We start from the raw sequence: 56,445 nt of genomic DNA on the forward strand, positions 1-56,445 counted from the left end.
CCGGCGCGCAGGATCGGGACGACCAGCGGGCGCGGGTGCGACAGCTTGACGCCGGTGGTCGGGCCGACCGGGGTCTCGATGTCGGACTGCTCGGTGCGCACGTCGCGGGTGGCCTCGTACGCGAGGAGCGTCACCAGCTCGTCGGCGAGCCGACGGAAGGTGGGGGAGTCGGTGCGCTTGTCGCGCAGCGTGGTGAGTTTGTGCGCCACCAAGGGGTGATCGACGACCTGCAAACGCACAACATCCTCCAAGACTCAGCCGGGCTTCGACCTGCGATCAGCGAACTGCGAGACCCTGCTACCTGCGAAACCGGTCGCCTGTTCGCGACCCACTGGCAAAAGGCTACGCGGTGCGAGCACCGCCGCGCGTCCGGCGCGGACCCCTCACGGTCCCGCCGTCCGCCCGGCGCGGGCCCGGAGATGCGGGCCGCGCCGCGGCCCAGCACCCTTGACTGGTGAGCAACGGACTGGTGATCGCGGCCGTCGACGGATCCGAGCACAGCCTCCGCGCCCTGGAGTGGGCCCGCACGGCGGCGCTGCGGCACGGCACCGGGCTGCTCGTCGCCCACGTGCTGCCCGAGGCCACCCAGCTTTACGCGGGCCGCCGCTCGGCCCTGCACGACCCGAACGAGCCCGAGGAGTACGCGGACCCGGTGGGCGACCGCGTGCGCGCCATCCTGGAAGCCTCCCCCGACCGGCCCGCGGAGATCCGCTACGAGGCCCTGGAGGGCTCGGTGCCGGCCGCCCTCCGGGTGATCAGCGGCGAGGGCTCGCCCCGGATGCTGGTGATGGGCTCCCGGGGGCGCGGCGGGTTCGCCGCGCTGCTGCTCGGCTCCAACAGCAGGGCCGTGTCCACCACCGCCTCCTGCCCCGTGGTGGTGGTCCCGCACGCCGACCGCGACGCGGCCGCCGACCCCGCCGGGGAGGCCGCGGGCGCCTCGGCCGGCAAGGTGGTGCTCGGGCTGCACGTCACCGAGACCCCCGAGGACGTACTCGCCTTCGCCTTCGCGGAAGCGGCCGCACGGGGGACCACCGTCCAGGTGGTCTCGGCGTACGCGGTCCCGCCCGGCCCGGCGAACGTGCTCGGCGGCCCCTTCGCGGTGATCCCGCCCGAGGCGCTCGCCGACGGCGGGGACGCCGCGCCCGCCGAACGGGAGACCCTGCGGTCCCAGACCCGGCGGCTGGAGGCGGTGCGGGCCCGGTACCCGGACGTACCCGTCGAGCAGGCCGCCGAGCCGGGCAACGCGGCGGGGCGGCTGGTGGAGGCGTCGCGGTCGGCCGCGCTGGTCGTGGTGGGCCGCCACCACCCGCGCGTCCGGTCGCTGCTGATCGGTTCGGTGGCGCACGCGGTGCTCCAGCACGCGCACGGTCCAGTGGCCGTCGTACCGGCCCTCACGGACGAGGACGCCGGGGTCTGACCCCTGACCTGGGGCGATCTGCGCACCGGTGGCATCAAACGCGCCGCCCGGGGGAAGGTGGGAGCCGGGGGGTCTGCTCCGTGACGGCGGAGGAGGACGACCGGACCAGCCTGGGGTGGTGCCGATGCCCGAGACGCAGCAGCCGAACGACACCGACGGGAGAGAGGCGTACGAGGCGCCGGAGACGGCGGCGCAGCGCAGGGCGCGACGCGCGCAGTTCCTGCGCGATCTGAACGAGGCCAGGGAGCTGCGCGACCGGGTCCAGCCCCGGCGCGCCCGAGCGGCCCGGATGAGGCAGCAGATGCGGATGCGCACCTTCCGCTGGTGACCGGGGGGCGCCGCTGGTGACCGGGGGCGCGGCCGGGCGCGTCGCCGGGCGCACCGGCGTGCGCGCGGACGGCCCCGCGACCGCGCGCGCCTGCGGCGCCGCGACACGGCCGCCGCGCGGAAGACCTCTCGCAAAGCCGCTGTTTCTGCCACGATGCCGATTGGGCGGGGTGCGGACGGCAAGCGTCACGGCCGTACACACCCCAACCTCCGGCCGGGGGGACCTCCAACCGGCACGCCTATGACCAGTGGGAGAGTCACGGTGTATTTCGCCGCACTGCTCGCGCGCACCGAAGACGGGTGGGAAGCGAGCGACCTGGAACTCGACGACGTCGAGTCCCTCAGTGATCTGATCGATCTCGCCCGGTCCGCCGCTGTCGACGACGACACGGTGGTCGCCCTCATCGAGCAGGAGGACGCCTGGTTCGGCGTCATCCGCGTGGACGGAGAGGAGGACCCCCGGTACTTCCTCTCGAACGCCTCCGTGGCCGACCGCAGCTCCTACGGATCGATGCTGACGAAGGAGCTGCTGGGCACCGACGAGGAGGACGACGACCTCGACGAACTGGACCTGGACGGCACCGAGGACGGCGAGGACGAGCCGGTCGCCGCCTACACGGACGAGGACGACGACGCGGACGACGAACCGCGCGCCGGCTCCGAACCCCTGCCGGCCGGACCCCTCGGCGACCCCCGGCTGCTGGACGACCTCGGGGTCGGCCACAAGGAACTGCTGACCCTCGACGGAGACGCCCTCACCGAGATCGCCGACGCCCTCGGTGCCACCGACGTGCTGGAGGCCGTCCGCTAGTGATCACCGAGCACCACATCACGTACGACCCCGATCCCGTACGGGATCCCTGGCGGGACTCCATGCGCCTGGCGCTGGAGGAGGCCGCCCTGGCGGTACCGGCCGGCGACGTGCCGGTCGGTGCCGTCGTGCTCGGACCCGGCGGGGAGCTCCTCTCCACCGGACACAACGAACGGGAGGCCGCCGGAGATCCCACGGCGCACGCCGAGGTACTGGCGCTGCGCCGGGCGGCCGCCCGGCTCGGTGAGTGGCGGCTGACCGGGTGCACGCTGGTGGTGACCCTGGAGCCGTGCGTGATGTGCGCCGGCGCGCTCGTGCAGTCCCGCGTGGCGCGGGTCGTCTACGGCGCGGGGGACGAGAAGGCGGGCGCGGCCGGGTCGCTCTGGGACCTCGTGCGCGACCGCAGGCTCAACCACCGTCCCGAGGTGATCCGAGGCGTGCTGGAGCGGGAGTGCGCGCGGCAGCTCACCGATTTCTTCCGGGAGCTGTGAGCGCCCCGCGGGGGGCTTCCGGGGCCGGTGAGCCAGGCCACGTGCCGCGGATTTGCAAAGCACTCCCCACCTTGGGCTAGGATCTCTCTCGGTGGTGTGTCCGAGTGGCCGAAGGAGCTCGCCTCGAAAGCGAGTATGGGGCAACCCATCGGGGGTTCAAATCCCTCCACCACCGCCATTGAGAGCCCCGGTTCGTACGAACCGGGGCTCTCGTGCGTGCCCGCCGTGACCGGCCGCCCGGTCATGCCGTTGTCACGGCATGACCAAGACCCAGCGCATGCTCGCCGCCTTCGCCCTCGCGGGGGCCGCCGCGGGCCTCGCCGCACCCGCCGCCTCCGCCGCACCCGTGGACGCGGCCCCGCTCAGCCTCCCGGACCTGCCAGCCGCCGCCCCGGGCATGCCCGCCGGCGCCCAGCCCACCGTCCCCGAGATCGGCGCGCGGCTCAGCCAGGGCGCCAACCAGCTCAACCAGCTGATGACCCTGCCCGACCAGCTCTCCCCGCTGATCGCGCCCGTCGAGCCGCTCCTGGGCCTCGCAGGCGCCATCCAGTAGCCTCCGGCGACCGGCCCGCCCCGGCCCGCCCTCGCCCCCGAACACGAAGAAGGTCCCGACCGGAGTCGGGACCTTCGACGGTGGGGACGGGGGAAGTGGCGATCGGGGGGACAAGCCACTTCCCCCGACGGGGACGGACCTGCCAGCCCGAGCCGCAGTCAGGGGGGAAGCTCGCGGCTCGGACCCCGCAGTGAGGTCCTGTCCCTCACCCACCGGTTTCCTGCCAGAACCGGTGGGCTCGTGTTCAATCCTGCTCCCCCTCCGACCGGGCGTGCGGCGGCAAAGGGCCCCAACCGCCGGGTCATTGGTCCTTAAAGGACAGGTGAGTGACCAAACCTGACCGGTTAGACTCACCCGACTTTGCAGCGCCGGTTGGGGAGGCCGACACCGTCCATGGACACCAAGAAGCTCATCACGGGCGTCCTCACCGTGTTCGTCCTCTTCGTGATCATCACCCAGCCCAAGCGGGCGGCGGAGATGGTGGGAATAGGCTTCCAGGGCATATCGGATGCCGCCTCCGGCATCGGCGAGTTCATCACCGAACTGGTGAACTGAAACCGTACGCCGAAGCGATTTCCGGACTTCCGGGTCCCCCACTCCGACGGGGTGGGGGACCTTTCGCGTTCACGGTCGGGGTAGCGGGTAAAAAGAATACCCCTAAATGCCCAACTTGCCCTCAACACGGCTATATACGGTGCTTGCACACAGTGCACATCTCTTGTGATGCTATGACCGCTTTTGACCGATGAGTTGATCGAAGGGGTGGCGTGACCGTGCCGGCCAGTACTGCGCCTCAGGTGCCTCCCCAGCAAGAGCTCCGCCCGCCGCACGAGCCGCGCGCCGAGGTGCACCCCCAGGAGCCGCGCCAGGCGCGTCAGGAGTCCCGACCGGAGTCCCGCCAGGAGTCCCCTCCGGAGCCCCGCCAGGACCGGCCGGAGCCGCAGCGGGAGGCTCCGGAGGCCCGCCCCGGAACGGGCGCGGACGGCCGGGACGTCCCCGAGGACACCCCCGAGGCTCCCGAGGAGCCGGCAGCCCTCCCCGCGAGGCCGCAGGGCCGGGGCGCCGACACCCGGGCGCTGACCCAGGTGCTCTTCGGCCAGCTGAAGGGCCTGGAGCCGGGCACCAGCGAGCACCACCGGGTGCGCGGGGCCCTCATCGAGGCCAACCTCCCGCTCGTCCGGTACGCGGCCGCCCGCTTCCGCAGCCGCAACGAGCCGATGGAGGACGTGGTCCAGGTCGGCACCATCGGCCTGATCAACGCGATCGACCGGTTCGACCCGGAGCGCGGGGTCCAGTTCCCCACCTTCGCCATGCCGACGGTCGTGGGCGAGATCAAACGGTACTTTCGCGACAACGTCCGCACCGTGCACGTCCCGCGCCGCCTCCACGAGCTGTGGGTGCAGGTCAACGCCGCCACCGAGGACCTCACGACCCTCCACGGCAGGACCCCGACCACTCCCGAGATCGCCGAACGGCTGCGGATCAGCGAGGACGAGGTGCTGTCCTGCATCGAGGCCGGCCGCAGCTACCACGCGACCTCCCTGGAGGCCGCGCAGGAGGGCGACGGCATGCCCGGACTGCTCGACCGGCTCGGCTACGAGGACCCCGAGCTGGCCGGCGTCGAGCACCGCGACCTCGTGCGCCACCTGCTGGTCCAGCTGCCCGAGCGGGAGCAGCGGATCCTCCTCCTGCGCTACTACAACAATCTGACGCAGTCGCAGATCAGTGCGGAGCTGGGCGTCTCCCAGATGCACGTGTCCCGGCTGCTCGCCCGGAGCTTCGCCCGTCTGCGATCCGCAAACAGGATCGAGGCTTAACCGGATCGGGTGGAGCCGTTCCCGCGTTTCCCTACAGAATCGGCTCATTCCGCTCGGTCGGCCGTCTGTCGCTGGAGATACTTGTCGACATGACGCTACAGCGTGTTGCCGACATGTGACATTCTGCTGGAACCGCGTTTGCCGCAGCCCCGCCTCCGGTATTCAGGTGGAGGCTGCGTTCCTCCGACGGGCGCAGAGACGCGACCGTCCGCGACCTCAAGGGGGTGGCATGTCCGCAGAACAGGGCAGCTCCAAGGTGCTCACGCTCGACAAGCGTGAGCTGCCGGCAGTGGCCGACCGCTCGGAAGCCATCGACACCCGCACCCTCTCCCGCTCCCTCTTCCAGCGACTCGCCGCCCTGGACGCGGACAGCCCCGAACGGGCGTACGTACGAGACACCCTGATCGAGCTGAACCTGCCGCTGGTGCGCTACGCGGCGGCCCGGTTCCGCAGCCGGAACGAGCCGATGGAGGACATCGTCCAGGTCGGCACCATCGGCCTGATCAAGGCGATCGACCGGTTCGACTGCGAACGCGGCGTGGAGTTCCCGACGTTCGCGATGCCGACCGTCGTGGGCGAGATCAAACGATTCTTTCGAGACACTTCCTGGTCCGTCCGCGTCCCGCGCAGGCTCCAGGAGCTGCGCCTCGCGCTGACCAAGGCCAGCGACGAACTCGCCCAGAAGCTGGACCGGTCGCCGACCGTCCCGGAGCTGGCGGCCGTGCTCGGCGTGTCCGAGGAGGAGGTCGTCGACGGCCTCGCCGTCGGCAACGCCTACACCGCCTCCTCGCTCGACTCGCCCTCCCCGGAGGACGAGGGCGGCGAGGGCTCGCTCGCGGACCGCCTCGGGTACGAGGACACCGCGCTGGAGGGCGTCGAGTACCGCGAGTCGCTCAAGCCGCTGCTCGCCAAACTGCCGCCCCGCGAACGGCAGATCATCATGCTCCGCTTCTTCGCGAACATGACCCAGTCGCAGATCGGCGAGGAGGTCGGCATCTCCCAGATGCACGTCTCCCGCCTCCTCACCCGCACGCTCGCCCAGCTGCGGACGGGCCTCATCGGAGACTGAGCCAGGGAGTAGCGGCGCGCGGGTTCACATTTGACATTGCGTCAGGAACACTGGCGCGATGCGAACGGGACCCCGCGCCGCCCTCGCCCTCGCCCTCTGCTGCACGGCCTTCGCCGCCCTCACCGGCTGCGGGCAGGAGCAGGACGGCTACGTCGTCGTGGGCGCCGCCGCCGCGGGCCCCGAGCGGGGCGCGGGAGAGAACGTACCGCCCCGGGAGCAGGTGGAGTTCCAGCCGCTGGCATCCGGCGGACAGGCCCCTTCCAGCGACGGCCCCGGTTCTACGCCGCCCGGCGCGCCCGGGTCCCAGCCGGACGGAGGCTCCGCCCAGGGCGGAGGGACGGCCGACGCACCGGTCGGCTCCGCACCGGCCCCCGGCACCCCGCCGGACCCGGGCACCCCGGCCACCCCCGGCAGCACCGGGGGCGCGGGCACGGGCGCCACCACCCCGGGCGCGCCCGGCACCCCGGCCCCTCCCGCCCCGCAGAACCCGCCCGGCACCCCGGGCACGCCGGGCGCCCCCGGCTCCCCCGGCACCCCGGCCCCTCCGGCCCCGAAACCGGGCACGACGCCGCCCGCCCCGCCGGCCACTCCGGCCCGGCTCGCGCTCGGCACCCCGGTCCGCTCGGCCGCGTCCGACCGCTGGTGCGAACGCGTCACGGTGACCTTCACCAATACCGGCACCACCGCGGCCCGCTCCGGCACGGTCACCTTCGCGACGCACGTCATGGGCGCCCTCGGCATCGACTGGGCCACGATCACCACGACCCAGCCGCTGCCCGCCCCCATCGCGGGCGGCGGCTCGAAGACGCAGGCCTACACGGTCTGCGTGGAGGCGTGGCGGGTCCCGCTGGGCATGCACGTGGAGACCCGGAACGTCAGCGCCGCCTGGAACTGAGGCCGCCCCCCGGCCGCCCCCGGCCGCCCCCACCCCGTCCCGGTTTTCCGATTCCTTTACCGCCCCACCCCCCGAATTCATTTGCCTGTAGCAACCATGCGCTTCTATGGTTGCCCTAAGCAACAAGATGGGGGCGGCTCCCGGTGACCACGCAGACGGCCCAGCACACCCGCTACGAGGAGCTGGCCCGCCAGCTCACCGGGATCGGCGCGGTCAAACGCGACCTGGCCCGGATGCTGCCCCCGCACTGCCCGCCCGGCTCCGCCGCCGTCCTCACCGTCCTCGACCGGCACGGCGAGATGCGGCTCAGCCGGCTCACCGAGTTCATGGCCGTCGACATCTCGGTCAGCAGCCGGCACGTCGCCCACGTGGCGCAGCACGGCTGGATCGAGCGGGAGACCGACCCCGGCGACGGCCGCTGCCGGATCCTGCGCCTCACCGGGGCCGGCCGCGCCGTGCTCGCCGAGCTCGGCGCCCGCTACACCGACGCGCTGGAGAAGGCCCTGGCCGACTGGTCGGCCGAGGACATCGACGTACTGAACACCCTGCTGGCCCGACTCCGATCGAGCTTCTAGGCAAAGGAAACACATGGCTACGACCACACCCAACGGTGTGCGGGGAGGCGGCCAGTCGGAGACCACGTCCGACGGCGCACCCATGACCCACCCCCAGATCATGAAGGCGCTGTCCGGGCTCATGCTCGGCATGTTCGTGGCGATCCTGTCCTCCACGATCGTCTCCAACGCCCTGCCCCAGATCATCAGCGACCTCGGCGGCACCCAGTCCTCCTACACCTGGGTCGTCACCGCCGCACTGCTGTCGATGACGGCCGCGACCCCGCTGTGGGGCAAGCTGTCCGACCTCTTCAGCAAGAAGCTGCTCGTCCAGATATCCCTGGTGATCTACGTCCTCGGCTCCGTGGTCGCGGGCATGTCCCAGAACACCGGCATGCTCATCGCCTGCCGGGTGGTCCAGGGCATCGGCGTCGGCGGCCTCTCCGCCCTCGCCCAGATCGTGATGGCCGCGATGATCTCCCCGCGCGAGCGCGGACGCTACAGCGGCTACCTGGGCGCGGTCTTCGCCGTCGCCACCGTCGGCGGCCCGCTGCTCGGCGGCGTCATCACCGACACCTCGTGGCTCGGCTGGCGCTGGTGCTTCTACGTCGGCGTGCCCTTCGCGGTCATCGCCCTGATCGTCCTCCAGCGCACCCTGCACCTGCCGGTCGTCCGCCGCGACGTGAAGGTCGACTGGCTGGGCGCCTTCCTGATCAGCGGCGCCGTCTCGCTCCTGCTGATCTGGGTCACCCAGGCCGGGGACTCGTACGACTGGATCTCCTGGACCACCCTGGCGATGACCGGCGGCGCCGTCGTGCTCGGCCTGCTCTTCCTGCTCGTCGAGTCCCGCGCGAGCGACCCGATCATCCCGCTGCGGCTGTTCCGCAACAAGACCATCAGCCTGGCCTCCGCCGCCTCGCTCTTCGTCGGCATCGCGATGTTCTCCGGCACGGTCTTCTTCAGCCAGTACTTCCAGCTGGCCCGAGGCGAGTCCCCCACCATGTCCGGGGTCCTGACCATCCCGATGATCGGCGGCCTCTTCGTCTCCTCGACGGTCTCCGGCCAGGTCATCACCAAGACCGGCAAGTGGAAGGCCTGGCTGGTCTCCGGCGGCGTGCTGCTGACCGCCGGCCTCGGACTGCTCGGCACCCTGCGCTACGACACCCCGTACTGGCACATCGCGGTCTACATGGCGCTCACCGGCCTCGGCCTCGGCATGATGATGCAGAACCTGGTCCTCGCCACGCAGAACCAGGTGGCCCCCGAGGACCTCGGCGCCGCCAGCTCCGTCGTCACCTTCTTCCGCTCCCTCGGCGGCGCCATGGGCGTCTCGGCGCTGGGTGCGGTCATGGCCAACCGGGTCACCCACTACGTCCAGGACGGGCTCGCCGCACTCGGCCCGAAGGCCGCGGCCCTCGGGCACGGCGGCACCGGCGGTGGCGGAATCCCCGACCTCGACAAGCTGCCCGCACCGTTCCGGACCGTCATCGAGTCCGCGTACGGGCACGGCGTCGGCGACGTCTTCCTGTACGCCGCCCCGAGCGCGCTGCTCGCACTGCTGCTGGTGCTGTTCATCAAGGAGGTCGCGCTGAAGTCGAAGCCGGCCCTGCACGACCCGGCCGCCGAGGGCGGTGCGCAGGCCGCCGCGCAGGCCCCGGCGCCGGCCGCCGGTGCCCCGCGGGCCAAGGCCTGACCGGCAGCCCGCCGGAGCCCGCCGTGAGCGGCCCGGGCCCGGACCCCGCTACGGGGTCCGGGCCCGGGCCGCCGCCGTATGCGCGGCCTTCGCCTCGATACCGGCGATCAGGACGTCGAGGGCCAGGGCGAACTCCGCCTCGGGCGCCCGCCGGACCCTGCCCCCGCAGCCGTTGAGGGCGCAGCCGCCGAGGAACTGGGAGACGGCCAGGTGCGCGCCCGTCCGGGCGGCGTCCACCAGGCCGGTGGCCTCCAGCAGCCGGTGCAGGGCGGCGTCGAAGGCCCGCGCGTGCGGGCCGATGTTGGGGTAGGCGACGCTGAGCGGAGCCACCCACGGGTGCTCCGCCAGCAGCTGCCGGTAGCCGCAGGCGAGGGCCCGCAGCCGGGCCGGCCAGCCCTCCCGAGGGGGCGGGCCGGCCGGCAGCCGCTGCTGGCCCAGGGCGCTGTCCAGGGCCAGTTCGAGCAGATCGTGCTTGGTGTCCACGTACCAGTACAGGGACATCGCGGTGACCCCGAGCTCGGCGGCCAGCCGGCGCATCGAGAACCGTCCGAGCCCCTCCGCGTCCAGCAGCCGCACGGCGGCGGCGGTGATCCGGTCCCGGTCCAGCCCCGAAGGCGCCTCACTGCGGCGTCTGGTGGGGGCGGTGGCTCTGGCGGCCAGCCACACGCTGGTCCTGGCCTCGCCCGGATCGGCCTCGGTCACCATGGAGGCGCCCTCCTCACCACAAGGGGATCGGCCCGGAATGCCCGGTCCGCCCTCTTGATGCTAGGGGGTCGTCAGGTCGTAGAAGGTGGCTCCGCCGATGGTGGTGGCCTTGAAGTTCGCCTTCACCCAGCCGTCGATGGCCGTACCCGCCGCTCCGCCGGGACCCCCCGCGCCGCCGGGCCGGTTGGCACCCGTGGCCCCTTCGCCGGAGGCGCCGTCGAGGCTGCTGCCCTGGGCGATGAACCAGTGGATCTTCCCGGCCTCCACGTACGCCTTGAACTGCTCCAGCGTGGGCGAGGGGTCACTGCCGTTGAAGCCGCCGATCGGCATCACGGGCGCGCCGGACGCCAGCTGGTAACTCGCGGCGTTCTGCGAGCCGATGGTGGCCGCCGCCCAGGTGTAGCGGTCGGCGTCGGTGCGCAGCGCGGCCTTGGCCTCCGCGCCGACCTGCGTGCCGCCCAGCAGTCCGCCGGGGCCGCCGCCTGCGAAGACCAGGCGGTCGCGCCCGCCCTGGCCCGCGCCTTGACCCGCGCCTTGACCGCCCTGGTTCCCGCCCTGGCCGCCCTGGCCGCCCTGGCCCGCGCCCTGGCCGCCGCCGGGGACGCCCTGGCCCCCGGGGACACCTCCCGGGGCGCCCTGGCCGTCGGCGCCGCCCGGACGGCCGCCCACCGGGCCCGCGCCCTGCGGCACTCCGCCCGGGAACCCGCCCGGCGCTCCCTGGCCGCCGGTGCCTCCCCGGCCGCCCTGGAACTGCTCGGCGCCGGGGCCGAAGCGCATCCCGCCCGGCCCGCCCCGGCCGCCGGCCACCGCCGGGCCGGCCGTCGGGATGGAGCCGGTGTGGCCCGTGCCGACGGTGGTCAGGCAGTAGGCGAGGGGACCGGCCAGCGCCGCGGCCAGTCCCAGCCCGGCCGTCGCCAGGAGCACCCGGCGCCCGAAGCGGGCCGCGAACGGCAGCAGGGCGGCGGCCAGCAGTCCCCCGGCCAGCACCGCCCAGCGCAGCCACGGCAGGTAGCCGGAGGACCGGCCGAGGAGTACGTACGCCCAGACGGCGGTCAGGGCCAGCGTCCCGGACAGGGTGAGCGCGGCGGCCCTGCCGCCCCGCTCCTCCCACAGCACGGCCGTGCCCATGCCGACCAGAGCAGCCACGAAGGGCGCGAGCGCGACCGTGTAGTACTCGTGGAAGATGCCCTGCATGTAGCTGAAGACGAGCACGGTGATCAGCAGCGAGCCGCCCCAGGCGAGGAAGGCCGCGCGGGCCATGCCCTCCAGGGAGTCGGTGGCCCTGCGGGCCCGCCAGGTGACCACCAGCCCGGCCACGAGCAGGACCAGCGCCGCGGGCAGCAGCCAGGAGATCTGGCCGCCCACGTTCGCGGAGAACAGCCGGTCGATGCCGGTCTCCCCCCAGCCGCCGCCCCTGAGGCCCGGGCCGCCCCCGGGCATCCCGTACGCCCCGGCCCCGCCGGCCGCGGCCCGCCCGCCGCCGACGCTGCCCGTCTCGTTTCCGTTCAGCCGGCCGAGGCCGTTGTAGCCGAAGGTGAGCTCCAGGAAGGAGTTGTTCTGCGAGCCGCCGATGTACGGGCGGGAGGAGGCGGGCCACAGCTCAACCACGGCCACCCACCAGCCGCCCGACACCGCGGCCGCCAGCCCGGCGAGCAGCAGCTGCCCGAGCCTGCGGCGCAGTCGGGTCGGCGCGCAGACCGCGTACAGCAGGGCCAGCGGCGGCAGGATGACGAACGCCTGCAGGGTCTTGGTCAGGAAGCCCAGGCCGATCGCCGCGCCGGCCGCCACCAGCCACCCAGTCCGCGCCCCGTCCAGGGCCCGGAGCACGCAGTACACGGTGATGGTCAGCAGCAGGGTCAGCAGCGCGTCGGGGTTGTTGAAGCGGAACATCAGCGCGGCCACGGGCGTGAGCGCGAAGGCGGCACCGCTCAGCAGGGCGGCACCGGCCCCGAACTGGCGCCGCACGGCCGCGTACAGCACGGCGGTGGTGCCGACGCCCATCAGGGCCTGGGGCACGAGGATCTGCCAGGAGCCGAGCCCGAACAGCCGGACGGACAGTGCCATCGGCCACAGGGAGGCCGGGGGCTTGTCGACGGTGATGGAGTTCCCGGCGTCGGAGGAGCCGAAGAAGAAGGCCTTCCAGCTCTCGGAGCCGGCCTGTACGGCGGCGGAGTAGAAGGAGTTGGCGTAGCCGGAGGCCCCCAGGTTCCACAGCAGCAGCACGGCGGTGGCGAGCAGCAGGGCCGCGTACGCGGGCCGTTCCCAGCGCGGCCGTACGTGACCGGCGCGGTGCGCGGCGGCAGCGGCGGGCGCGGCGGGCGGCCGTTCGGGGAAGGGGGAGTCGAAGGGGGCCGGTGCGGTGGTCATCGGTGGTCGTCCTTCACGGGAGTGGTGCGCCGCTCGGGGAAGACCCAGGCGCGGAAGAGCAGGAACCGCAGCACGGTGGCGGCGAGGTTGGCCGTGATCAGGACGGCCAGTTCGGTGCTGTGGGCGGGGTCGGCGGCGGCCGCGTCGAGGGCGGCGAGCGAACCGCTGGTCAGGGCCAGGCCGATGGCGAAGACCACCAGGCCCTGGGCCTGGTGGCGGACGGCCCGGTCGCGGCCCCGGACGCCGAAGGTGAGACGCCGGTTGGCGGCGGTGTTGGCCACGGCGGAGAGCAGCAGGGCGGCCGCGTTGGCGGCCTGCGGGCCGGCGCCGAGCCGGAAGAGGGAGTACAGGGCGAGGTAGCAGAGGGTGGACAGCACCCCGACCACGCAGAAGCCGAGGAGCTGGCGGGCGAGCCCGCGCGGTATTCCGGGCAGGGCGGTGCGGTCGCGGGGGTCGTCGCCGAAGGGGCGGGCGAGCCGGTCGAGCGGGAGCGCACCGACGGCCAGTGCCCGGCCCACCCGCCAGACGCCCTTCAGGTCCTCGGTGGCGGTCTTCACGATGTGGACCGTGGACTCGGGGTCGTCCACCCAGTCCACCGGCACCTCGTGGATCCGCAGCCCGGCCCGTTCGGCCAGCACCAGCATCTCGGTGTCGAAGAACCAGCCGGTGTCCTCCACCAGCGGCAGGAGCCGCTCCGCCACCTCTCGCCGGATGGCCTTGAACCCGCACTGGGCGTCGCTGAACCGGGCTGCGAGGGAGGAGCGCAGCAGCAGGTTGTAGGCCCGTGAGACGAACTCCCGCTTGGCTCCCCGCACGACCCGTGAGGAGCGGGCCAGCCGGGTGCCGATGGCCAGGTCGGAGTGGCCGGAGATGAGCGGGGCGACCAGCGGCAGCAGTGCGTTCAGGTCGGTGGAGAGGTCCACGTCCATGTACGCGAGGACGGGCGCCTCCGAGCTCGACCAGACGGTGCGCAGGGCCCGCCCGCGGCCCTTCTCCTCCAGCCGGAAGCTGCGTACTCCCTCGACCGAGGCGGCGAGCCCGGCCGCGACCTCGGGGGTGCGGTCGGTACTGGCGTTGTCGGCGATGGTGATGCGGAAGGCGTACGGGAAGGTGCGGGTGAGGTGCGCGTGGAGCCGGCGTACGCAGGGGCCGAGGTCCTTCTCCTCGTTGAAGACCGGGATCACCACGTCGAGTACGGGCTCGCCGGGCGCGGACGCGAGCGGCGCCCGGGCCGGGAGGGCGTCGGGAGAGGTGTCGGTTGGCATGTTCCGACCCTCGCCGGGCGCCCTGTCACCTCGGTGTGGTGAGCCTGTGGGCCGTCTGTGAGTGCGTGCCGGGGGCGGGGGACGCGGTCGGGAGGAGTACTTCGAAGCAGGTCCGGCCGGGTTCGCTGCGTACGTCCACCCGCCCGTCGTGCGCGCCGACCACGGCTTGGACGATGGCGAGGCCGAGCCCGGTCGATCCCGCAGCGCGGGACCGGGAGGCGTCGCCGCGGGCGAAGCGCTCGAAGACGTGGGGCAGCAGCTCGGGCGGGATGCCGGGGCCGTCGTCCTCGATCCGCAGCCGGACGGCGGATGTTTCACGTGAAACAACGGCTGTGACGGTGGTGCCGGGCGGGGTGTGGGTGCGGGCGTTGGCGAGGAGGTTCACCAGGACCTGCTGGATCCGCGCCGCGTCGCCGCGGACGGGTGCGGGCTCGTCGGGGAGGGCGAGGCGCCAGTGGTGGCCGGGGCCCGCCGCGCGGGCGTCGCTGACGGCGTCGACGACGAGCGGGGCCAGGTCGGTGTCCTCGAAGGACAGCGGGCGGCCTGCGTCCAGCCGGGCCAGCAGCAGCAGGTCCTCGACCAGCCCGGTCATCCGGGTGGCCTCGGACTCGATCCTGCCCAGGGCGTGCCGGGTGTCGGGGCCGGGCTCCTCCCTTCCCCGGCGGGTGAGTTCGGCATAGCCCCGGATGGAGGCGAGCGGTGTGCGCAGCTCGTGGGAGGCGTCGGCGACGAACTGCCGGACCTGCGTCTCGCTCTGCTGGCGGGCCGTCAGCGCGGAGGAGACGTGCCCCAGCATCCGGTTGAGTGCGGCACCGACCTGTCCCACCTCGGTGCGGGGGTCGGCCTCGGCGTCCGGGACCCGCTCGTGCAGTGCGGGTTCGCCGCTGTGCAGCGGGAGTTCGGACACCCGGGTGGCGGTTGCGGCGACGCGGCGCAGCGGGCGCAGGGCGACCCCGACCAGGGCCTGCCCGGCGAGGGAGGCGGCGATCAGTCCGGCCAGGGTGACGCAGACCTCGACGGCGATCAGGGTCCGCACGGTGGAGTCGACGCCCTGGAGCGGGAAGCCGAGCACGAGGGTGCCGTCGGGGGCGGCCACCACCCGGTAGGCGCCGAGACCGGGCAGGTCCGCGTCCACGGGCTCGGTGCGGCCGTGTCCGGACTTGCCGTCCACGGGCTCGGTGCGGCCGTGTCCGGACTTGCGGGCGACCGCCGCGAGGGCGGCGGTCTGGGCTTCGGTGAGGGACTCGCGGTGGTCGAGGCTCTGCCCGGACACGGGGACGATCCGGGCGGCTCCGATCACCTTGCCCGCCGGGTCGAGCCGGATCCCGCTGGCGCCCATCGGGGAGCCGGGGGCGAAGACGAAGCCGAGGCCCGCGTCCCGGGCCGACTTGGCCGCGCCGGGACCCCGGACGGCCATCTCGACGGAGGTCCTCAGCTGCGTGTCGAGCTCGCCGACCAGGCGGGTCCGCATCGCAAGGGTGGTGACGGTGCCGATGGCGGCGCCCACGACGGCGATCAGCGCCACCGCCGAGACGACCAGCCGCGTCCGCAGCGACCAGGGACGCCGGAGGACCACTAGTCGGCCGGCTTGATCAGGTAGCCGGCTCCGCGCCGGGTGTGGATCATCGGGGACAGGCCGGTGCCGCCCTCCAGCTTCCGGCGCAGGTAGGAGATGTAGAGCTCGACCACGTTGGCCTGGCCGCCGAAGTCGTAGGACCACACCCGGTCCAGGATCTGCGCCTTGCTGAGCACCCGGCGCGGGTTGCGCATCAGGTAGCGCAGCAGCTCGAACTCGGTGGCGGTCAGGTGGACCTCCTGACCGCCCCGGACCACCTCGTGGCTGTCCTCGTCGAGGCACAGGTCGCCGACGGTCAGGACGGAGCCGCCGCGGGCGGCCTGCGCGGCGCCGGAGCGGCGCACCAGTCCGCGCAGCCGGGCCACGACCTCCTCCAGGCTGAACGGCTTGGTGACGTAGTCGTCGCCGCCCGCCGTCAGGCCCGCGATGCGGTCCTCCACGGAGTCCTTGGCCGTCAGGAACAGCACCGGGAGCTGCGGGATCTCGCGGCGCAGCCGTCCCAGGACGGCCAGCCCGTCCATGTCCGGGAGCATGATGTCGAGGACCACCACGTCCGGCCGGAACTCCCGCGCGGCCCGCACGGCGCCGGCCCCGTCGCCCGCGCTGCGGACCTCGCAGCCCTCGTAGCGCAGGGCCATGGAGAGCAGCTCGGAGAGCGAGGCCTCGTCGTCGACGACGAGGACCCGGCAGGGTCCGCCGTCGGGCCGCAGCAGGGCCGTCGGGCTACCGGTGGACGTGGACGCGTGGGAGGTGGTCGTCGCGGTCATGGGCCCCACGCTGGCGGCCGCCTCTGAGAGCGTTCTTGCCCCTACCTGTGAATCTCCTGAGAAAGGGCGCGGGCGCTCAGGGCGGGGCACTCAGGGGGCGAGGCCGAACAGGCGGGCGGCGTTGTCGTGGCAGACCGCGCGCAGCCAGTCGTCGCCGAGGCCGAGCCGTTCCAGGGCCTCCAGCTGGTGCTCGTAGGGGTAGGGGATGTTCGGGAAATCGGTGCCCAGCAGGATCCGGTCCCCGAGGTCGGCGAGCCGCCCCAGCTCTCCTGGCGGGAAGGGGCCGAGCCGCTCCGCGAAGTCGGTGAAGGCGATGGTCGTGTCGAGGCGCACCTCCGTGTACCGGTCGGCCAGGTCGAGGAATCCGGTGTACTCGGGCATACCCATGTGTGCGACGACCAGGGGCAGCCGGGGGTGGCGGGCCAGCAGCCGGGCGACCGGCTCGGGTCCGGTGTACTTGCCCGGGGCGGGCCCCGAGCCGCAGTGGACGACGACCGGGATCCGCGCCTCGGCCAGCAGGCCCCAGACCGGGTCGAGCCGTTCGTCGTTCGGGTCGTAGTCGCCGACCTGGAGGTGTGCCTTGAAGACCCGGGCCCCGTCGGACACGGCCTGCGCGGTGTACGCCGCCACGTCCTGTTCGGGGAAGAAGGTCGCGGTGTGCAGGCAGTCGGGGGTGCGGGCGGCGAAGTCGGCGGCCCACGCGTTGAGCCACGCGGCCATCGCGGGCTTGTGCGGGTAGAGCATGGAGGTGAAGGCGCGGACCCCGAACTCCCGCAGCAGCTCCACCCGCCGCTCTTCCTCGTGGCGGTAGGTGATGGGCCATTCGACGCCGGTCAGCGGGCCGACCGCGTCGAAGTAGTCCCAGACCTTCGCCAGCACCCGCTCGGGCATGAAGTGCGTGTGGACGTCCACCAGCCCCGGCAGGCCGAGCCGCTCGCGGAAGGCGCGGACCGCCTCAGCCGTTGCGGGCAAAGCCGTGGCTCCGCTCGACGGTCGCGACGTGCAGGGTGTAGCTCTCGTACCAGTGGGCGCGGCCCTGCTTCATGGCCGCCTGGTGCTCCATGTCCTCGCGCCAGACGCGCAGGGTCTCGTGGTCGCGGAAGTAGGCGACGGTGATCCCGAGGCCGCCGGGGGTGCGCGCGGACTCGTAGCCGAGGAACCCGGGGTTCTCCTTGACGATCTCGTTCATCCGGGCGTTGGTCTCCGGATAGCCGCTCTCGTCGGGGGTGCGGACATTGGTGAATACGGCCATGACGTAAGGCGGTTCGAACGCCGGAACGGGCTGAATGCTCATGGCCCCACCCTCGGCGGAAGGCCCTTGGCATGTCCATCAGAATCGGCCCCGGGAGCCCAAAGGGATCCAAGTTTTGACCTTGCCCGGGGTCAGAACAGTCCCCCCTGCTCGGCCCCGGGCTGCGCGGGCGCGACGGCGGCCAGCAGGACGTCGGTGAGCGCTCGCCCGGGGGCGGCGGACAGCTCCCAGCCGGCCAGCAGCCGGGTGTCCACCACGAGCCCGTCCGCGAAGTGCAGATCGGGCCCCGCGGCCCCCGCCAGCCGCCCCACGACGGTCCCGCCGGGCACCAGCTCCGCGACCACCCGGGTCGGCTCCGGCAGCCCGGCCAGCCCGAACGCCCCGGCGTGGTCGGCGATCTCGCACCCCACCCGCTCCAGCGAGTCCGGCCACCCGGGCAGCGCGGCCGCCCGCGCGTGCAGCTCGGCGACCTCCCGGGCCCGCTCGGCCTCCTCCGGCAGCCGGGCCCGTACGGCACGCTTGCGGGCGTACGCGATCCGGTCGGGCACCCCCAGAGCGGCCCGCAGCAGCTCCTCGGTCCGGCGCGCGGCCATCAGCGGCCCGCGCCCCAGCCAGGCCCAGGTGACCGCCCCCTGCTCCAGCAGCCGGACCGGACCGCGCTCCTCGGCGGTGATGCCGACCTTGACCATCCCGGGCCCGAACCACGCCAGGTAGACGCGGTAGGTGCGCGGGTCGGCCGCGTTGGTGTCCGCGGCCACCGAGAACGACCGGTCCAGCCGGGCGCATTCGGGGCACTGGGCGTTCCCCGCACGGCCCGGCACCGGCCGGGCCGCCGGACACGGGGTCCGCCTCCCGGCCCGCCTCACGCCCAGGCAGTGCCGTTCACCGCGGGCGGTGAAGGCCAGCCGCTGCCCCGGGGCGAGCGGGCTGTCGCGTTCCCCCCGCCCGCACCACCCGATGGCGGGACCCCGCACGCTCCAGCGGATCCCGGTGCACCACCAGCCCGCGGCGGGATCGGTCACAGCGGGAGCGGCCGCTCGAAGAACGTCTCCAGGACCACGGTGGCCTGCGTCCCGCTGACGCCGTCGACGGCGTAGAGCCGCCGCAGGACGTCCTGGAGCTGCTCGGTGGTGGCCGTGCGCACCTTGACCAGCACCGAGGCGCTGCCCGCGATGATGTGCGCCTCCTGGATCTCGGGGATGGCCGCGAAGTCCTCCGCCGACTCGCCCATCCACGCGTTGGAGTCGACCATCACGTAGGCCAGCACTCCGCTGCCGACGGCGGCCGGGTCCACGTCGACGGTGGTCCGCCGGATGACCCCGCGCTCGCGCAGTTTCCGTACGCGCTCATGGGTGGCCCCGGCCGAGAGCCCCACGGCCGCGCCGAGTGCGGCGTAGGACTGGCCGGCGTCCTGCTGGAGCCGCCGGACGAGCGCCCGGTCGATGTCGTCCACGCCGTCTTCCTCCCTCGGGCCCGCCGGCCCCTCGGACCCCTTGGGCCGGTGGAGCCCGTCGGGTCTTGCGAAGACGGTACCTGATCCTGCAATCTCACCATCGCACCGAACACAGTTCGGAGCTTCACCAATCTGGGGGAATCATGTCCGGCATTGCCGACCTCACCTTGTACGAGATTCTGGACGAACGCTTCCGGACCGGCCGCTGCGCCAACGGAGACCTCCGCCTGGAGCGGCTCTACGACGACTGCCGCTGGGCCGAGGGCCCGCTGTACCTGCCCGCCTGGCGCCAGCTCCTGTGGAGCGACATCCCCAACGACCGGATGCTGCGCTGGGACGAGGCGACCGGCGCGGTCTCCGTCTTCCGCTCCCCGGCCGGCCACTCCAACGGCAACACCCTCGACCGCGAGGGCCGCCTGATCACCTGTGAGCAGGGCAACCGGCGCGTCACCCGCACCGAGCCCGACGGCAGCACCACCGTCATCGCCGACCGCTACGACGGCAAGCGGCTCAACAGCCCCAACGACGCGGTGGTCCGCTCGGACGGGTCCGTCTGGTTCTCCGACCCGGACTTCGGGATCACCAACGACTACGAGGGCCGGCGGGCGCCGAGCGAGATCGGCGCGTGCAACCTCTACCGGGCCGACCCGGCCACCGGCGAGGTCCGCCTCGTGGCCGACGGCTTCCTCGGCCCGAACGGCCTGGTCTTCTCCCCCGACGAGAGCGAGCTCTACGCGGCCGACACCCGCGCCGGCCACATCCGCGCCTTCAAGGTCGGCGACGACGGCACCCTCCGCGGGGACCGCGTCTTCACGGACTGCCCCTCGGTGGACAACATCCGCTTCGACGACGAGGGCCGGCTGTGGGCGGCCGCGATGAAGTCGGGCGTGCACTGCTACGCGGCGGACGGAGACCTCATCGGCCGCCTGCGCGTCCCGGAGCCCGTCTCGAACATCGCCTTCGGCGGTCCGAAGAACAACCGCCTCTTCATCACCGCCACCACCTCGCTCTACTCGCTGGTGCTCTCGGTGACCGGCCTCCCCCGCGTCCTGCCCGGCCGCCCCTGAGGCCCCGCCCCCGCTCCCGCCCCGGATCCTCCGGGGGACAGATCTTCAGCCGGACGGCCCAGTCCGCAGCCGCCTAGCGCGCGACGAACTGCGTGAGGATCGCCTGCATCTCGTAGATGTCGACCCCCTTGGTGAAGGTCTTCTCGATCGGCGCCGGGCTGCCGGATATCCATATCTTGAGCTCGGCGTCGAGATCGAAGTGCCCGGCCGTCTCCACCGAGAAGTGCGTGATGCTCCGGTACGGGATGGAGTGGTACTCCACCTTCTTGCCCGTCAGCCCCTGCTTGTCGACGAACACCAGCCGCCGGTCCGTGAACAGGATCGTGTCGCGCACCAGCAGGTACGCGGCGTAGACCTGCTCGCCGTTCCCGAGCAGCCGCGCGTAGTCCCGCTGCGCCGACGACGGGTCGACGGTGTGCGCGTTTCCGAAGAGTCCCATGAGAGCCCCCATCAAGGTTCGAACGATCTTCGAAAACCGTATCGGGGCGGCCGTGTGGTCCACGTCCCCCTCAGGAGCCATTCCACCCCTGAGCTCTCCCGGGGGACCCCTCCGCCTTGAGTACCGTCCGGACACACGAAAGAGGCCCTCAGGACTTCTCCTGAGGGCCTCTCGGCTGTGCACTCGGCAGGATTCGAACCTGCAACCTTCTGATCCGTAGTCAGATGCTCTATCCGTTAAGCTACGAGTGCTTGGGCTTCCCGGGTTTTTTTCGCCCCGTTGGCCTTGCGAGAACAACAATACATGGACCTCGCCGGGACGCGAAATCCATTAGCCCCAAGGCCTCTGACCTGCGGAAACGCCCTGGAAGAAGATCGTCCGGAGAGGTCCGCGCCGCAGCGTCCGGCCCGCCGGACTACCCAGACGGGCCCATCCGAAACCCCTCCAAGCCCTGAACGCGCCGGGCCGCACCCCCGCCCGGCGCCCGAGCACCCGGCGCCGCCCCGAACACACCGGCGAGCACCCCCGAAACGCACCGAAGCCCCGGTCCATCAGGACCGGGGCTTCGGTGAGGTGCGGAGGCGGAGGGATTTGAACCCTCGATGGGGTGTAAGCCCCAAACCGCATTAGCAGTGCGGCGCCATAGACCGGACTAGGCGACGCCTCCAGCACACCCTCGCGTACGAAGGTGCGTGCAGATGATGACACAGGCGCGGGGCCGGTCACCAATCCGCTCCCAACGGTACAAGGAGCCGGGGCCACAGGGCAAAGGCTTATGCACGCAACGTCCGAGCGGGAACGTCGTTGGTGAGGCGTACGACGTACGGACGACCTGGAGTGCCCCATGCTGCGTCTCGCCGCCTTCGCCGTCACCTCCGCCCTGGCCGCCGCGGCTGCCGGCCCCCTGCCGCCCCTGCCCCTGGGGCGCCTGCTGTCCGCACCCGACCGGCTCACCATCGAGATCTCCAAGAGCGGCAACCGCCTCGTCGACGGCACGCACCGGCTGGAGTGCCACCCCGTCGGCGGCGACCACCCCTTCGCCGAGGAGGCCTGCGCCCGCCTCGACACGCTCGCCAAGCAGGGCAAGGACCCCTTCGCCGAGCCGGACTCCAAGAACTGCTCGTTCCAGTACGGCGGGTCGGCCGTCGCCCGCGTCACGGGAACATGGCGCGGACAGAAGGTGGACACCACCTTCCAGCGCAGGAACGGCTGCGACATCGCCCGGTGGAAGAACCTGGAACCTGTGCTTCCGGGGGAGCATTCCTGACCTGGGACGATGCGGCGGATGCGCGTTTTCCCCCGTACATCCGCCACCTCACGGCAGGGCCGTGCCCTTAGACTCCTCCCGTGACATGCCGGTAGTCGTGGTCAGGGAGGAAGCTCGTCGTGAGCAGCAGGCCATCCCGAGGCGCTGCTCGCCTCGCAGCAATACTCGACGCGCTCCCGGACGCGCTGTTGCTCGTCAACGCCAACGGCACGGTCGTCAACGCCAATTCGATCGCCCTCGAAGTCATGGAGAGCCCCGGCACCGGGCTCGTCGGCCGCGGGGTGCTCGACCTCCTGCCGGAGTTCGACTCCAAGCAGATCCCCGGTTCGATGCGCCGTCCCGGCGACCGCGAGGAAGGCCGCTCCAAGCCGAAGCGGATGACCGCGCGCCGCACCGACGGCAGCGAGTTCCCCGTCGAGGTCACCAGCGCCCACCTCGACGGCCGTGACGCCTACCGCGAGCCCCAGCCGTACACCGGCGACGAACTGCTGATGCTCGTCGTCCGGGACCTCTCCGAGACCGTGGACACCGAGGCCGAGCTGGCCCGCTCCCAGCGGCAGACCGAGATGATCCTGCGCGCCGCCGCAGAGGGCGTCGTGGGCACGGACACCGAGGGCCGCGTCGTCCTCGTCAACCCGGCCGCCGCGCAGATCCTCGGGTACCGCGCCACCGACCTCGGCAACCGCGAGCTGCACGGGCTGATCCAGCACTCGCGCGCCGACGGCTCGCCCTTCCCCTTCGACGAGTCCCCGCTCGCCGACACCCTGCGCAGCGGCCGCAAGCACCGGGTCCGCGGCCAGGTGCTGTGGAACAAGGCCGGGCAGTCCGTCGCCGTCGACCTGACCACCTCGCCCGTACGGGACGGGGAGCTGCTCGTCGGCGCGGTGATGACCTTCACCGACCGGCGCCAGTACGACGCCCTCGCCGCCCGCCACGCCCAGCTGCTGGCCGTCCTCGGGGACTCCCTGCGCGGCCCGCTGGAGGAGCTGCGCGGGGAGCTGGCCACCCTGGCCGCCGACGACGGGGGCCAGCTGTGGCCCGAGGCCAACCAGCTGCTGCACCATCTCGCCGCCGGCTACTCGCGGATGACCACCCTCGTGGACAACGTGCTGGAGTACCAGCGCCTGGACGTCGGCAGCGACAAGCTCAAGAAGAAGAACGTCCTGATCAACACGGTCGTCGCGGCGGGTGTCGACGGCGCCGTCGACCTGATCGGCCCCGGTCGGGTGCAGTTCGCCGTCCACGCCCCGACGATCGAGGCCGAAGTGGACGAGGGCCGGATCGCGGCCGCCCTCGCACACCTGATCGCGGACGTCGCCGGAGTGGACGCCACCGGCAAGACCGCCCAGGGCAGCGGCTACGGAGACTCCACGATCGTGGTGGCCGCGGCCCAGCGGGGCGACGTCGTACGGATCGAGGTGCGCGGCCCCTACGAGGGCGGCGACCCCGTGCACGAGCCGATCGTGCGGGGCATCGTCACCGCGCACGGCGGGGTCCTGCAGACGGTGGAGGTGCCCGGTGCGCCCGGCGGGGCGTACGTGCTGGAGCTGCCGCTGGGTTCGGGGGCCGGGACGGTGACCCTGCCCGAGCCCGAGGAGCAGCCCGCTCCGGAGCCCGAGGCCGCCCCCGCGACGGTCTCCGGCGGCCGGCGCGGCCGCCGCGGGGTGGACGCCTTCCTGGAGGACGAGACCGCCGGGCCGAGGGGTCCGGAGGCCCGCGAGGGCGGTGGCGCGCTGGCGCTGCCGTCCGGGCGGCGCCGGGCGGAGGGCGAGGCCCCCGCGCAGGCCGTCACGTCCGGTCCGGCGGAGCTGGCCCAGTCCCCCGTGAACCCGGCGGGGCTCGGTACCGGGCGCCGGCGGGGCCGCGACGGTGACGACGCCCCGCACGACCGGCCCGTGCCGCCGCAGGGCACCGCCATGCCCGCGCTGCCGCCCGTGCCGTCGGTGCCCCCGGTTCCGGTGAGCGAGCACCCGGCGGGCCGCCGCAGGGCGCTGGGGCCGGCCGGGGCCGCCGCTCAGCCCGCCGGTCCGGTGCCGGCGCCCGGGCTCCCTGCGCCCGCCGCGCCGCGGCCCGTCGCCCCCGAGGGCGGCTTCGCCCTGCCCGCCGGCCCCGCTGCGGGTTCCGCTTCCGCCGAGTCCGACGCCGACGGGCCGGGCGGACGCCGTGCCCGCCGGGTGCTCGGCGCGCCTGCCGACCCCGAGCCGCCGCAGCCGGCGGACGGTGCCGAGGGCGCGCTCCCGACCGGGCGGCGGCGTGCGCTGCCCGCAGCCCCCGCGTGGCCGGTGCCCGCCGCCCGCACCGCTCCCGAGGACGGCGAGACCTCCGGTCAGCCCTCCGTCCCCGGCGCCCGGCGGCCCGGCGAGGCCCCGGTGGGTGCGGGGCAGCCGATCAGCGTGCGCGCACTGGGCACCCTGGGCCAGGGCATCGCCGTGGACCCGGGCGGCACGGGCTCGGAGGGTTCCGGTTCCGGCCGGCGCCGACGGCTCGCCGAACCCGCGCCCCAGGGGCGGGCCTTCGCCATAGGGGCCCCCGAGGCTGGTGCGGCCGAGGGTCCGGAGCCGCTGGACGGCCCCGGGGGAGCGGTCGAGGTGGTCAACCGGCACGTGCCGGAGCCCGTGGACGACGAGCTGCCGCCGGAACCGCTGGACAACCCGCGCCGGCTCCTGGTGTGGCCGGCGCCGGACGCGCAGACGCAGCAGGCGCTGAGCGACCGCGGCTACCGCCCGGTGATCGTGCACTCGCGCGAGGAGGTGGACGCGCAGATCGCGGCGTTCCCCGCCGCGCTGTTCGTCGACCCGCTGACCGGACCGATCACCCGGACCGCGCTGCAGTCCCTGCGCCAGGCCGCGGTGGCCGCCGAGGTCCCCGTGCTGGTGACGGCCGGGCTGGGGCACGCCACGCGCGAGGCGGCGTACGGTGCCGATCCGGCCGTGCTGCTCAAGGCGCTCGCGGCGCGCGACAGCGAGCAGCACCCGTCCCGCGTCCTGCTGATCGAGGAGCACCAGGAGATCGCCACCGCGCTGACCGCGGCGCTGGAACGGCGCGGGCTCCAGGTCGGCCGGGCGGGCGCGGACACCGACGCCGTGGAGCTGGCGAGCCGGATGCGGCCCAACCTGGTGGTCATGGACCTGATGCAGGTGCGTCGCCGGCGGGCCGGGATCGTGGACTGGCTGCGCGCGAACGGGCTGCTGAACCGCACTCCGCTGGTCGTCTACACGACCGCCGGGATCGCTCCCGCCGACCTGCCGCGGCTGGCCTCGGGCGAGAGCGTGCTGTTCCTCGCCGAGCGGGCCACCACGGCCGATGTGCAGGGCCGCATCGTGGACTTGCTGGCCAAGATCGGGACCAACTAGCGATCCTGGGGCCCATGGCCATCACCGACACGTCCGAGCACACCGTTCCCGCCGACAACGGGGAGGTCAACCTCCTCATCGCCCGGCAGGTGGAGCCCGGCCACGAGGAGACGTTCGAGGCCTGGGCCCACGGGATCCTGGAGACGGCCGCCGCCTTCCCCGGGCACCTCGGGTACGGGCTGTTCCGGCCCGCCACCGAGGGCGGCCCGTGGTTCCTGGTGCACCGCTTCCGCGACCAGGCGGCGTTCCAGCGGTGGCAGGACTCCCCCGAGCGGGCCCAGTGGTTCTCGAACTGCCTGGGGCACCACCACACGGAGATAGCCCGGCGGGAACTGCACGGGATGGAGACCTGGTTCGCCAAGCCGGGTACGACCCGGCCCGCGCCGCCGCGCTGGAAGATGGCGATCAGCTCGGGGCTGGCCATCTTCCCGATCTCGCTCGCGGGCAACGCGCTGCTCGGGCCGTACCTGGTGGACCTGCACTTCGTGGTGCGGACGGCCGCTTTCGCGGTCGTCTTCAGCACCCTGATGACCTACGTGGCCATGCCCGCCGTCAGCAGGCTGCTGCGGCCATGGCTCACACGCGGCTGACGGCCCCCTAGGCGAGGGTGGTGACGTCCAGGTCGCCGTCCGCGTACTGCTTGCGGATCACCTTCTTGTCGAACTTGCCGACGCTGGTCTTCGGGACGGCCGCGACGACCGTCCAGCGCTCCGGGAGCTGCCACTTGGCGACGGACTGGCCGAGGAAGGCGCGCAGGCCTTCGTAGTCCACCGTGGCGCCCTCCTTGAGGACGACCGTGGCGAGGGGGCGTTCGCCCCACTTCTCGTCCGGGACGGCGACGACCGCCGCTTCGGCCACCTCGGGGTGGGCCATCAGGGCGTTCTCCAGGTCGACGCTCGAAATCCACTCGCCGCCGGACTTGATGACGTCCTTGGCCCGGTCGGTGAGGGTGAGGAAGCCGTCGGCGCTGATCACGCCGACGTCCCCGGTCTTGAGCCAGCCGTCCGCGCTGAACTTGTCCTCGGGCCGCAGGGGCTCGCCGGACACGCCGTTGTAGTAGGAGGCGGCGATCCAGTTGCCGCGGACCTCCAGCTCGCCCGCCGACTCCCCGTCCCACGGCAGGACGTCGCCGGCGGGGCCGATGAGGCGGGCCTCGACGCCCGCCGGGAAGCGGCCCTGTGTGACCCGGTACGGCCACTCCTCCTGGGCGGTCAGGCCGGCCGGCGGGTGGGCCATGGTGCCCAGCGGGGAGGTCTCGGTCATGCCCCACGCGTGGCAGAGGCGTACGCCGAGCTTGTCGTAGGCCTCCATCAGGGAGGGCGGGCAGGCCGCGCCGCCGATGGTGACCTGCTTCATCGAGGTCAGGTCGCGCGGCTTCGCGGTGACCTCGGCGAGCAGTCCCTGCCAGATGGTGGGGACGGCCGCGGCGTGCGTGGGCTTCTCCTGCTCGATCATCTCGGCGAGAGGGGCCGGCTGGAGGAAGCGGTCCGGCATCAGCATGTTGATGCCGGTCATGAAGGTGGCGTGCGGCAGGCCCCAGGCGTTCACGTGGAACTGGGGCACCACGATCAGGCTGGTGTCGTGGTCGGTGAGGCCCATCGACTCCGTCATGTTGACCTGCATGGAGTGCAGATATACCGAGCGGTGCGAGTAGACGACGCCCTTGGGCTCCCCGGTGGTGCCGGAGGTGTAGCACATGGCCGCGGCCTGGCGCTCGTCCAGCTCGGGCCAGTCGTAGCGCTCGGGGCGGCCCGCGAGGAGCTCCTCGTACTCGTGGACCTGGACGCCCAGGCCGTCGAGGGCGGAGCGGTCACCGATGCCCACGACCACGACGTGCTCCACCGTCGGCAGGTGCGGCAGCAGCGGCGCCAGGAGCGGCAGCAGGGTGCCGTTCACCAGCACTATGCGGTCGGAGGCGTGGTTGACGATGAAGACCAGCTGCTCGGGGGGCAGCCGCAGGTTGAGCGTGTGCAGGACCGCGCCCATGGACGGGATCGCGAAGTACGCCTCGACGTGCTCGGAGTTGTTCCACATCAGGGTCGCGACACGTTCGTCCTGCTGGACCCCGAGCTCGTCGCGCAGCGCGTGCGCGAGCTGCGCGCTGCGGACACCGATCTCGGCGAAGCTGCGGCGGTGCGGCTCGGCCTCGCCGGTCCAGGTCGTGACCTGGGACTTTCCGTGAATCGTCGACCCGTGGGCCAGGATCCGCGAGATCAGCAGCGGTACATCCTGCATGGTGCTCAGCAAAGCGTCCTCCCGGTGAGCGCTGCGGCGCTGCGGCGGCTGTCGGATGCTGCCGATTCTGCGCACGTACCGGTCGGCATGTCACTACCCGGGAGTACAAACAGGCTGGCCAATCACTGTCCGGAGCCGTTCCGTGGCCGATGTTTCACGTGAAACACGTCGGCCGCCACCGGAGGGGCGCCGTTCAGCGCACCGGGGTGAGCTCGGGGTCCTCGCGCAGCTTGACCAGCGCACGGGAGACGGCGCTCTTGACCGTGCCGACCGAGACGCCGAGCAGTTCGGCGGTCTGCGCCTCGCTCATGTCCTCGTAATAGCGCAGGACGACCATGGCCCGCTGCCGGTCGGGCAGCCGGGTGACCGCGCGCCACATCGCGTCGCGCAGCGCCTGCGCCTCGGCGGGGTCGGTCCCCTCCGTGGCCTCGCCCTCCGGGATCTCCTCGCAGACGTACTCGTCCACCTTGCGCTTGCGCCACTGGGAGGTGCGGGTGTTGACCAGGGCCCGGCGGACGTAGCCGTCGAGGGCCCGGTGGTCCTCGATGCGGTCCCAGGCGACATAGGTCTTCGTCAGGGCCGTCTGGAGCAGGTCCTCGGCGTCGCAGGGGTTGGCGGTCAGGGAGCGCGCGGTGCGCAGGAGGACGTTGCCACGGGTCCGGACGTACGCCGAGAACGACGGGTACTGCGTCGGATTCGAGGCGAGCGTGCACACAGGCGTGGTCATGGCTCCACGCTAGAAGCGGCGCGCCGTTCTGGGATCGGCCCCAGGTGCCGGAGCCGGGTCACTCTCAGGTTGTACGGCCGGGCCGCGCCCCACCTCCTGAAGGTGGAGGGCGCGGCCTGCCGCCGGGACCGGAGTCAGAGACCGGCCCCCAGGATCAGGCCGGAAGTCGGCACCCCCGTACCGGCCGTGACCAGGACCCGCTCCGCTCCCGGGAGCTGGTTGACGGAGGTGCCGCGCACCTGGCGGACGGCTTCGGCGATGCCGTTCATGCCGTGCAGGTAGGCCTCCCCGAGCTGGCCCCCGTGGGTGTTGAGGGGGAGCGCCCCGGCCGCCGTGAAGTCGGCGGCCTCCCCCGGACCGCAGAAGCCGAACGCCTCCAGCTGCATGAGGACGAAGGGGGTGAAGTGGTCGTAGAGGATGCCCACGTCGATGTCCGAGGGCCGCAGTCCGCTGGTACGCCACAGCTGGCGGGCGACCACGTCCATTTCCGGGAGGCCGGTGAGGTCGTCCCGGTAGAAGGAGGTCATCGCCTCCTGGCGGCGGCCGGCACCCTGCGCGGCAGCGGTGATCACGGCGGGCTTCTGCCGCAGGTCCCGAGCCCGCTCGGCCGTGGTGACGACGAGTGCCTGACCTCCGTCGGTCTCCTGGCAGCAGTCCAGCAGCCGCAGCGGTTCGACGATCCAGCGCGAGGCGGCGTGGTCGGCGAGGGTGATGGGCTTGCCGTGGAAGTACGCGGCGGGGTTGTTCGCGGCGTACTTGCGGCCGGTGACGGCGACGTGGCCGAAGGCCTCGGGGGTCAGGTTGTAGGTGTGCAGGTAGCGCTGGGCCGCCATGGCCACCCAGGAAGCCGGGGTGAGCAGGCCCCAGGGCAGGGACCAGCCGAGGGCGGCGCCCTCGGCGGAGGGTTCGCGCTGCTGCACGCCGGAGCCGAAGCGGCGGCCGGAGCGTTCGTTGAAGGCGCGGTAGCAGACCACGACCTCGGCCACCCCGGTGGCGACGGCGAGGGCGGCCTGCTGGACGGTGGCGCAGGCCGCGCCGCCGCCGTAGTGGATGCGGGAGAAGAAGGACAGCTCCCCGATGCCGGCCGCCTGGGCGACGGTGATCTCGGGGCTGGTGTCCATGGTGAAGGTGACCATGCCGTCGACGTCGGCGGGGGTGAGCCCCGCGTCGTCGAGGGCGGTGTGCACCGCCTCGACGGCGAGCTTCAGCTCGCTGCGGCCGGAGTCCTTGGAGAACTCGGTCGCGCCGATGCCGGCGATCGCGGCGCGGCCGCCGAGTCCGTCGCGCGTGCGGACGCTCATGCCGGGGCCCCCAGGGTGACGGTCACGGTGCCCGTGACGTGGTGTCCGATGCGGTTGGCTCCGACGACCCTGATCTCGGCGGTGTCCCCGTCGACGGCGGTGACCGTGCCCGTGAGGGTCAGCGTGTCGCCCGGGTAGTTGGGGGCGCCGAGGCGGATCGCGACCTTGCGCAGTACCGCGTGCGGTCCCAGGTGGTCGGTGATGTAGCGGCCGACCAGGCCGTTGGTGGTCAGGATGTTCATGAAGACGTCCGGGGAGCCCTTCGCGCGGGCGAGCTCCGCGTCGTGGTGCACGTCCTGGTAGTCGCGGGAGGCGATGGCCCCCGCCACGATCAGGGTGCGGGTGACCGGGATCTCCAGCGGTGGCAGCGCGTCGCCGACGTTCATGCGTGGTCCCCCTCTTCTTCCGCCACGGATCCCACGGGTCCGTCGGACCTCTCGGGTCCCTCGGGTCCCTCGGACCCCTCGGCTATGAGGGCGCCCAGTTCGGCCAGCAGCTCGCTGCCGCAGCCCAGGTAGGCGTCCAGTTGGCGGCCCCACAGGAAGTGCCGGTGGACGGGGTGGTCCAGGTCGGCGCCCATCCCGCCGTGCAGGTGCTGGCCCGCGTGGACGACCCGTTTGCCCGCCTCGGAGGCCCACCAGGCCGCCGTGAGCGCGTGGTCACGGGCCGGGAGTCCCTCGTCGACGCGCCAGGCCGCCTCGTACGCGGTGACCCGGATCGCCTCCGTGTCCATGTACGCGTCGGCCGCGCGGAGCATGACGCCCTGGTTCGTGGACAGCGGCCGGCCGAACTGCTCGCGGGTGGAGGTGTACTCCACGGCCCGGGCCAGCGAGCCCGCGCAGACGCCCGCCTGGAGTCCGGCGAAGGCGGTGCGGGCGGCGCCGAGCACCTGCTTGTAGGCCTCCGGCCCGCCGAGCCGCTCCGCCCGCACCCCGTCCAGGGCGAGGCTCCCCGACGCCCAGGGCGCGGTGGTCTCCACCGGCCGGACGCCGGCTCCGGGCGCGTCCGTCCGTACGAGCCACAGGGCCCGGCCGGTGTCGGGCACCAGGACGTGGGTGGCATCGCGCAGCCAGGGCACGACGGGGGCGGTGCCGGTGACGCGGCCGTCGGGCGTGGCGGTGAACCGGCCGCGTTCGGGGAAGGCGCCGGTGGCCACGGCCTCGCCGGAGCCGAGGGCGGGCAGCAGCCGGGCGCGCTGCTCGGGGGTGCCGTGCGCGGCCACCGGCAGGACGCCGTACGCGCAGGTGGCGGCGTACGGGACCTGCGCGGTGGTGCGGCCCTGCTCCTCCAGCAGCAGGACCAGGCCGAGCAGGCCGACGTCCTCGACGGCGGCGGTCAGCCCGGCGGAGGTCAGGGCCTTCCAGAGTTCGGCGTCGCTGCCGGTGCCCGAGGCGGCGAGGCGCTCGTGGGTGGCCAGGTCGCGGAAGATCCTCGCGGCGAGGCCGGCCGCGGCGGCCTGTTCCTCGGTGGGGTGGAAGTCCACGTCAGCCCGCCTCCCCTCGGAAGACGGGGAGTTCGACGGTGTCGTCGACGCGCAGGAACTCCAGCCGGACGGGCATGCCGATGCGGACCTTGTCGTAGGGGACGCCGGTGATGTTGCTGATGATCCGGACGCCCTCGGCCAGCTCGACGAGTGCCACCGCGTACGGAGGGTCGAAGGCGGGGAAGGGCGGGTGGTGCATGACGACGTACGAGAAGACCGTGCCGGCGCCGCTCGCCTCGACGGTGTCCCAGTCGGGGGATGAGCAGGCGTTGCAGCCGGGCAGCCAGGGGAAGCGCAGGGTCGCGCAGGCCGTGCAGCGCTGGATCAGCAGCCTGTGTTCGCGGACCCCGTCCCAGAAGCCCTGGTTGTCGCGGTTGATCACCGGGCGGGGCCGGGGCGGGGCGGGGGGGCGGCTCGCGGGCCGGGCGGCGGGGGCGTACTTCAGGATGCGGAAGCGGTGGGTCCCGGCGAGTTCGCCGTTCGCCCGGACGTCCATGCGGGTGGTGACGAAGTGCCCGGTGCCCAGCTTGGTCGTCTTGCGGGGGGATACCGACTCGATCACGGCGTCGAAGCCGACCTCATCGCCGGGGCGCAGCGGGCGCAGGTACTCCTGCTCGCAGTCGGTGGCGACCACGGAGGTGCAGCCGGCGCCGTCGAGGAGCTCGAACAGCTCGTCGTAGGCGGAGGAGCGGTCGGTGTGGCCGGAGAGGCCTCCCATAGTCCAGGCCTGGAGCATGGTGGGCGGGGCGATGGCGTCGGGTCCGGTGTAGGCGGGGTTGGCGTCGCCCATCGCCTCGCACCAGTGGCGGATCATCGGCTCGTTGACCGCGTCCTTGGCACGGCCCCCGGTGGCGGCGGGCCGCCCCTCGAAGGCCTTGAGCCTCTCGTGGAACGGGTCGCTCTCCCCGGCGGTCATCGCTTCCTCCCCTTCATTCCGAGCCGCATCATGGCGACGATCTCCCGTTGGACCTCGCTGACCCCGCCGCCGAAGGTGTTGATCTGGGCGGCCCGGTTCATCCGTTCCAGCTCGCCGCCGGCGAAGGCGTCCGGACCGCGTACGAGGGCCTCCTCGCCCACCGCCTCCTGGCAGATCCGGTAGACCTCGACGGTGGACTCGGTGCCGAGGAACTTCACTCCGCTGGCGTCGCCGGGGGCCAGGGCGCCCGCTCCCACGTCCTGGACGAGGCGCCAGTTGAGGAGGCGTACGGCGGCCAGCCGGGCGTGGGCCTCGGCGAGCCGGGACCGCACCCAGGGGCGGTCGGCCGGGCGCTCGCCGGTGGCGGGATCGGGGGTGCGGGCGTGGCGCAGGGCGCGCTCGTAGAAGTCCTCGGCCTGCATTCCGATGGCGGCGAGGGCGACGCGTTCGTGGTTGAGCTGGTTGGTGATCAGGCCCCAGCCGCCGTGTTCGGGGCCGACGAGGTTGCCCCCGGGGACCCGGACGGCGTCGTAGTACGTCGCCGTGGTGGTGAGGCCGCCGACGGTGTCGATCGGGGTCCAGGCGAAGCCGGGGCTGTCGGTGGGCACCAGGACGATCGAGATTCCCTTGTGCTTGGGGGCCCCCGGGTCGGTGCGGCAGGCCAGCCAGATCCAGTCGGCGTTCTGGGCGTTCGAGGTGAAGATCTTCTGTCCGTCGATCACCCAGTCGTCGCCGTCGCGGACGGCCCTGGTGCGCAGTGAGGCCAGATCCGTGCCGGCCTCGGGCTCCGAGTAGCCGATGGCGAAGACGATCTCGCCCCGGAGGATCCGGGGCAGGAAGTACTCCTTCTGGCGCTGGGTACCGTACTTCATGAGGGTGGGGCCGACGGTGTTGAGGGTGACCATGGAGACGGGGGCGCCGGCCCGGTATGCCTCGTCGAAGAAGACGAACTGCTCGTCGGGACCGCGGCCCCGGCCGCCGTACTCGACGGGCCAGCCGAGTCCGAGCAGGCCGTCGGCGCCGATCCGGCGCAGCAGTGCGCGCTGGGCGGCCGGATCCTCGGGGACCCCGTCGGGGAGCAGGTCGCGGAAGTACCCGCGCAGTTCGGCGCGCAGTCGCGCCTGGCCTTCGGACGGGGCGAGGTGCACGGCGCTGGCCTCCCGGCATCGCATCGGACGAGTGAAACTGACTGTCCGTCAGATTCCCCGCGGATGTCAAGGTCGGGAGCGCCGGGGTCCGGACACGCGGGAGGGCGCCCGCACTACCGGACCCCAGCCGGTCCGGTCGTACGGGCGCCCACGACGGTCAAGCGGCTCCTGCGGCGCCGCCTACCACCAGGGGAAGAAGTTCACCGCGACGTTGGAGTTGGCCTGGTGGATCGCCGTGTACGCCGAGCCGTTGACCTGCGCGGTGTTGTTCTGGTTCGACGCTCCGGAGCCGGTGGCCACCTGCTGCGAGGTGGAGGAGTTGCCGCTGTTGCCGCCGCCCACGCCGCTGCCGACGATGCTGGCGACGCTCGCATTCGATCCGTCGTTCGCGAAGGAGCCGTTGTCGGCCGTGGCCACGCCGCCGAAGACGGCGACGGCGAGGGGGAGCGAGGCGATGGCGGCGATGACGCGGGCGGTACGGATGCTTGCCATGTCTGATTTTCCTCCATGAAACCGAAGTCGGTTCTACTCCAAGGCAGTTGGCCGACCGCCTCGGTCGTTCGTGCTGCTGACGACGTCGCGAGACCAGAGTTGCCCACCGAATCCCCGGCGAACCACCCCGCAGGCTGCTATTCCCCCGCAAGCATGACCAACTGCGGATAAACCCCGTTCGCGCCCCTGCCGCCCCACGCGGCGCACGCGCATCGCGCGAGATCCCACGCGCACAAGAGGCGAACCGTTCCGCCAAACCGGCCCGCCCCGGACATGCCGAAAAGGGCCGCGCCGTCCGGGAACCCCACCGTCTCCCGGCCCTGCGGCCCTGCTGTGCCAAGCTTCACGCCCCCCGCGCGCCCCGGACTGACGCCGGTGCGACCCCCTGTGCCCCATCCCCGGAGGCACTGCGCGGCGCGCCTGCGCCGCATCCTGCCGTTCCCGCTGCCCTGCCGTCGTCCCTGCTGTCGTTCCTACGCGGCGAGGTCGAGCCGGTCCCGGTCCGCACCGGGGGCGAGGGACGCGGCTGCGAGGGACGCTGCGGGAGCGAGGGCCGCCGCGGTGGTGGAGCGCCGGACGGACGGCGCCTTGCCGTGGGCCTCGGCCCGGATCCGCTGCTTGATCGTCGGCGGGAGCGAACCGCCCCGCATCACCGCCCGCCAGGTCCGCCGCGCCATCACGGCCGGCCGACGGCGCACCGCCGGAGCCGCCGGTGCCACGACCGCGTCACCCGCGGCCACCGGGGCCGCCTTCCCGCCGAGGCCGAGGGCTGCCAGGAGCGCCACGAGCGCGGCGAGGACGGTGGTCCAGATCGAGGTGATGCTGCGGTGGGTCATGACGGGCCCCTCATTTCGCGATGTTCCGACGGGCGGATCTGCATACATTCGTCATGATGTGGTCGCAACCGCACGACCCCCGCCACGCGCGCCGATCTTCTGACAAACACCACCCGGAAGGCCCAGGGCCCTCTGCGCACCCGTTTCTGTCGCCGCGGTGCCCGCACAGAGAGACGATGGACCCGGCCAGGGACCGGATGATCCTCACGTCCAGCACGGGCCGGGGCGCCGCGTACGGGCCCACGGCCCGGGCTCTCGCGCCCTTGAGCAAGTAGGTGAAATTGCCCTTGGCATCGGCGACGACCGGGATGCTGCCGTCCTGGGGAACCCCAGGACGCGGTAAAGGCCAAACTGGCCGTCCGGAGCTCCGACGGCCAGATCGCGCAGTGCCCGGTCAAGGTCATCGTGCCCGAGGACGCACGGCCGCCCCGAACAGGGCGCTCCGGACGGCTGAGCGGAACCGGCCCGGGAACGCGGGAGGGGCGCCCCGGCATCGGGGCGCCCCTCCTGGTCAGCGCACGCGCTGAGGTGTGGCGGTGGGTGTGGGATTTGAACCCACGGTGACTCGCGCCACGACGGTTTTCAAGACCGTTCCCTTAGGCCGCTCGGGCAACCCACCTGGCCGGTACAGAGTACCGGGATGTGGGGGTGGGTGGGGTTGGACTTTCGGGCGGCCGGGTCAGGAGGTCTGGGCCTTGTCGTAGGCCGCCTTGGCCTCGTTGCCGAAGTAGGGACCGAACATCCTGTTGGGCAGGAAGTTGTAGCCGAAGCTGTTCACCGAGACCTGGGTACCGAGGCCCGTGGACTCGTTGAAGTCCTGGAACCAGGGGCCGCCGCTGGAGCCGCCGGTCATGTTGCAGGCCATGCTGTGGTCCTTGGTCAGCAGGAAGTCCTTGCCCGTGTTGGCGCTGCAGTAGACGAGCTTGGTGCCGTCGTACGGAGCCGCCGCGGGGAAGCCGAAGGAGTACATCCGCTTGTTGTAGCCGCCGTTGAACTGGATGCCCTGGGCGCCGACGACCTCGCTGAGCTTCCGGCCGTTCAGCGGGGCGACGACGGCGAGGCCCACGTCCATGTTCATGTCCTCGCTCGCCGCCCACTGGTCGGTGGCGAAGGTCTTGACCGCCGACCACTGGCCGTACGGGGCGTTGCCGTTGTCGTACGCCGGCACGAAGATCCAGTCGGTGTGCCAGGCGCCCTGGTACTTCACGCAGTGGCCGGCCGTGATCACGGTGCTGCCGTTCTGGCTGGTGACCGAGTCGCCCGAGCAGGAGGCGGTACGGCCCTGGAAGGTGAAGAACACCCGGCCCGAGGTCTTCACCACGGCCCCGCCGCCCGTCCAGGCGCCGCCCGCCTGCGGGAAGGCCATGACGGACGTGGGGGAGGTCGGGGGCACCCGGGTGGGGAGGGCCGTCCTCGTAGGCGCCGTACGGGCTCCGCCCGGGGTCGCCTCCAGGTCGAGCGGGGTGGCCTGGCGCATCCGCTCGGCGGTCCAGAACCCGGGGGTCTGGCCGGGGCGGAACGAGGCGGGCGACTCGGCCGCCGCCGATGGGGAGGCCGCCGTCAGGGCCCCCGCGAGCAGGGCGCCCGCGGCCAGGAGGACGGACGCCGCCGTGCGATGACGATTCACGCAGGACTCCTTCTGCCGTGCCCGTGCCGGAGCGACCCGGGCAGGGGTGGGGGTGCGGAGCTGTCGGTGCGGATCGGCTGTTCGACTTGCGGGGGCAGGGTCGCACGGGGGTCCGGAGATGTCAGGGGGCAGCCCGGACGTTCGGTCGGTTCCGGCCAGGAAATGGCCAACTCCCCTTGGGTGCAACCGTCATGAGGTCACGAGGACTCCCGCGTAGGAGACCCCCGCCACCACCATCCAGGCGCCCAGCCCGAGCAGGGCGGCACGCCCCCCGGTGCGGGCCAGGGTCGGCAGGTGGACCGCGCTGCCCAGCCCGAACAGGGCCGCCGCCAGCAGGGCCTCCTGCGCCGTGTGCGCCCAGTCCAGAGCCACGCCGGGCAGCAGGCCGGTGGCACGCAGGGCCGCCGCCGCCAGGAACCCGGCGACGAACAGCGGCACGGGAGCCGGGCGCCGCCCCGAGGAAGTGCGTACGCCGCGCCGCCGGGCCCGCATCGAGAAGGCCACCGCCGCCACCAGGGGGGCCAGCAGGGCCACCCGCATCAGCTTGACCAGCACCGCCTCGCCGAGCGCCCCGGGGCCCGCGGTCTGGGCCGTGGCCACCACCTGGCCGACGTCGTGGACGCTCGCCCCCACCCACCGCCCGAAGGCCGGGTCCGAGAGCCCCAACGGGTCCTGGAGGAGCGGGAGTACCGCGATGGCCAGCGTCCCGCACAGGGTGACCAGAGCCACCGAGGCGGCCACGTCCTCCTCGTCGCTGCCCGAGACCTCGCTCACCGCGCCGATGGCCGAGGCCCCGCAGATCGAGTACCCGGTGGCGATCAGCAGGGGCTGGTCCCCCGGGAGGCCGAGGCGGCGACCGAGCCAGACCGTACCGAAGAAGGTGGCGGCGACCACGGCGCACACCATCGCCACCGTCGCCCAGCCGAGGCGGAGCACCTGGTCCAGCCCGAGGCCGAGGCCCAGCAGGACGATGCCGATCCGCATCAGCCGCCGCCCGGCCAGCGACAGGCCCGGGCGGGCCGGTCCGCGCACGACGGTCCGTACGCCGGGAAGGTGGGCCACGGCGATCCCGAGCACCACCGAGGCGGTCAGCATCGGCACGCCGGGCACCAGCCGGTGCACGCCCCATGCCACCAGAGCACCCACGGCGGCCATCCCCAACCCGGGCCAGGAGGAGGGTGTTTCACGTGAAACATGGCGGACCGCCTCGCTCTGGGGGCGGTGGAGGAGGGCCATCAGTCGACGGGGAGCGTGTAGACGCGGCGGATGCTGCTGCCCAGGCGGGAGACGTCGGCACCGTAGACGTGGACCGATATCGCCTTGCCGGTACAGGAGTTGCGCACCTTGTGGATGTCCCCGGGGGGCGCGAACCCGCAGACCTCGCCCTGGGCGTTGACCACGTCCTCGGTGGCCACCAGGCGGGCCACGCCCGCGCCCGGAGCGAGCCGGTAGCGGCGCTCGCTCTCCTCGCCCTGGTGCACGCCGGCCACGCACCACGAGACGTGGTCGTGGATGCAGGTCTCCTGGCCCGGCATCCAGACCAGCGCCACGACCGAGAAGCTGCCGTCGGGCTCCGCGTGCAGGATGTGCTGCCGGTAGTGCTCCGGGTCGCCCTCCTGCTGCTCCGCGGTCAGCAGGTCGGCCGCGCCCAGGTGCGGGGCGAGCCGTTCGCCGACCAGGTAGGAGGTCAGGTCGGGGGCCAGGCCCCGGTCCACGACGCTGCGGATCTCGGTGACGAGGGCGGCCATCCTCGTGGTCGTACGGGCCGGCGTGGTGGTGGTCATACAAGCAGCGTCGGTCGGCGCATCCATCACGTCCAACGACAGTTATGACCTGAAAACCCAAGCAGCGGTTATGGATCGGGGGCGGCGAGGAGTCCCCGGATCAGCAGCCGACGCGGTTCGCGGCGACCCTCTTCAGCTCGTCCAGCACCACCGCCGTCGCCGGGATCCTCAAGTGGTCCCGGTAGACGTACGCGGCGATGTGGCGCCGGGCGGCGGGCTCCAGCACCCTTCCGCAGACCCGGCTGAGGGAGAGCGAGGGGAGCACCAGGGCGGGCATCATCGCCACGCCCAGACCCTGTGCGACCAGGCTCTGCACCACCAGGTTGTCATCGGTCGCGAAGCGGATGTCGGGCACGAAGCCCAGCTCCGCGCACTCGTGCAGCAGGTTCGCCCGGCAGCGCGGACAGCCCGCGATCCACCGCTCCTCGGCGAGGTCGGCGAGGTGCACGGCCCGGCGCCGGGCCAGCGGATGGCCGGTCGGCAGCAGCACCGTGAGCTGGTCCTCCAGCAGCCTGACCTCGGCGACTTCCTCCGGGATCTCCTCGTGCAGCCCCGGGTAGGTGAAGGCGAGGGTGATGTCGCACTCGCCGCGCTGGAGCCTGCGCAGGGACTCCGGGGGCTCGCCCTCCAGCAGCTCGACCTGGACTCCGGGATGGTCCTTGGCCAGGCCGCTGAGGGCTTCCGGGACGAGCGTGACATTGGCGCTGGGGAAACCGCAGACCCGTACGCGCCCGGTGCGCAGCCGCGTGTACGCCTTCAGCTGGGCCTCGGCGGCGGAGAGGCTCCCGAGGATGGACTCGGCGTGCCGGGCCAGGGACTCCCCGGCCTCGGTGAGCTTCATACGGCGGCCGACGCGGGTGAACAGCGGCGTTCCGACGGCGCGTTCGAGCGCCTTCATCTGCTGGGTGATCGCGGGCTGGGTGTAGCCCAGGACTCGGGCGGCCGCCGAGTACGAGCCCGCCGCGACCACTTCGTGGAATGTCCGTATGTGCCGTGAATCGAACACGAGCGAAGCATAAGCAGATGTTGGGAGGGGCCGTAGGCGGAATCCCGCCCACGGCCCCTCCCATCAAGCCACTGTCGAGCGCCTGTTCACCCGGCGCCCGCGGCCCGCCCGCGCTCCGGCGCGGCTACTTGTCGCCGACGCGCGAGCCGAGCGTGATGTCGACCGTGGTCGGCTTGCCCGCGCGCAGGTAGGTCAGCTTCACCGTGTCGCCCGGCTTGTACGTCCAGATCAGGCTGATCAGGGTCGGGCCGCTGTCGACCTGCTTGCCGCCGAACTCGGTGATGATGTCGCCGGGCTTGAGGCCCGCCTTGCCGGCCGGGCCGTTGGGGTCGACCAGCTCGTTGGCGGGGGCTCCCTGCTCGGAGATCTTGGCGCCGTCCGCCTTGGACTGGAGGTCCACGGATACGGAGATCACCGGGTAGACCGGCTTGCCCGTCTTGATCAGGGACTCCGCGACGTTCTTGGCCTGGTTGATCGGGATGGCGAAGCCGAGGCCGATGGAGCCGGCCTGGCCGCCGCCGCCGAAGCCGCCGCCCCCGCCCGCGGACTGGATCGCCGAGTTGATGCCGATGACCGCGCCGCGGCCGTCGAGCAGCGGGCCGCCGGAGTTGCCCGGGTTGATCGAGGCGTCCGTCTGCAGGGCGCTCATGTACGAGTTCTTGCCGCCTGAGCCGTCGCCGGAGGCCACCGGACGGTTCTTGGCGCTGACGATGCCGGTGGTGACCGTGTTGGACAGGCCGAAGGGGGCGCCGATCGCGATGGTCGGGTCGCCGACCGCGACCTTGTCGGAGTCGCCCAGCGGAAGCGGCTTGAGGCCCGCGGGCGGGTTCTTCAGCTTGATCACGGCGACGTCGTAGCCCTGGGCCCGGCCCATCACCTCGGCCTCGTACTTCTTGCCGTCGGAGAAGGTCGCGGAGAGCTTGCCGCCGTTCGCCGCGGAGGCCACCACGTGGTTGTTGGTGAGGATGTGGCCCTCTTGGTCGTAGACGAAGCCGGTGCCGGTACCGCCCTCGCCGTCGCCCGCGGAGGCCTGGATGGTGACGACGCTGGGCAGGGCGGTCGCGGCGAGGCCCGCGACCGAGCCGGCGTCGCGCTTGAGGTCCTTGGGGGTGTTGCCCGCGGTGATGGTGGTGGAGCCGAAGCCGCCGCCGCCGTTCCGCTCGGCCGCCCAGTAGCCCACGCCGCCGCCGACGCCGCCCGCGAGCAGGGCCGCCACCAGGACGGCCGCGATCATGCCGCCCTTGCCCTTCGGCTTGGGCTGCGGGTTGCCGTCGGTGGTGAGGGGGGCGCCCCAGGCGCCGCCGCCGTGGCCGCCCTGGCCGCCGTACGCGGGGACCGCGGGCGGCGGCGGGGGCCACGCCTCGGCACCGTACGCCGTCTGCGCCGTGTGGGCCTGGGGCTGCGCCGGGTCCTGCGCGTGGGCCTGGGTCTGGGTCTGGTCGTAGCCGTAGGCCGGGGGCGCGGCGGGCGGCGCCGCCGGGGCGGGGGGCAGCTGCTGGGTCTGCTCGGCGCCCTGCGCGGGGGCCGGGGCCTGGGCCGGCGCGGCCGGCGCCTCGGGCTCGCCGGGCCCGTAACCCTGATCGGCCGGCGCCGCGGCGGGCGCGGCCGGGGCCTTCGTCAGGTCGGGGGTGGAGGCGGCCGGCGCGGGGGGTACGGACGGGGCCGCGGGGGGCGTCGGGGCCGCGGTGCCCTCGTTCTCGGTGCTCACAGCGCTCTCTCCTCGTCACACACGGCATACAGGCTTACACGGCTGCACAGGCTCTGGGCGTCCCAGGTGCTGGGCATATCAGGCGAAACCGGCCCGACACCCACCTGGCATCGGTCCGACTGAACGTTCGAGGTGCCGTACAAGTTCCAGGACGAAGCCTTTCCCATGGCCCGTCAGGGCACTGTAAGCCGGACCTGTGCATCTCCCCCCATTCTTTATATCCGACATATCAGACGCACCCGCAGGACTCACCCCGACGCACGAGGCCTGCTCGGTGGCACCATGACCGGGTGACCCACGCATCGCCGAGCCCCATCCAGGTAGTCGCCCACCGCGGAGCCTCGGAGGACGCCCCCGAGCACACCCTGGCCGCGTACCGGAAAGCCATCGAGGACGGCGCCGACGCCCTCGAATGCGACATCCGGCTGACCGCGGACGGACACCTCGTCCTGGTCCACGACCGTCGCGTGAACCGCACCTCGAACGGCCGCGGGGCGGTCTCCACCCTGGAGCTCTCCGAACTCGCCGCCCTCGACTTCGGCTCCTGGAAGGACCGCGAGGAGTCGCCCGACTGGGACGCGGACCCCGAGCGCACCTCCGTGCTCACCCTGGAGCGGTTGCTGGAACTGGTCTCCGACGCCGGCCGGCCCGTCCAGCTCGCGATCGAGACGAAGCACCCCACCCGCTGGGCCGGACAGGTGGAGGAACGCCTCCTCTTCCTCCTCAAGCGCTTCGGGCTGGACGCCCCGCCCGCCGCGGGCCCGCACCCGATCCGGGTCATGAGCTTCTCCGCCCGCTCCCTGCACCGGGTCCGGGCGGCCGCGCCGACGGTGCCGACCGTGTACCTGATGCAGTTCGTCTCCCCCCGGATGCGCGACGGGCGGCTGCCCGCCGGGGTCCGGATCGCCGGGCCGGCGATGCGGATCGTCCGCAACCACCCCGGCTTCATCCGCAAGCTCCAGGCCGCCGGGCACTCCGTACACGTATGGACTGTGAACGCTCCCGAAGATGTTCAGCTATGCGCTGATCTGGGTGTAGAAGCGATCATCACGAACAGGCCACGTCAGGTTCTGTCACAACTCGGACGCTGACGTCCCCTTTTGCCCACCCGTCACACCCGTCCCGTGCGTGACAGGGAGTGCACCGGCGCATCCGCTCCGCATCCAATCGTCATGAATGCGTCAGGACGGTGTCAGAGGGCCTCGTCAGGGCGGTTTCCGGTCCAGGCCATTGGGGCATCCAGACCATGGCGTGGGGCTAAGGAGGTTCCGGGGGTGGCGTTGGTGATGGCACAGGAAGTGCCCACGTCGTCGTGCATGGACATACGCCATGGTCCTGCGGGCGTGGGCGAGGCGAGGCGCCGGATGCGCGAACAACTGCGCATGAGCGGCCTGTCCGAATCGGTCGTGGACGATGCGGTACTGATCCTTTCCGAACTGCTCAGCAACGCCTGCCGGCACGGCCGGCCGCTGGGCCGGCACGAGATCGGAGACGGGGAGATACGCGCCGCCTGGCGCGTCGACGCCGCGGGGCGGCTGACGGTCGAGGTCACGGACGGCGGCGGCCCCACCCGCCCGATCCCGGCCACGCCCTCGGTCACCGCGCACGGCGGTCGGGGGCTGAACATCATCAGCGCCCTGGCCCAGGACTGGGGTGTACGGGACGGAGCGGCGGGTGAGGTCACCGTCTGGGTGATCGTCGCCCGGGGGCCCCGGCACGAGGATTTTGCTACGCGCGTCACCGCCCCGGCGATGGACTTCGCATCGGCCTTCGACGACCTGGATCCGTGAAGCGGATCCGACCGCACGACCAGTAGCACCGGCCATCCGCACAGGCGGCCGTCCGGGAGCGCACGCCGACCGTGCTCCCGGCCGCACCCCACCGGTTCCGGCGGTACGAACGGCTAGGCTCGCGCCAGAGACACCGCCGTACCGCCGCAACCGGGAGACACCCACGATGGCCAAGAAGCGCCCCGCCGCGAAGACCGCGAAGCCCCAGCTCGAGAACGGGGAGATCCCGGTCGTCGGCGCGCGCGAGCCCTGCCCCTGCGGTTCCGGGCGCCGCTACAAGGCCTGCCACGGCGCGGCCGCCTCGCACGCCGCGACCGAGCACGTGCAGCGCCCGTTCGAGGGACTGCCGGGGGAGTGCGACTGGGTGGCGCTGCGCGAGCTCGTCCCCGCGGCCACCATCCCGCTGACCCTCAAGGGCGGCCTGCCCGAGGGCGTCCCGTCCGTGACGCTGGTGACCGTACTGCCCATGGCCTGGCCGGCCCTGCGGCGCGAGGACGGCTCCGTCCTGCTCGGCCTCCAGAACGACTCCACCACCGGCGACCTGGCCCGCGACATGGCCGACACCCTGGAGCGCGCGCTCGTCGCCGAGCCCGGCACGCCGGTCCCGGCCCGCCGGGTGCCGGCCGAGGGTCCCCGACTTCAGGATCTCCTCGACCTGGACGGCGTTTTCGAGCCGGTTGTGCACACCGGCTTCGAATTCTGGATTCCGGAGGCGGAGAGCGCCCAGAACGCCTCCCCGGAGATCGCCGCCTCACTGGAACGCGCCAACGCCGCCGCCATCCCGACCGTCAAGCTGACGAGCGTGGACGCGGCCTACTGGTGCGAGACCCCGGACAAGAACCACCTGCGCTGGGTCATGCCGCACCCCGAGGAGAAGCTGCTCGACGCCCTCGCGCGGCTGCACGCGGCGGGCACGTCCTCCCTCGGTGAGGGCACCAAGCTCGTCGGTTCCTTCCGCGCCCACGGCCTCGTGGTCCCCGTCTGGGACCTGCCGACCGGGGTCACCGCGGAGGACGTGGAGAAGCCGGCCGCCGAGTTCGCCGAGCGGCTGGCCGCGGCCCTGTCCGCCGACGCCCCGCTGACCGGCGAGGAGCGCCGGGCGCGCGGCGGGCTCACCAACCGCCAGGTCACGCTCAGCTGACGGGCGGACACGCACGGGTCCGGTGACTCGGGTCACAACTCCCGCTAATCGCCTGCAAATCGATGTCTGAATATCAGAGATCGAATTTGCGAACAGGCGATCTCTTGTTACCGTTCTTGTAGCCCGGTCGCTGGTGCATCCCCCGTCGCCAGCGACCGGGCCCTTGTCTTTCCGGTGGCGCTCAACCTTCGCCCGGTCCCGGTGAGTTGCTCCCGGATCGCAGCAGCAGTCGCCCTTCCTCATCCGGAACTGCAAACTCCGCTACGGCCGAGTAGTCCTGCGGCGCTCCCGCCGAATCACCTCTGGGCGTCTCGCACAGCCCCGGCTCGTCCCCCGCTCCCACCGCGCAGCGGATCTGGACCGTCCGCCCGGCCGGCCCCATCACGGTCAGTACGGCGTCCAGCGCGCGCCCGCTGGTGTTGCGGTAGTAACTGCGGCCCCAGGTCTGCCCCGCGCTCTCCAGGACGCAGGTCTGCGCCTCCAGCCCCTGTGGAGCGGAGAGTTCGGGTCCGCAGCGCGAATCGGTGCGGGGCTGTTCGGCGGGTCCCGGCCGCGCGGGCGCCGCGGCGGGCCGCGCCCCGTCGGGCGCACCGGAAGCGCGGGAAAGGCCCAGCGAGGAGAGCAACCCCCCGCCTTTTCCGTCACCCTCACCGGCGAAATCCGGCCCGGCGATCGCTCCGGCCAGGGGAAGCGACAAGATGATCAGCACACCGGCACCGATACCGATCAGGCGGAGATTCATTCGCCGAAGATAGCGACGCGGGAATGGGGCGCGGAGATCCCCGCGCCCAATTCCCTTGGAAACCCGTCGCGCTGGCACCCGTACGAGTGATGCGGCGGCCCGCTGCCGCCGGCTGACGTTCAGTACGCGAGCCTGCTGCCGCCGCCCGGCGCGCCACTGCTCGCCTCGACGAGCGCGTCCACGACCGTCTCCACCTCCGGCAGCCACGGCCCGTCGCAGCCGGGCCCCGCCCCGGGCTCCCGCACCCAGCGCACCTCGCCGCCGCCACTGGCCGCGGACGGCGGCAGCAGCAGGTACCCGCCCTCACCGTGGAAGCGCAGCGAGGAGGGTACGTGGTCCTTCGCGTAGAGGAGTTCGCCGAGCCGCTCCAGCGAGTACGGAGCGACCAGCAGGGACCACCGGGTGGGGGTGGCGACGACCGGGCCGAGGCGCATGCCCTGCGCGTCCAGCCGTCCGACGGCCCGCGCGGCCGCGCCGGCCGGCAGGCTCACCGCGCACGGCGCCTTCCCGCCGGTGGCCAGCAGGACCGGGGCGGCGGGCCGCCGGGACCACCACCAGGTCACCATCCGGGCGTCGGTGGTCGCGGCGAGCAGCCCGGGGTCGAAGGGATGCGCGCCGGGCACCACGCAGTCGGGGTCGGGGCAGGCGCACCGCGCGCTGTCGGCGCCGGCCCGGCCGACGCCCGGGAGCACGGGCCAGTTCCAGACGCCGGCGCAGGTCAGCGCCCCGTCGAGGAGAGAGGCGGCCGCCGTGCCGTCGGCACTCGCCACGGCCGGGCGGGAGGCGGCCCGCGGGAATTTCAAGCGATCGCGGAGCCGCTGGAGACGCCTTCCGAGGATCTCGCGCATGAGCGCTCGTTCCTTTCCGTTGAACGCCGAAGGGCCACATCACACCATGTAACCGGTGTTTCACCACACGTACACGTTTCGCGTCACTGTCCGCCAGAAGCAGGTTCACACGGTTCGTGCAGTTTTCTTACGGGTCCGTCAAACGTCCGGCGGGGACCCGGAGCGAGCGGTCCGGGCGACCCGCGCCGGTCTCGAAACCGGCTGCCGCCGCTAAGGACGGCTACCCGCGCCGGGTGGTTCCCCGGCGGTGCGCGGGAGGGCGTCAACTGACCCCGGGCACCATCGATTACGTACCCGGAGCCCCTGGAGCGCCCGCCCAGTCGATCGCAAAAACCGTCCGCTTAGCGCTTTTTCCGGCCAAGTTTTAGCCCCGGCTGGACAGTGAGTTGCCGTCCCACGGACACCAGTATTCCCGCCTGGGCAATGCTGGACATCGATCCTCGTGTGCGTGTAGATGTGGATCCATTGATGGCGGCGCAGCACGATCTGGGGGTTTGCGATGCTATATGGCGAATCGCACCAGGTGGAAAGGCGGACGCCATGAGCGCCCCGCATCTGCCGAAAGTGGCTGGAATCGATCCAGCGGTTACAGCGTCAGCGCACACTGCGACGCCCACGCCCGGCTCCACTTCCGCGGCGTCCACGTCCACGGCCGCACCGGGACCTTCCGCCGGCTCCGCCCGGACCGCCCCCGCCCAGGGCGCCTCGCCCGCGGCGAGCAGCGTCATCCAGGACCGGCTGGCGGGCATGGTCTCCGACCTCACCACCCTCCACGAACTCACCGAGCGCCTCGCACGCGCCGGCGACCTCGACTCCTCCCTCAGGGAGTTCCTGCGCGCCGGAGCCGCCCTCGTCGGCGCACGCCGCGGGCTGGTGGTCCTGGAGCCCTCCGACAGTCTCGGCCCCGCCACCACCATCGGCCTCGGCCTCGGCCGCGCGGACCTCGGGCACATCGAGACGGTGCCGCGCAGCGCCACCTCGTACGGCCGCATCCTCGACGGGCTCCCCGACGCCCACGGCGGCTCCGAGGTGCTGCCCGAGCCGGGCCAGGCCGCGGCCGCCGGCCAAGAGCCCCCGGTCGACCCGCGCCACCGGGAGGTCGCGGCCCGGCTCGGTTACGCCGCGAGCTACGCGCTCCCGCTGACCGCCGACGCCACCGGCCGGCTCGGCGCCGCCGTCTGGCTGTACGACGAGCAGGCCGAGCCGAGCGACCGCCAGCGCGACCTGGTCGGGCTGTACGTCCGGCACGCCGCCGAGCACCTGGCCCGGATGGTGGAGGTCACGCGCTCGCGCGACCGGCTGGCCACCATCGCCGAGGAGCTGCTGCCCAGCCGGCTGCCCCGGATCCCCGGGGTCCAGCTCGCCGCCCGGCACCGTACGGGTCCGCGCGGGGGAGGCGACTGGTACGACGCGCTGCCGCTGCCCGAGGGCGCCATGGGGCTGGCCGTCGGATCGGTGACGGGCTCCGGCCCGAGCGCCGTCGCCGCGATGGGGCGGCTGCGGGCCTCGCTGCGCGCGTACGCCGTGATGGAGGGGGAGGACCCCGTCGCGGTCCTGTCCGACCTGGAGCTGCTGCTGCGCCTGACCGAGCCCGCGCGCTCGGCGACCGCGCTCTTCGCGTACTGCGAGCCCGCCGCACGGAAGATCGTCCTGGCCGGTGCGGGGCACACCCCGCCGCTGCTCATCGGCGAGCGCCGGACCGAGTACGTGGAGACCTCCCTCTCCGCGCCGCTGGGGATGCTGGCGTGCTGGGAGGCCCCGAGCGTGGAGATCGAGCCCGCGCCCGGAGAAACGGTGCTTCTCTACACCGACGGGCTGCTGCGCCGTACCGGCGACTCCATGGACCGGGCCTACGCCCGGCTGCACTCGGCCGCCGCGGGGGTTCCGCGCGCCGCGCGGGAGGACCCGGCGGCCATCTGCGAGCACATCCTGAAGACGGTGCTCCCGGAGGAGGGTCCCGGCTGCGCCGAGGAGTCCGAGGACGTCGTACTGCTCGCGGCCAGGTTCGACTGAGGCGCGGGGTCGCCTGAGGGCCGGGTCGGCCGAGGCACGGGGTCGGCTTCGGCCGAGGGCCGGGGTCGGCCGGAGCCAGGGCCCGTCGGAGACGTGCGCCCGGTTTGACTGATATGTCACAGGTCGAGCCGGGAGCCTTCCCTTCGCACATACGATGGACGGGGTCCGCACCCGGTCCTTGCATGTCGTAGCAGCTGAGGAGAAGACGTGGCTGACGAGCTCACCCCGGAGACCCCGGAAGAAGAGCAGCCCCAGAAGAAGCACAAGCAGCGCAAGAACGGGCTGTACCCGGGCGTCAGTGACGAACTCGCGGAGAACATGCGCACCGGCTGGGCCGACACCGAGCTGCACGGCCTCGCGCCCGTCGCCCAGGCCGGCCACACCGCCGACCGCCGCGCCGCGCTGTCCGCGCGGTTCCCGGGCGAGCGCCTGGTCGTCCCGGCGGGCCGGCTGAAGACCCGCTCGAACGACACCGAGTACCCCTTCCGCGCCTCGACCGAGTACGCGTACCTCACCGGTGACCAGACCGAGAACGGCGTCCTGGTCCTGGAGCCCACCGGGGAGACCGGCCACCAGGCCACCGTCTACCTGCTGCCCCGCTCCGACCGCGAGAACGGCGAGTTCTGGCTGTCCGGCCAGGGCGAGCTCTGGGTCGGCCGCCGCCACTCCCTCGCCGAGGCCGAGCAGCTCCTGGGCATCCCCGCCAAGGACGTGCGCGAGCTCCCCGAGGCCCTCACCGAGGCCACCGGCCCGGTGCGCGTCGTCCGCGCCCACGACTCCGTCGTCGAGTCCGCCCTCACCGACAAGGTGACCAAGGAGCGGGACGAGGAGCTGCGCGTCTACCTCTCCGAGGCCCGCGCCGTGAAGGACGCCTTCGAGATCGGCGAGCTGCAGAAGGCCGTCGACTCCACCGTCCGCGGCTTCGAGGACGTCGTGAAGGTCCTCGACAAGGCGGAGGCCACCTCCGAGCGCTACATCGAGGGCACCTTCTTCCTGCGCGCCCGCGTCGAGGGCAACGACGTCGGCTACGGCACCATCGCCGCCGCCGGCGCCCACGCCTGCACCCTGCACTGGGTCCGCAACGACGGCGCGGTCCGCTCCGGCGACCTGCTGCTGCTCGACGCCGGCGTGGAGACCCACTCCCTCTACACCGCCGACGTCACGCGCACGCTGCCGATCAACGGCACGTACACCGACGTCCAGCGCAAGGTCTACGACGCGGTGTACGAGGCCCAGGAGGCCGGCATCGCCGCCGTGAAGCCGGGGGCCAAGTTCCGCGACTTCCACGACGCCGCGCAGCACGTGCTCGCGGAGAAGCTCGTCGAGTGGGGCCTGCTGGAGGGCCCGGTCGAGCGGGTCCTGGAGCTCGGGCTGCAGCGCCGCTGGACCCTGCACGGCACCGGCCACATGCTCGGCATGGACGTCCACGACTGCGCCGCCGCGCGCACCGAGGCGTACGTCGACGGCACGCTGGAGCCGGGCATGTGCCTGACCGTCGAGCCCGGTCTGTACTTCCAGGCCGACGACCTGACCGTGCCGGAGGAGTACCGCGGCATCGGCGTCCGGATCGAGGACGACATCCTCGTCACCGAGGACGGCAACCAGAACCTGTCGGCCGGGCTGCCCCGCACCTCGGTCGAGGTCGAGGCGTGGATGGCGCGGCTGAAGGGCTGACCCCGACGCGTGAGCGTACCGAGGGCGGGAACCGGATGCGGTTCCCGCCCTCCGTCGTACTCACGACGCCTTCAGCAGCGCTCCGTCGCGCCACTTCAGCGTCTTGTCGAAGCTCACCACGGCTCCGCGGCCCGGCCGGTTGCGGAAGCGGACGTGGTCGGAGAGCTGCTCGATCAGGTGCAGCCCCCGGCCGTTCTCGGCGAGGCAGGAGCCGGCGGATCTGGGCCGGGCCACCGTCGAGGGCGGGAATCCCGGACCCGAATCGGCCACCTCGATGCGACAGCGGTCCCCGTCCAGATAGGCCGTGACGCGGTACGCCTCGGTCCCGTCCGCGGCGCCGCCGGCGGGGCCGCCGCCGGGGTCCGTGCCGGGACGGCCGGCGCGGCCGCCGTGCTCGACCGCGTTTGCGCAGGCCTCGCTCAGCGCGACCGACAGGTCGTGGCAGATGTCCGGGTCCACCCCCGCGGTCTCCATCGTCCCCAGCAGCAGCCGCCGGGCGAGCGGCACGCTCGCGGCTTCGCGCCTCAAGTGGAGAGACCACCAGATGCTCATAGGGGTACCTATTGCCGCCCGCACCGGGCCGTAAGCCCCCGGCGGCCGGCACGGCCCTCATTCGGCCGATGCGCATTTCCCGGGCCGCGGTGTATGCGGGGCACGGGGCCGCCGCCCGGCCCCGGCCGGACCCGGTGCTCCGCCCCTGGCCGGGGGCCTCCTCCGCCGTCCCGTCAGGTCGCCGTCGGCGCCCGGTCGGAACCGGGTGCGGGGCTGACGGCGGGCTGACCCGGTGCGGACCGGACGCGTACCGGCGACCGGAACCCAAGGGTCCCTCCAGCACCTGCCGTAGGCAGGGCCGGGGCCCAGTGCGATGATTGCCCGGCCATGACTGCCACCCACACGACACGCGCCGGAGCGGGCCTCCGGATGAGCCGGGCCGCGGTGTTCACCGCGGTCTGCGTCGTGCTGTCCGCGGCCGGCCACGCCGTCGCCTCCTGCGCGACCGTGCCGTGGTGGGCCCTGGCCCTGGCCTTCATCGCCGTCTTCGCGGTCGCGGCCCCCCTCGCGGGACGCCGTCGCCCGCTGCCCGGCATCGCCGCCGGACTGGCCGTCGGCCAGCTCGGGCTGCACGCCGTGTTCGGCCTCGGCCAGCACGGCGCGGCGGCCGCCCAGGCACCGGCCGGCGGCAGCGACGCATCGCTGGCGGCGCTCGCCGCCCAGCTGGTCTGCGGGGGCAACTCCGTACCGATGAGCGCGGCCGACGCCCGGCAGATCCTGGAGGCCGCCGGACTGGACCCGGCCGCCCTGGCCGCCCAGGCCGCCGCTCAGGGCCACATGGCCCACGCCCACCTGGCGGGGGGCGCCGCGGCACCGGCGACCGCCCTGTTCAGCCCGGCCATGCTGATCGGCCACCTGCTGGCCGCGCTCGCGGCCGGCTGGCTCCTGGCCCGGGGCGACGCCGCGCTGTTCCGGCTCGTCGAGCTGTCCCGGCTCTCCCGCGAAGCCGACCCCGTACGTCCGCTGCGCGCCGCGCTGGCCTTCGTACGCGCCCTCGCGGCCGGGCTCCCCGGCGCGCCCTCGCGCGGCCCCCGGGCCCGCCGGAGCGCCGCCGCGCCCGCCGCGTCGACCGGCCGGGACGCCCTGCAGCACACCGTGGTCCGGCGCGGGCCGCCGACGGGACCGCTCGTCCTCGCAGCCTGACGCGGCACCCTCCTTCCCGGAACACCCGGCGGGAGCACCGGTGCCGCGACCTCCGCGCGCGCCCGCGTGCGGAGCCGACGTCACCACCGTTTCCCAGGAGCGTTCCTGCCATGAAGACCTCTCGCGTCTCCTTCGCCGCCGCCCTCGCCGCCGGCACCGTCCTCGCCCTGTCCGGCACCGCCTTCGCGCACGTCAGCGTGCAGCCCGCCGGGGAGGCCGCCAAGGGCGGCTACGCGACGATCAACTTCAAGGTCCCCAACGAGCGGGACAACGCGTCGACCACCCAGGTCGAGGTCAACTTCCCGGCCGACCAGCCGCTCACGTCCGTCATGCCGCAGGAACTCCCCGGCTGGACGTCCACCGTCGAGAAGACGAAGCTCGACAAGCCGCTGAGCGTGCACGGCAAGCAGATCAACGAGGTCGTCACCAAGGTGACCTGGACCGGCGGCAAGATCGAGCCCGGCAAGTTCCAGCAGTTCCCGGTCTCCGTCGGCAAGCTCCCCGAGAACGCCGACAAGATGGTCTTCAAGGCGATCCAGACGTACGACAACAACGAGGTCGTGCGCTGGATCGAGGAGCCCAAGGACGGCGCTCCGGAGCCGCAGACCCCGGCGCCCGTGCTGAAGCTGACCGCCGCCAAGGGCGCCGACGACCACGGCGCCGCAGCCAAGCCGGCCGCCGACGGGGCCAAGAGCGGCGACAAGAACGCCAAGGGCGAGGAGCAGGGCGGTCACGACGAGGCCGCCAAGAGCGCCTCCGACACCACCGCCCGCACGCTCGGCATCGTGGGCATCGTCGTCGGTCTCGCCGGCGTCGCCTTCGGCATCACCTCGCGCCGCCGCGCCGCCAACTGAGGCGGCGGGCCACCGGGCCCGTCGCTCCACCGTCGGACGCACGACATCCGCACCATCCCCGATTCCCAGGGACATTTCCTCATGCGCACCACACGTGTGACGGTCGCCGCCCTCGCGGTGGCGACCGCGCTCGCCCTCACCGCCTGTGGCAGTGAGACGGCCAAGAACACCGGTTCGGTCACCCAGATCACCGGCCAGAAGAAGGCCGGATCCGCGACCGTACTCGACCGCCCCTTCGACAAGCCGGAGCTCGTCCTCACGGACACCACCGGCAAGCCGTGGAACCTGCGCGAGCAGACCAAGGGACGGCCGACGCTCATCTACTTCGGCTACACCAACTGCCCCGACGTGTGCCCCCTGACGATGAGCAACATCGCCGTCGCCAAGAAGGCACTCCCCAAGGCGGACCAGGACAAGCTCCAGGTCGTCTTCGTCACCACGGACCCGGAGCGGGACACCCCCGACTCCCTCGGCGCGTGGCTCAGGGCCCAGGACCCGTCCTTCACCGGACTGACCGGGGACTTCGCCACCATCCAGGCCGCCGCCCGATCTCTCGGCATCGGTATCGAGGCCCCGAAGAAGGAGGCCGACGGCACCGTCGTCTCCATGCACGGGGCCCAGGTCATCGCGTTCTCGCCCAAGACCGACGAGGGCTACGTCCTCTACGGCGAGGGCACGACCGTCGACGACTACACCAAGGACCTGCCGAAGATCATCAAGGGAGAAAACCCGTGAACGCCCGCACCACCCGCACCATCGCCGCCACCCTCTCCCTGACGGCAGCGCTCGCCATATCCGGCTGCTCCTCCGAGGACGCGGCCAAGCCGAAGATGACGGTCAGCGGGGCCTTCATGCCCCAGCCGGTCAACGACAAGATGGCCGGCGCTTTCATGGTCATCGAGAACGACTCGAAGACCGCCGACAAACTTCTCTCCGCCACCAGCCCGCTCTCGGACGATCTGCAGATCCATGAGACCAAGGACCAGAAGATGCAGCAGGTCCAGTCGATGGACGTGCCCGCGAACGGCGAGCTCAAGCTCGAGCGCGGTGGCAACCACATCATGTTCATGGGGCTCAAGAGCACGCCCAAGGTCGGTGACAAGATCACCATCGAGCTGCGTTTCGAGAAGGCCGACCCGGTCAAGGTCGAGCTGGACGTCAAGGAACGGACGTACAACGCACAGAACTCCACCGCCCACTGACGGACCGAGGAACTGACACGCCATGACGGCCATCGCCCCCGCTCCTCCTTCCGCCCGCGTCCGCGCCGCGGCACTCCTGCCGCGTCTCGCGCTGGTTCTCGCAGCCCTGCTGGCCACCCTGTTCACCGCGGCCGCCCCGGCCACGGCACACGCGGCCCTCACGGCGAGCGACCCGCAGGACGGGGCGGTGGTCGCCACGGCGCCCGCCCAGGTCACCCTCTCCTTTTCGGAGCAGGTCGCCATGGGCGACGACTCCATCCGCGTCATGGACCCTCAGGGCAAGCGCGTCGACACCGGCGAGCTGAGGGACATGTGCAGCGGATCGACCATCCGCTACGGAACCGCCCTGCATCCGGGCCTGCCCAACGGCACGTACACCGTCGCCTGGCAGGCCGTCTCCGCGGACAGCCACCCGATCTCCGGGGCCTTCACCTTCTCCGTGGGCGCCCCCTCGGCGACCAGCGTCGCCCTTCCCGACCAGAAGGTGGGCGGCGGCCCGGTCGGCATCGCGTACGGCATCGCCCGCTACGCCGCCTACGCCGGGTTCACCGTCCTCGTCGGCGGTGCCGCCTTCATCCTGCTGTGCTGGCGCCGGGGCTCCGCGGAGCGCCCGCTGCAGAAGCTGGTGGTGCGCGGCTGGGTCACCCTCACCGCCGCCACCCTCGCGATGCTGGTGCTGCGCACGCCGTACACCGGCTCGGGGAAGTTCGCCGACGCCTTCGACCTCGACGGGCTCAAGGCCGTCCTGGACACCAAGACCGGCGCCTCCTTCCTCTCCCGGCTGCTGCTCCTCGGCGCTGCCGCGCTCTTCATCGCCGTGCTCTTCGGTGCTTACGCCCGCCGTCAGAAGGCCGAGGCCGCGGACGCGGCGGGAGCCGACGGTGCCGAGGACCGGGCCGGGGACAAGAAGGAGACGAGCGACCTCGCCTTCGGACTCGGTATCGGCGGCACGGTCGTGGCCGGCGGTATCGCCGCCACCTGGGCCCTTTCCGAGCACGCCTCCACCGGCATCCAGCCCGCGATCGCGATGCCGGCCGACATCCTGCACCTGCTGGCCGTGGCCACCTGGCTCGGCGGGCTCACCGCGCTGCTGGTCGCCCTGCGCAAGGTGCCGGACATCGAGCGGGAGGCCGTCCAGCGCTTCTCCCGGGTCGCCTTCATCAGCGTCGTGGTCCTCGCTGTCACCGGCGTCTACCAGTCCTGGCGCCAGGTCGGCAGCTGGTCCGCCCTCACCGGCACCAGCCACGGCCGACTGCTGCTCATCAAGGTCGCGCTCGTGGCCGTCCTCGTCGGCATCGCCTACCTCTCGCGGAAGTGGACCGCCCGGCTCGGCGAGGTCCGTGCCGAGGAGCCGGCGAAGGTGCTCGCGGGAGGCGATGTTTCACGTGAAACATCGACCGGGAGCGCCTCGGGTGATTCCGCCGGAGCCGGCGAGAGCACCGGGGCCGGTGCGGAAGGCGAAGCCGCCGACAGCGAAGCCGCGGCCACCGACCCGAAGCGGGCCGCCCAGCTCGCCCGGCAGCGCGCGGCCCGCGAGAAGGCTGAGGAGACCCGCGTCCGCGATGCCGATCCCGGCCGTGCCGGCCTGCGCCGCTCCGTGCTGGCCGAGGCCGGTGTGGCCGTCGTACTGCTGGCCGTCACCACCGTCCTGACCAGCACCGAACCCGGGCGCGCCGTGGAGAAGGAAGCCGGCCGGGGCGGAGCGTCCGCCACTGCGGTACCCAACCGCCCGGTCAAGATCACCCTGCCCTTCGACACCGGCGGCCAGAACGGCAAGGGCAACGTGCGGCTGGAGCTCGACCCCGGCCGGGTCGGCGCCAACACCCTCCACCTGTGGGCGGACGGCCCCGACGGCAAGCCCCTCGACCTCCCCGAGGTCAAGATCTCCTTCACCCTGCCGGCCAAGGAGATCGGCCCTCTGCCGCTCGCCCCGGACCGGGCATCGGCCGGACACTGGACCGCGTCCGGGGTCCAGCTGCCGCTCGCGGGTGAATGGCGCATCGACGTGACCGTCCGCACCTCCGACATCGACCAGACGACCGTCCAGAAGAACGTGAAGATCGGCTGAACAGCGTGACCGACAGCACTGGTAGCACCCCCGACATCGAGATCTCCCGGCGCCGACTGCTGGGCACCGTCGGCGCCGCGGGCGCCGCGGGGCTCGCACTCGGCGCCACGGGCGGCGCGCTCGTGCAGTCAGCGGTATCCGACTCCCCGGCCGGCTCCCCCGGAGCCGCCGGGTCCCTCGCCTCCCTCGGTGCCACCGAGGTCGCCTTCCACGGGAACCGCCAGGCCGGGATCACGGACCCGCTCCAGGCCAAGGGCCACGTCCTCGCCTTCGACCTGGCGCCGGGCGCCGGGCGCAAGGAGGTCGCCGCGCTGCTGCGCCGCTGGTCCGACACCGCCCGGCGGCTCATGGCGGGCGAGCCGGCGCCGACCGCCGACAGCGGGATCGCCCTGGACGCCGGACCGTCCTCCCTCACCCTCACCTTCGGCTTCGGCCACTCCTTCTTCGACCGCACCGGCCTCACGGCCCGGCGCCCGGCGGCCCTCGACCCGCTGCCCGACTTCTCCTCGGACCGGCTCGACCCCCAGCGCAGCAACGGCGACCTGTGGGTCCAGATCGGCGCTGACGACGCGCTGGTCGCCTTCCACGCCCTGCGCGCCGTGCAGAAGGACGCCGGGGAGGCAGCCCGGGTGCGCTGGCAGATGAACGGTTTCAACCGGTCCCCCGGCGCGACGGCCTCGCCCATGACCGCCCGGAACCTGATGGGCCAGGTCGACGGCACCGGGAACCCCAAGCCCAAGGACGCCGACTTCGACAAGCGGATCTTCGTGCCGGACGCCGGTCCCGGGCCCGCCGAGCACTCCTGGATGGCCGGGGGCTCGTACGCCGTCGTCCGCCGGATCCGGATGCTGCTCGACGACTGGGACAAGCAGTCCCTCACCCAGCAGGAGCAGGTCATCGGCCGGACCAAGGCCAACGGCGCCCCGCTGACCGGGGGCGACGAGAAGACCGCGATGGCCCTGGACAAGCTCGGCCCCGACGGCAAGCCGGTCATCCCGTCCAACGCCCACGCGCGGATCTCCGCTCCGGCGCAGAACGGCGGTGCCGCCATGCTCCGGCGGCCCTTCTCGTTCCACGACGGCATCGGCCCCGACGGCACCCCCGACGCCGGTCTGCTCTTCATCTGCTGGCAGGCCGATCCGCTGCGCGGGTTCGTCCCGGTCCAGCGCAAGCTCGACCGCGGCGACGCCCTGTCGGAGTTCATCCGCCACGAGTCCAGCGGGCTGTACGCCGTCCCGCCCGGGCCGCGCGACGGGGAGTACGTCGGGCAGCGCCTGCTCGAAGGGTGAACAGCACCACGCCGGCGGGTGGCCCGGCATTAGGCTGACCGCATGTCGGCCACCCGCTTCACGTATCTCGGTCCCGAGGGCACTTTCACCGAAGCCGCCCTGCGCACGCTGCCGGAGGCGGCCACCCGGGAGCTCGTCCCGATGGTGTCGGTCCCGGCCGCCCTGGACGCCGTCCGCAACGGCGAGGCCGCGGCCGCGCTGGTGCCGATCGAGAACTCGGTGGAGGGCGGGGTCACCGCCACCCTCGACGAGCTCGCCTCCGGCGAGCCGCTGATGATCTACCGCGAGGTGCTCCTGCCCATCGCGTTCGCGCTGCTGGTGCGGCCCGGGACCAAGCTCTCGGACATCAAGACGGTCACCGGTCATCCCGTCGCCCAGCCGCAGGTGCGCAACTGGCTGCGGACCCACCTGCCCGACGCGGTGTGGGAGTCGGCGGCCTCCAACGCCGACGGTGCCCGGCTGGTGCAGGAGGGCCGCTTCGACGCGGCCTTCGCGGGCGAGTTCGCCGCCGCCACCTACGGGCTGGAGGCGCTGGTCACCGAGATCCACGATGCCCAGAACGCCGAGACCCGCTTCGTGCTCGTCGGGCGGCCCGCCCGGCCGGCCGCACCCACCGGCGCGGACAAGACCTCCGTCGTGCTGTGGCTCGGCGACGACCACCCCGGTGCACTGCTGGAGCTGCTCCAGGAGTTCGCCGTCCGCGGGGTGAACCTGATGCTGATCCAGTC

General features: G+C 72.8%; 55 protein-coding genes and 4 tRNA genes (2 of these 59 running past the window's edge). 28 read left to right on the forward strand and 31 right to left on the reverse strand.

Features of this window, described 5'->3' with window-relative positions; genetic code table 11:
• Window positions 1-239: the start of a uracil phosphoribosyltransferase gene (gene upp / locus OG553_RS16170; RefSeq protein ID WP_405979651.1), read on the reverse strand. It extends 397 nt beyond the left edge of the window; 239 of the gene's 636 nt are visible here — the first part of the coding sequence; it begins with the start codon at window positions 237-239; its stop codon lies beyond the left edge, outside the window.
• A 215-nt stretch (window positions 240-454) separates the two neighbouring features.
• On the opposite strand from upp, the gene OG553_RS16175 reads away from it, so the two are divergent.
• From OG553_RS16175 to OG553_RS16230, 12 genes are all read left to right on the forward strand, one after another.
• Window positions 455-1,417 carry a universal stress protein gene (locus tag OG553_RS16175; RefSeq protein WP_405979652.1) on the forward strand — a complete coding sequence of 321 codons (963 nt, stop codon included), beginning with the start codon at window positions 455-457 and terminating at the stop codon, window positions 1,415-1,417.
• 124 nt (window positions 1,418-1,541) lie between these two features.
• Complete coding sequence (locus OG553_RS16180) at window positions 1,542-1,745, forward strand: hypothetical protein (protein ID WP_405979653.1); 204 nt, start codon at window positions 1,542-1,544, stop codon at window positions 1,743-1,745.
• A 261-nt stretch (window positions 1,746-2,006) separates the two neighbouring features.
• Window positions 2,007-2,555: a hypothetical protein gene (locus OG553_RS16185; protein WP_405979654.1), complete on the forward strand. Its 549-nt coding sequence runs from the start codon at window positions 2,007-2,009 to the stop codon at window positions 2,553-2,555.
• 62 nt (window positions 2,556-2,617) lie between these two features.
• Window positions 2,618-3,046: a tRNA adenosine(34) deaminase TadA gene (gene tadA, locus OG553_RS16190; RefSeq protein ID WP_405983053.1), complete on the forward strand. Its 429-nt coding sequence runs from the start codon at window positions 2,618-2,620 to the stop codon at window positions 3,044-3,046.
• 90 nt (window positions 3,047-3,136) lie between these two features.
• A tRNA-Ser gene (locus OG553_RS16195) sits at window positions 3,137-3,224 on the forward strand.
• Between the two features lie 81 nt (window positions 3,225-3,305).
• The gene (locus OG553_RS16200; RefSeq protein WP_405979655.1) at window positions 3,306-3,599 is read left to right on the forward strand and encodes a hypothetical protein; all 294 of its coding nucleotides are present in this window, start codon (window positions 3,306-3,308) and stop codon (window positions 3,597-3,599) included.
• Between the two features lie 393 nt (window positions 3,600-3,992).
• The gene (locus OG553_RS16205; RefSeq protein WP_164720920.1) at window positions 3,993-4,154 is read left to right on the forward strand and encodes a hypothetical protein; all 162 of its coding nucleotides are present in this window, start codon (window positions 3,993-3,995) and stop codon (window positions 4,152-4,154) included.
• Between the two features lie 242 nt (window positions 4,155-4,396).
• Window positions 4,397-5,416, forward strand: coding sequence for a SigB/SigF/SigG family RNA polymerase sigma factor (locus tag OG553_RS16210; protein ID WP_405979656.1), 1,020 nt, complete (start codon window positions 4,397-4,399; stop codon window positions 5,414-5,416).
• A 229-nt stretch (window positions 5,417-5,645) separates the two neighbouring features.
• Window positions 5,646-6,485, forward strand: a complete 840-nt coding sequence (locus OG553_RS16215) for an RNA polymerase sigma factor SigF (protein ID WP_401245505.1) — start codon at window positions 5,646-5,648, stop codon at window positions 6,483-6,485.
• Window positions 6,486-6,543: 58 nt separating this feature from the next.
• Window positions 6,544-7,380 (forward strand): hypothetical protein, encoded by an 837-nt coding sequence (locus OG553_RS16220; protein ID WP_405979657.1) that lies wholly within the window; start codon window positions 6,544-6,546, stop codon window positions 7,378-7,380.
• Window positions 7,381-7,523: 143 nt separating this feature from the next.
• Window positions 7,524-7,955 (forward strand): MarR family winged helix-turn-helix transcriptional regulator, encoded by a 432-nt coding sequence (locus tag OG553_RS16225; RefSeq protein WP_405979658.1) that lies wholly within the window; start codon window positions 7,524-7,526, stop codon window positions 7,953-7,955.
• 13 nt (window positions 7,956-7,968) lie between these two features.
• Window positions 7,969-9,627: an MDR family MFS transporter gene (locus OG553_RS16230; protein WP_405979659.1), complete on the forward strand. Its 1,659-nt coding sequence runs from the start codon at window positions 7,969-7,971 to the stop codon at window positions 9,625-9,627.
• Window positions 9,628-9,675: 48 nt separating this feature from the next.
• On the opposite strand, the gene OG553_RS16235 is transcribed toward OG553_RS16230, so the two are convergent.
• From OG553_RS16235 to OG553_RS16275, 9 genes are all read right to left on the reverse strand, one after another.
• On the reverse strand, window positions 9,676-10,332 hold the full coding sequence (locus tag OG553_RS16235; protein ID WP_405979660.1) for a TetR/AcrR family transcriptional regulator: 657 nt from the start codon (window positions 10,330-10,332) through the stop codon (window positions 9,676-9,678).
• Window positions 10,333-10,392: 60 nt separating this feature from the next.
• On the reverse strand, window positions 10,393-12,699 hold the full coding sequence (locus OG553_RS16240) for a glycosyltransferase family 39 protein (protein ID WP_405979661.1): 2,307 nt from the start codon (window positions 12,697-12,699) through the stop codon (window positions 10,393-10,395).
• On the reverse strand, window positions 12,696-13,964 hold the full coding sequence (locus OG553_RS16245) for a glycosyltransferase (RefSeq protein WP_405979662.1): 1,269 nt from the start codon (window positions 13,962-13,964) through the stop codon (window positions 12,696-12,698). Before OG553_RS16245 ends, OG553_RS16240 begins: the two co-directional genes overlap by 4 nt.
• 25 nt (window positions 13,965-13,989) lie before the next feature.
• Window positions 13,990-15,540, reverse strand: coding sequence for a sensor histidine kinase (locus tag OG553_RS16250; RefSeq protein WP_405979663.1), 1,551 nt, complete (start codon window positions 15,538-15,540; stop codon window positions 13,990-13,992).
• A complete protein-coding gene (locus OG553_RS16255; RefSeq protein WP_405979664.1) occupies window positions 15,540-16,307 on the reverse strand; it encodes a response regulator transcription factor in 768 nt (255 codons plus the stop codon). The genes OG553_RS16250 and OG553_RS16255 overlap by 1 nt, the downstream gene beginning before the upstream one ends.
• Before the next feature lie 90 nt (window positions 16,308-16,397).
• Complete coding sequence (locus OG553_RS16260) at window positions 16,398-17,279, reverse strand: amidohydrolase family protein (protein ID WP_405979665.1); 882 nt, start codon at window positions 17,277-17,279, stop codon at window positions 16,398-16,400.
• Window positions 17,263-17,601 (reverse strand): antibiotic biosynthesis monooxygenase family protein, encoded by a 339-nt coding sequence (locus OG553_RS16265; protein WP_405979666.1) that lies wholly within the window; start codon window positions 17,599-17,601, stop codon window positions 17,263-17,265. The genes OG553_RS16260 and OG553_RS16265 overlap by 17 nt, the downstream gene beginning before the upstream one ends.
• Window positions 17,602-17,690: 89 nt before the next feature.
• Window positions 17,691-18,581, reverse strand: coding sequence for a DUF2797 domain-containing protein (locus OG553_RS16270; protein ID WP_405979667.1), 891 nt, complete (start codon window positions 18,579-18,581; stop codon window positions 17,691-17,693).
• Window positions 18,578-19,012: an Lrp/AsnC family transcriptional regulator gene (locus tag OG553_RS16275; protein ID WP_405979668.1), complete on the reverse strand. Its 435-nt coding sequence runs from the start codon at window positions 19,010-19,012 to the stop codon at window positions 18,578-18,580. Before OG553_RS16275 ends, OG553_RS16270 begins: the two co-directional genes overlap by 4 nt.
• A 143-nt stretch (window positions 19,013-19,155) precedes the next feature.
• On the opposite strand from OG553_RS16275, the gene OG553_RS16280 reads away from it, so the two are divergent.
• Entirely contained in the window at window positions 19,156-20,079 is a 924-nt protein-coding gene (locus OG553_RS16280) for an SMP-30/gluconolactonase/LRE family protein (RefSeq protein ID WP_405979669.1), read from the forward strand.
• A gap of 73 nt (window positions 20,080-20,152) precedes the next feature.
• Here OG553_RS16280 and OG553_RS16285 read toward each other — a convergent pair whose 3' ends face one another.
• The 3 genes from OG553_RS16285 to OG553_RS16295 form a co-directional block, all read right to left on the reverse strand.
• Window positions 20,153-20,518, reverse strand: coding sequence for a PH domain-containing protein (locus tag OG553_RS16285; RefSeq protein ID WP_007265334.1), 366 nt, complete (start codon window positions 20,516-20,518; stop codon window positions 20,153-20,155).
• A gap of 178 nt (window positions 20,519-20,696) precedes the next feature.
• A tRNA-Arg gene (locus OG553_RS16290) sits at window positions 20,697-20,769 on the reverse strand.
• Window positions 20,770-21,094: 325 nt separating this feature from the next.
• Window positions 21,095-21,185, reverse strand: a tRNA-Ser gene (locus OG553_RS16295).
• A gap of 177 nt (window positions 21,186-21,362) precedes the next feature.
• Here OG553_RS16295 and OG553_RS16300 point away from each other — a divergent pair.
• The 3 genes from OG553_RS16300 (at window position 21,363) to OG553_RS16310 (ending at window position 25,728) form a co-directional block, all read left to right on the forward strand.
• Window positions 21,363-21,785, forward strand: coding sequence for an SSI family serine proteinase inhibitor (locus tag OG553_RS16300; protein ID WP_405979670.1), 423 nt, complete (start codon window positions 21,363-21,365; stop codon window positions 21,783-21,785).
• 119 nt (window positions 21,786-21,904) lie between these two features.
• Window positions 21,905-25,138, forward strand: coding sequence for a PAS domain-containing protein (locus tag OG553_RS16305; RefSeq protein ID WP_405979671.1), 3,234 nt, complete (start codon window positions 21,905-21,907; stop codon window positions 25,136-25,138).
• A gap of 14 nt (window positions 25,139-25,152) precedes the next feature.
• Window positions 25,153-25,728: an antibiotic biosynthesis monooxygenase gene (locus OG553_RS16310; RefSeq protein WP_125813447.1), complete on the forward strand. Its 576-nt coding sequence runs from the start codon at window positions 25,153-25,155 to the stop codon at window positions 25,726-25,728.
• Between the two features lie 7 nt (window positions 25,729-25,735).
• Here the strand turns inward: OG553_RS16310 and OG553_RS16315 are convergent, their stop codons facing one another.
• From OG553_RS16315 to OG553_RS16385, 15 genes are all read right to left on the reverse strand, one after another.
• Entirely contained in the window at window positions 25,736-27,385 is a 1,650-nt protein-coding gene (locus OG553_RS16315) for a long-chain fatty acid--CoA ligase (protein WP_405979672.1), read from the reverse strand.
• A 181-nt stretch (window positions 27,386-27,566) separates the two neighbouring features.
• A complete protein-coding gene (locus tag OG553_RS16320; RefSeq protein ID WP_405979673.1) occupies window positions 27,567-28,100 on the reverse strand; it encodes a SigE family RNA polymerase sigma factor in 534 nt (177 codons plus the stop codon).
• A 134-nt stretch (window positions 28,101-28,234) separates the two neighbouring features.
• Entirely contained in the window at window positions 28,235-29,401 is a 1,167-nt protein-coding gene (locus OG553_RS16325) for a lipid-transfer protein (protein ID WP_405979674.1), read from the reverse strand.
• Window positions 29,398-29,787: a MaoC family dehydratase gene (locus OG553_RS16330; RefSeq protein WP_405979675.1), complete on the reverse strand. Its 390-nt coding sequence runs from the start codon at window positions 29,785-29,787 to the stop codon at window positions 29,398-29,400. Before OG553_RS16330 ends, OG553_RS16325 begins: the two co-directional genes overlap by 4 nt.
• Entirely contained in the window at window positions 29,784-30,884 is a 1,101-nt protein-coding gene (locus OG553_RS16335) for an acyl-CoA dehydrogenase family protein (RefSeq protein WP_405979676.1), read from the reverse strand. Before OG553_RS16335 ends, OG553_RS16330 begins: the two co-directional genes overlap by 4 nt.
• A gap of 1 nt (window position 30,885) precedes the next feature.
• On the reverse strand, window positions 30,886-31,800 hold the full coding sequence (locus tag OG553_RS16340; RefSeq protein WP_405979677.1) for a bifunctional MaoC family dehydratase N-terminal/OB-fold nucleic acid binding domain-containing protein: 915 nt from the start codon (window positions 31,798-31,800) through the stop codon (window positions 30,886-30,888).
• Window positions 31,797-32,948, reverse strand: coding sequence for an acyl-CoA dehydrogenase family protein (locus tag OG553_RS16345; protein WP_405983054.1), 1,152 nt, complete (start codon window positions 32,946-32,948; stop codon window positions 31,797-31,799). Before OG553_RS16345 ends, OG553_RS16340 begins: the two co-directional genes overlap by 4 nt.
• A 180-nt stretch (window positions 32,949-33,128) precedes the next feature.
• Window positions 33,129-33,440, reverse strand: a complete 312-nt coding sequence (locus tag OG553_RS16350) for a hypothetical protein (protein ID WP_405979678.1) — start codon at window positions 33,438-33,440, stop codon at window positions 33,129-33,131.
• A gap of 473 nt (window positions 33,441-33,913) precedes the next feature.
• A complete protein-coding gene (locus OG553_RS16355; RefSeq protein WP_405979679.1) occupies window positions 33,914-34,276 on the reverse strand; it encodes a DUF6344 domain-containing protein in 363 nt (120 codons plus the stop codon).
• 531 nt (window positions 34,277-34,807) lie between these two features.
• Window positions 34,808-34,895: transfer RNA gene (locus tag OG553_RS16360), tRNA-Ser, on the reverse strand.
• 60 nt (window positions 34,896-34,955) lie between these two features.
• Complete coding sequence (locus tag OG553_RS16365; RefSeq protein ID WP_405979680.1) at window positions 34,956-35,903, reverse strand: trypsin-like serine peptidase; 948 nt, start codon at window positions 35,901-35,903, stop codon at window positions 34,956-34,958.
• A 189-nt stretch (window positions 35,904-36,092) separates the two neighbouring features.
• Window positions 36,093-37,139, reverse strand: a complete 1,047-nt coding sequence (locus OG553_RS16370; protein ID WP_405979681.1) for a YeiH family protein — start codon at window positions 37,137-37,139, stop codon at window positions 36,093-36,095.
• On the reverse strand, window positions 37,139-37,687 hold the full coding sequence (locus OG553_RS16375; protein WP_405979682.1) for a cysteine dioxygenase: 549 nt from the start codon (window positions 37,685-37,687) through the stop codon (window positions 37,139-37,141). The genes OG553_RS16370 and OG553_RS16375 overlap by 1 nt, the downstream gene beginning before the upstream one ends.
• 100 nt (window positions 37,688-37,787) lie before the next feature.
• On the reverse strand, window positions 37,788-38,693 hold the full coding sequence (locus OG553_RS16380; RefSeq protein ID WP_405979683.1) for a LysR family transcriptional regulator: 906 nt from the start codon (window positions 38,691-38,693) through the stop codon (window positions 37,788-37,790).
• 124 nt (window positions 38,694-38,817) lie between these two features.
• The gene (locus tag OG553_RS16385; RefSeq protein WP_405979684.1) at window positions 38,818-40,401 is read right to left on the reverse strand and encodes a S1C family serine protease; all 1,584 of its coding nucleotides are present in this window, start codon (window positions 40,399-40,401) and stop codon (window positions 38,818-38,820) included.
• A 290-nt stretch (window positions 40,402-40,691) separates the two neighbouring features.
• On the opposite strand from OG553_RS16385, the gene OG553_RS16390 reads away from it, so the two are divergent.
• The 3 genes from OG553_RS16390 to OG553_RS16400 all read left to right on the forward strand — a co-directional run bounded on the left by OG553_RS16390 (window position 40,692) and on the right by OG553_RS16400 (window position 43,332).
• Complete coding sequence (locus OG553_RS16390; protein WP_405979685.1) at window positions 40,692-41,492, forward strand: glycerophosphodiester phosphodiesterase; 801 nt, start codon at window positions 40,692-40,694, stop codon at window positions 41,490-41,492.
• Between the two features lie 81 nt (window positions 41,493-41,573).
• Window positions 41,574-42,191, forward strand: coding sequence for an ATP-binding protein (locus tag OG553_RS16395; RefSeq protein WP_405979686.1), 618 nt, complete (start codon window positions 41,574-41,576; stop codon window positions 42,189-42,191).
• Window positions 42,192-42,357: 166 nt separating this feature from the next.
• Window positions 42,358-43,332: a DUF5926 family protein gene (locus OG553_RS16400; RefSeq protein ID WP_405979687.1), complete on the forward strand. Its 975-nt coding sequence runs from the start codon at window positions 42,358-42,360 to the stop codon at window positions 43,330-43,332.
• 181 nt (window positions 43,333-43,513) lie between these two features.
• Here OG553_RS16400 and OG553_RS16405 read toward each other — a convergent pair whose 3' ends face one another.
• Entirely contained in the window at window positions 43,514-44,074 is a 561-nt protein-coding gene (locus tag OG553_RS16405) for a hypothetical protein (protein ID WP_405979688.1), read from the reverse strand.
• A 119-nt stretch (window positions 44,075-44,193) separates the two neighbouring features.
• Window positions 44,194-44,922: a bifunctional DNA primase/polymerase gene (locus OG553_RS16410; RefSeq protein ID WP_405979689.1), complete on the reverse strand. Its 729-nt coding sequence runs from the start codon at window positions 44,920-44,922 to the stop codon at window positions 44,194-44,196.
• A 423-nt stretch (window positions 44,923-45,345) separates the two neighbouring features.
• Here OG553_RS16410 and OG553_RS16415 point away from each other — a divergent pair, with 423 nt between their 5' ends.
• Together OG553_RS16415 and OG553_RS16420 are read left to right on the forward strand one after the other, a co-directional pair.
• Complete coding sequence (locus OG553_RS16415) at window positions 45,346-46,935, forward strand: PP2C family protein-serine/threonine phosphatase (RefSeq protein ID WP_405979690.1); 1,590 nt, start codon at window positions 45,346-45,348, stop codon at window positions 46,933-46,935.
• A gap of 207 nt (window positions 46,936-47,142) precedes the next feature.
• Complete coding sequence (locus OG553_RS16420; protein WP_405979691.1) at window positions 47,143-48,609, forward strand: aminopeptidase P family protein; 1,467 nt, start codon at window positions 47,143-47,145, stop codon at window positions 48,607-48,609.
• Window positions 48,610-48,669: 60 nt separating this feature from the next.
• Here the strand turns inward: OG553_RS16420 and OG553_RS16425 are convergent, their stop codons facing one another.
• Window positions 48,670-49,161, reverse strand: a complete 492-nt coding sequence (locus OG553_RS16425) for an ATP-binding protein (RefSeq protein ID WP_405979692.1) — start codon at window positions 49,159-49,161, stop codon at window positions 48,670-48,672.
• 327 nt (window positions 49,162-49,488) lie between these two features.
• Between OG553_RS16425 and OG553_RS16430 the strand changes: the two genes are divergently transcribed.
• From OG553_RS16430 to pheA, 7 genes are all read left to right on the forward strand, one after another.
• On the forward strand, window positions 49,489-50,304 hold the full coding sequence (locus OG553_RS16430; protein WP_405979693.1) for a hypothetical protein: 816 nt from the start codon (window positions 49,489-49,491) through the stop codon (window positions 50,302-50,304).
• Window positions 50,305-50,414: 110 nt separating this feature from the next.
• A complete protein-coding gene (locus OG553_RS16435; RefSeq protein ID WP_405979694.1) occupies window positions 50,415-51,158 on the forward strand; it encodes a YcnI family protein in 744 nt (247 codons plus the stop codon).
• A gap of 81 nt (window positions 51,159-51,239) precedes the next feature.
• Window positions 51,240-51,893 carry an SCO family protein gene (locus tag OG553_RS16440; protein WP_007265305.1) on the forward strand — a complete coding sequence of 218 codons (654 nt, stop codon included), beginning with the start codon at window positions 51,240-51,242 and terminating at the stop codon, window positions 51,891-51,893.
• Complete coding sequence (locus OG553_RS16445; RefSeq protein WP_405979695.1) at window positions 51,890-52,360, forward strand: copper chaperone PCu(A)C; 471 nt, start codon at window positions 51,890-51,892, stop codon at window positions 52,358-52,360. The genes OG553_RS16440 and OG553_RS16445 overlap by 4 nt, the downstream gene beginning before the upstream one ends.
• 22 nt (window positions 52,361-52,382) lie before the next feature.
• Window positions 52,383-54,428: a copper resistance protein CopC gene (locus tag OG553_RS16450; RefSeq protein WP_405979696.1), complete on the forward strand. Its 2,046-nt coding sequence runs from the start codon at window positions 52,383-52,385 to the stop codon at window positions 54,426-54,428.
• 5 nt (window positions 54,429-54,433) lie between these two features.
• Window positions 54,434-55,717: an iron uptake transporter deferrochelatase/peroxidase subunit gene (efeB, locus tag OG553_RS16455; protein ID WP_405979697.1), complete on the forward strand. Its 1,284-nt coding sequence runs from the start codon at window positions 54,434-54,436 to the stop codon at window positions 55,715-55,717.
• A 42-nt stretch (window positions 55,718-55,759) separates the two neighbouring features.
• Window positions 55,760-56,445, forward strand: partial view of a prephenate dehydratase gene (gene pheA, locus OG553_RS16460; protein ID WP_405979698.1) — the 5' portion only. The gene runs 250 nt beyond the window's last position; only the first 686 of its 936 coding nucleotides appear in the window; it begins with the start codon at window positions 55,760-55,762; its stop codon lies off the right edge, out of view.

The sequence above is a fragment of the Streptomyces sp. NBC_00158 genome, assembly GCF_045160885.1.
Taxonomy (GTDB): Bacteria; Actinomycetota; Actinomycetes; order Streptomycetales; family Streptomycetaceae; genus Streptomyces.

Bases quoted from the DNA above. Each gene is read 5' to 3' on its own strand.
- OG553_RS16340 (WP_405979677.1), bottom strand. From the start codon at position 31,800: ATGACCGCCGGGGAGAGCGACCCGTTCCACGAGAGGCTCAAGGCCTTC.
- OG553_RS16220 (WP_405979657.1), top strand. From the start codon at position 6,544: ATGCGAACGGGACCCCGCGCCGCCCTCGCCCTCGCCCTCTGCTGCACG.
- OG553_RS16230 (WP_405979659.1), top strand. From the start codon at position 7,969: ATGGCTACGACCACACCCAACGGTGTGCGGGGAGGCGGCCAGTCGGAG.
- OG553_RS16355 (WP_405979679.1), bottom strand. From the start codon at position 34,276: ATGACCCACCGCAGCATCACCTCGATCTGGACCACCGTCCTCGCCGCG.
- OG553_RS16415 (WP_405979690.1), top strand. From the start codon at position 45,346: ATGCTGGACATCGATCCTCGTGTGCGTGTAGATGTGGATCCATTGATG.
- OG553_RS16450 (WP_405979696.1), top strand. From the start codon at position 52,383: ATGACGGCCATCGCCCCCGCTCCTCCTTCCGCCCGCGTCCGCGCCGCG.
- OG553_RS16245 (WP_405979662.1), bottom strand. From the start codon at position 13,964: ATGCCAACCGACACCTCTCCCGACGCCCTCCCGGCCCGGGCGCCGCTC.
- OG553_RS16215 (WP_401245505.1), top strand. From the start codon at position 5,646: ATGTCCGCAGAACAGGGCAGCTCCAAGGTGCTCACGCTCGACAAGCGT.
- OG553_RS16410 (WP_405979689.1), bottom strand. From the start codon at position 44,922: ATGCGCGAGATCCTCGGAAGGCGTCTCCAGCGGCTCCGCGATCGCTTG.
- OG553_RS16375 (WP_405979682.1), bottom strand. From the start codon at position 37,687: ATGACCACCACCACGCCGGCCCGTACGACCACGAGGATGGCCGCCCTC.
- OG553_RS16310 (WP_125813447.1), top strand. From the start codon at position 25,153: ATGGCCATCACCGACACGTCCGAGCACACCGTTCCCGCCGACAACGGG.
- tadA (WP_405983053.1), top strand. From the start codon at position 2,618: ATGCGCCTGGCGCTGGAGGAGGCCGCCCTGGCGGTACCGGCCGGCGAC.
- OG553_RS16325 (WP_405979674.1), bottom strand. From the start codon at position 29,401: ATGAGCGTCCGCACGCGCGACGGACTCGGCGGCCGCGCCGCGATCGCC.
- OG553_RS16350 (WP_405979678.1), bottom strand. From the start codon at position 33,440: ATGGCAAGCATCCGTACCGCCCGCGTCATCGCCGCCATCGCCTCGCTC.
- OG553_RS16285 (WP_007265334.1), bottom strand. From the start codon at position 20,518: ATGGGACTCTTCGGAAACGCGCACACCGTCGACCCGTCGTCGGCGCAG.
- OG553_RS16440 (WP_007265305.1), top strand. From the start codon at position 51,240: ATGCGCACCACACGTGTGACGGTCGCCGCCCTCGCGGTGGCGACCGCG.
- OG553_RS16320 (WP_405979673.1), bottom strand. From the start codon at position 28,100: ATGACCACGCCTGTGTGCACGCTCGCCTCGAATCCGACGCAGTACCCG.
- OG553_RS16400 (WP_405979687.1), top strand. From the start codon at position 42,358: ATGGCCAAGAAGCGCCCCGCCGCGAAGACCGCGAAGCCCCAGCTCGAG.
- OG553_RS16430 (WP_405979693.1), top strand. From the start codon at position 49,489: ATGACTGCCACCCACACGACACGCGCCGGAGCGGGCCTCCGGATGAGC.
- OG553_RS16370 (WP_405979681.1), bottom strand. From the start codon at position 37,139: ATGGCCCTCCTCCACCGCCCCCAGAGCGAGGCGGTCCGCCATGTTTCA.
- OG553_RS16300 (WP_405979670.1), top strand. From the start codon at position 21,363: ATGCTGCGTCTCGCCGCCTTCGCCGTCACCTCCGCCCTGGCCGCCGCG.
- OG553_RS16200 (WP_405979655.1), top strand. From the start codon at position 3,306: ATGACCAAGACCCAGCGCATGCTCGCCGCCTTCGCCCTCGCGGGGGCC.
- OG553_RS16280 (WP_405979669.1), top strand. From the start codon at position 19,156: ATGTCCGGCATTGCCGACCTCACCTTGTACGAGATTCTGGACGAACGC.
- OG553_RS16240 (WP_405979661.1), bottom strand. From the start codon at position 12,699: ATGACCACCGCACCGGCCCCCTTCGACTCCCCCTTCCCCGAACGGCCG.
- OG553_RS16180 (WP_405979653.1), top strand. From the start codon at position 1,542: ATGCCCGAGACGCAGCAGCCGAACGACACCGACGGGAGAGAGGCGTAC.
- OG553_RS16265 (WP_405979666.1), bottom strand. From the start codon at position 17,601: ATGAGCATTCAGCCCGTTCCGGCGTTCGAACCGCCTTACGTCATGGCC.
- OG553_RS16235 (WP_405979660.1), bottom strand. From the start codon at position 10,332: ATGGTGACCGAGGCCGATCCGGGCGAGGCCAGGACCAGCGTGTGGCTG.
- OG553_RS16405 (WP_405979688.1), bottom strand. From the start codon at position 44,074: ATGAATCTCCGCCTGATCGGTATCGGTGCCGGTGTGCTGATCATCTTG.
- OG553_RS16425 (WP_405979692.1), bottom strand. From the start codon at position 49,161: ATGAGCATCTGGTGGTCTCTCCACTTGAGGCGCGAAGCCGCGAGCGTG.
- OG553_RS16330 (WP_405979675.1), bottom strand. From the start codon at position 29,787: ATGAACGTCGGCGACGCGCTGCCACCGCTGGAGATCCCGGTCACCCGC.
- OG553_RS16395 (WP_405979686.1), top strand. From the start codon at position 41,574: ATGAATGCGTCAGGACGGTGTCAGAGGGCCTCGTCAGGGCGGTTTCCG.
- OG553_RS16435 (WP_405979694.1), top strand. From the start codon at position 50,415: ATGAAGACCTCTCGCGTCTCCTTCGCCGCCGCCCTCGCCGCCGGCACC.
- OG553_RS16205 (WP_164720920.1), top strand. From the start codon at position 3,993: ATGGACACCAAGAAGCTCATCACGGGCGTCCTCACCGTGTTCGTCCTC.
- OG553_RS16255 (WP_405979664.1), bottom strand. From the start codon at position 16,307: ATGACCGCGACGACCACCTCCCACGCGTCCACGTCCACCGGTAGCCCG.